Below are 57,671 nucleotides of genomic sequence, written 5' to 3' on the forward strand. Positions count from 1 at the left end.
CCCCCCATTTTTTATTCACGCTGAACACTCCATACGCTATTCCTTCCTGTCTAGTGGTCTCTGAGATGCCTATAAGTGACAGGCAACACCCCCATGTCAGCCTGAAACTTGATCGGTGAAAACGCCCAGGTCGACACCGCCACCGCCAATGTCATGCCTGTCAGCAACACCACCTTGCCGGTAAACAGCAGCGCCTGGTAATACGCCTGGGCCAAGGTGTCGCCAGCACGCATCCGCGCCAGGATCACGCTCAACACATAGAGCGCATAATCGACGCCAATGCCCACGCCCAAGGCAATGCCCGGCAATGTCGCGACTTTCACCCCCATGCCCAGCCCCACCATCAGCGCCTCGCACAGGATCGAGGTGAGCATCAGCGGCAGCATCGCGCACAGGGTCGCCCGCCAGCTGCGGAAGGTCAGCAAACACAGCAGGCTGACAGCACCGTAGACCCAGAACAGCATCTCGCGCATGGACTTCTTCACCACGATATTGGTCGCCGCTTCGATCCCCGCGCTGCCGGCCGCCAGCATGAACTTGACCTCCGGCATCTGATGCCCGGCAATGAATTGCTCACTGGCCTCCACCACCCGGTTCAAGGTGTCAGCCTTGTGATCGGCCAGGTAGACGTACAACGACAGCATCGAACACCCCTGGTTGAACAACTCCCGCGGTGCACGGGTTTGCACGGCCCCCAGCGCGCCGTCGTTGGGGATCAGTTCATACCATTTGAAGTTGCCTTCGTTATAACCGGCCGTGGCGATCTTGCTCAGTGCCGCCATCGAGGTGGTCGACTCCACGCCGGGCAATTGCTCCAGTTGCCAGGCCAGCGCGTCTACCGCGGACAGGCTGGCGTAACGGGTGCACTGATCTTCCGGGGGCTTGATCATGACCACGAAGATGTCCGAGCTGGCCGCGTAGTTTTGCGTCATGAACAGCGCATCGCGGTTGTAGCGCGAGTCGGCCCGCAGCTCCGGAGCGCCGGGGTCCAGGTCGCCGATTTTCAGGTGCAGGCTCACGGCAAAACCAAACGCGGCCAACAGCAAGCCAACCAGCATGGCGCCAATGGCCCAGCGCCGTTGGGTGAACAGATCGAGCACGCGCCACAGCGGATGCTTGATCTGCGCCTGTTGCTCATGGGTTTCCGCACTCAGGCTGCGTTGCGCCGCTGCCGGGCTGACGCCGATGTAGCTGAGCAGGATCGGCAGCAGAATCAGGTTGGTGAAAATCAGCACCGCCACGCCGAGGCTGGCGGTGATCGCCAGGTCCTGGATCACTCGGATGTTGATCAGCAGCAACACCGCAAAACCGACCGCATCACAGAGCAACGCGGTGATGCCGGCAGCGAACACCCGGCGGAAGGTATAACGCGCGGCGACCACCCGGTGAGTGCCACGGCCGATGTCCTGCATGATGCCGTTCATCTTCTGCGCGCCATGGCTCATGCCGATGGCGAAGACCAGGAACGGCACCAGTGCCGAGTACGGGTCCAACTCATAACCGAGCAAGGCAAGCAGCCCCAGTTGCCAAAGCACCGCGGCCAGTGAACACGTCACCACCACCAGGGTGCTGCGCGCGCCACGGGCGAAGCCGAACAGTACCAGCACCGTCACCAGGACCGCCACCACGAAGAACAGCAGGACTTGGGTCATCCCTTCGATCAAGTCGCCGACGATTTTGGTAAAGCCGGTGATGTGGATCCTCAGATCGTCGGTCTGATACTTGTCCCGCAGCGCCTCCAGTTGCCGGGAGAATTCGCCGTAATCCAGCGCCTTCCCCGTCTGTGGATTGATTTCCAGCAATGGCACGAAAATCACGCTGGACTTGAAGTTGCCCGCGACCAATTGACCGACTTCCCCGGAGCGGCCCACGTTGGTCCGCACCTGCTCGATGCTGGCGGTCGACCCGTCGTAGTCGTCGGGGATCACCGTGCCGCCGTCCAGACCTTCTTCGGTCACGGCAGTCCAGCGCGTGGTCGGGGTCCATAGCGACTTCATGTAGGGACGGTCGACGCCCGGCAACAGATAAAGCTCGTCGTTGAGCTTGGCCAGGGTGTCGAGGTAATCCTTGGTGAAAATACTCCCCTGCTTGACCTCCACGGCAATGCGCAGCGAGTTGCCCAGGCCGCTCAACTCACTGCGGTTCTCGAGGAAATTGGCGACATAGGGATGCCCGGTGGGAATGGTCTTCTCGTAGCTGGAATTGATGCCGATGCGGGTGGCTTGCCAACCAAGCACCAAGGTCACCAGCAGGCACAGCAGGATCACCAGCGGACGATGGTTGAAGATCGCCCGCTCGGCGAAGTTGCCCGACGCCCGGTCGAAGTCTTCCTGGCGGCCGATCACGGTTTGGGTTCTGTCGTCTTTCAAGTTTGACTCCTGTTGCACGAGCCGTGGCCCGATAGCGCTACACCGTGAAGTTTCAAGGTTTACCCGCGGCGCGCGGATCCTGGTCAGCGGCCACGCCGCTCAAGCCGATGCTGGCCAGGCTGCCATCGACCGCCTGTTGCACGGCAGCGACGGTCCCGCCACTGCGACTCTGACGTTTGTCGAAGCTGCGTCCCTGGTCATGACTGAAGAGAAGCTCGCCACTCTGGCTGGCCAACAGCAGGCCGCCGTCGCGCAGTTCGAGGGCGCTTGCCAAGGTTGACTCGATGCCGGTTTCCAGACGTCGCCAACTGCCGCCACGGTCATCGGACCACCAGGCGTTGCCGCGCAAGCCATAGACAATCAGGGCCCCATCGCGGGTGCCGAGCAGGCCGAAAAAGCTGCCTTCATAAGGCGACTTCAAGGCCTGGAATGACTGCCCGGCATCGGTCGAACGCAACAACAGGCCGCGCTCCCCCACCAGCAGCAAATCCTTGCCCAAGGCGCGGATGCCATACAGGTTCAAGCCCTGGGGATTGTCCACATGCTGCATCCACGGTTGCCAGCTTCGGCCGCCATCGTCGGTGCGGTAGATCTGGTTGTAGGCACCCACGACGTAGCCGTGCAGACGGTCGCTGAAGTACAGGTCAAGAAACGGCTTGTCCGGCCCGTCATCGAGCATGTGCCGTGCCTGCGCCAAGTGGCTGGCACCACCAGGTTGGTTGGCATCGCGCTCAGCGACTTGCACCGCCAGGGCGATGGCACGCTCGCCGTCGAGTTGCTTTTGCCAGGTTTCGCCGCCGTCCTGGGTGTGCAGCACCACGCCCAGATGACCGACCGCCCAGCCCTGCTCGGCATCGACGAACTGCACTGCCGTCAGGCTGACGCTGACCGGCACCTTGGCCTGGCGCCACGTCACGCCTGCGTCATCGGAAAGCAGCACGATCCCGCGCTCGCCCACCGCCACCAGGCGTTCGCCGGCCCGGCCCAGCCCGAGCAAGACCGCGCGCGGGGCCTTGGCCGTTGGCAATGCCGGTTGCTGCAGCACCGCCAGGGTCGTGGCCTGTGCGACCCAGGGCACGCTCGCCAGCAGGCATCCGAGCAAGGCGCAAGCCCCCCATAACGGACCGCGGCGCGCAAAGATTTTTTCAACGTTCATATCGTCATTCCGCCTGGTAAATCGTAAGCGACCGCGACGAACCCCCTCCTCGCCACGGCCGCCACCGGTTCAACGCATGTTTTCGTTGGCCATGGCATCCGGGGTGAAATAGGACGCCGAAGGCTTCGCGACTTTCTGGTACTGAACCGTCAGGTCGTTGCTTGATGAGTTGAGGAAGTAGGCCCCCGTGTCGAGGTTGTAGCTGCCCCACATGACCTGGGCGGTCAGGGCCGGCAGGTCCGGTGCCAGCAGCGTCAGCGAATACATCTGCCGGCCGAGCTTGCCCTGGGCGTCATATCCGTCGGCCATCAGGATCTGCCAGGAATCCTCATCGACGTAGTAAGTGCGACGTGGCACGACATGGCGCTTGCCGGATTTGAGCGTGGCCTCGACCACCCAGACCCGATGCTTCTCCCAACGCACCAGATCGGGGTTGAGGAAGTTCGCCTTGACCAGGTCGTCGCTCTTGGCCAGCGCGGCGCGGTTATTGTTGTAGGCGACGATCAGCTCTTTCTTGCCCACCAGCTTGAGGTCATAACGATCGGTCGGCCCGAACAGCATGAATGCTTCGTCGAACAAGCCGACGCCGGAGGTCACGAAGTCCGGCGTGTCATAGGCAATGTTCGGCGCCCGACGAACCCGGCGCTGACCGACCAGGTACTGCCAGGCCGCCCGATTGGCCGGGTCCAGGTCCCAATGGGTCATCAGGCCTTCGCCGGCCTTGGACGACGGCAACTCGGTGAACAGCTTGCCCAGCAGGTACTTGCCCGAATAGTTTTCCAGGCTGCCGCCTTCGACGTAATAGGGAAACTGGTAGGTGTATTGGGCCCGGGTCGCCTGGACTTTCTTGCCTCCGGCGGTCATCAGCCAGGTATCGAATGGCGAGCTGATGGTGTCACCGCCCTGCCAGGACAACCGATAGTTCCACAGCACCTGCGCACCGTTTTCCGGGATCGGGAACGGGATGCCGCCGTACGCACTGGAGACCTTCTCACTGTCCACGTCCAGCGTGGCGCGGGTGGCGTTCTTGCTGGTGTTGTCATAGACCCATTGCGGCGCGGCAGCCGAGCGATGGGTCGGGTACACGTCCAGGCGGTAGTCCGGGTATTTTTTTAACAGCAACTTGGTGCCTTCGGCCAATTCGCCGGCGTACTGCTCCATGTTCGCGGCCTTGATCGAATACAGCGGTTTCTCGCTGGCGAACGGATCGGCGCGCTTGTCGCCCGATTTGTAGCCAGGCGTGACCTGGGTGTAACCGCCCTGCCATGCCGGGATGCTGCCATCGGCGTTGCCGGCACGCTCGCCGCCCAGGGGGGTCAGATCGGTTTTCAAACGGGCGGCCTGTTCGGGCGACACCGCTGCCTGCGCCAGCCCCATGCCAGCGAGGGCCAGGGTCAGGACGCAGGTGTTCAGGAAAGCTGTGTTCTGCATGGCGAATCCACCTTATTAGAATGAGGTTTTCACGTAGAGCGAGACGAAGTCGCGGTCGGCCAACGACTGTCCGTAACTGAAATTGCCGTCCTCGCGCAGCCCGGCTTTCGGGGCACCGAAGAAGTTCACGTAATTGAGGCCGACGTCCCAGCGTTGCAGGTAGGTGGCTTTGAGCCCGACACTCCAGTCACCGGAATGGGTGTTGCCGAAGCCGGATTTGTTGACGGCCGATGAGCGCCCATCGAGCACGATCCCCATGCCGATCGGCACCGTCAGGTCGATCCCGTCGATAATCTGGAAGTACGCAGGCTCCAGCAGCACGCGCAGCGCCGTGGCATCGCGGGTGGTGTTGGAATCCAGGGCGGCCGGGTTCTTGGTCACGCTCAGGGTGCGGTTCCAGGCCAGTTCGGCCAGGGCCGAGCCGCCGTCCCAGAACGCGGTTGGCGACAGCAGGTAAATCGCCGACAGGTTGGCGTGGGCGGTCTTGCCCCTGGCGAACAGCTCATTGTCGCCACCATCGGCCTCCACGCCGGGGGCCACCACTTGCAGGTTGCTCACCAGCGGCGCGTTCCAGCGCAACGACGTTTCACCGGCAAAGTTGAACGGGCCATAGGCGGTGGAGAAACTGACGCCGGCCGTCTTGATGTCTTCGGCGTAGACCTGACGATAGGAACCCAGGATCGGCAACCCGCTGGCCGCTGCCGCCGGACCGTCCAGGTAGGCATACAACCCGATCGGCGCTTTATCGTGATACTGGGCCGCGTAGAAACCCAGCTCCAGCTCGGTGCCGCTCGGCTTGAAGCGGATCTGCATGCCGCCCTGCCCTGAATTACGCGGTTTCAGGTCGCCGCCATTCACCGTGTCATTGCCAAAGACTTCGCGCAGCGGACCGCTGCCGTAACCGATGGCATCGACGTCGCTCAGGTAGCTGCCGGCGCCGGGCAGGTTGGAACGCTCCCACTCGAACTGATAGTAAGCGCCCACGGACAATTGCGGGTTGATCTGCAACTGCCCGGAGATCTGATTGACCGGGCGCAGGATTTCCTTGAACTGCGTACCCGGCACGCTGAGCAACTTGACGACGTCGGTCGGCCCCTGGGCATTGGCGATGCCGTTGCCACCGTAGAACAGGCTTTCGCCGTAGATCAGGCTGTGGCGGCCCAGGCGCGCCACGCCCTGGGAGTCCTCACCCAAATCACCGCGCACGAACACAAAGGCATCGAGAATTTCCGCGTCGCGACCGTGGAGCTCGCGGGTTTCGCTGAGAAAATGCGGTTGCTCGCTGCTGTCGGTGTCCTGGTTGTAGATATCGTCGTACCAGGCCGCGCCGCTCACCCGCAGGCCATAGTTTTGCCGGCTGAGGTCCATTTCGGAGAACAGGTCCAGGCGGTTGGAGACCAGGCCGCGACTGAAGTTCTTGTCACCCTGGCTCTGGATCGAGGGATACAGGCCGTTGGCGGTCGGCGCGTTGGTCAAGCGGCTGTCCTGCCCTTGCAGGCGCCAGGCCTGGCTGTACTTGATGGTGTTGTCCCAGCGCAGTTTCCAGTCGGAGTCACCCAGGTCCATTTGCATGGCTTCGACCCGATCGACCATCACACCGGTGCTGCATAACGCCAGGAACAGCGCGCAATGCTTGAAACGAAAGCTCTCTTTGACGTTATCCATGGACGCTTCTCATTATTGTTATTTTTGGGCATGGCTTTGGCAGCCAACACGCTCAGGTCGCGGCTTGCGCCGCTTTCCACAGGTGCGCATTTCAGATGTAGGTGGAGGCCAATCCCCCATCGACCGGCAGGTTCACGCCGTTGATCCAGCGCGACTCGTCGGCACACAGGAAAGCGATCACCGCCGCCACCTCATCGGCGTAGGCGGGACGTTTCATTCGGTGGGCATCGGCCTGGGTCCGCGCCTCGCCGAGCATGCTCACGAAGTCGTCGAGGATGGGCGTGAACACCGGGCCTGGGGCGACACTGTTCATGCGCACCGAATGCTCAAGGAACCAGGGCTGGGCCTGCAGGTAGTTCCAGACGATCAAGGCTTCCTTGAAGTACTGGTAGCAGGTCTGGTCCGGCACCGGGTGGTCGGCCAGCCAGGCTTGCGCGGCGGCAAAATCCTCGATGCGCGCCAGCGCCTTGTGCTGTTCCAGACGCAGCGGCCATTCGGCGCCAAGGATCGAGGCGATATTGACGATGCTGCCGCCAGCGCTGATACGCGGCAGCAGCGCACGGCTCAGGTGGCGCAGCCCAAGGTAGTTGACCCGCGCCAGCAGTCGCGGATTGGCGGTGCCCGGCACACCGGCAATGTTGCACAGGCTGTCGAGCCGTGCGGGCAGCTGTGGCAGCAAACGGTCGATGTTCTCGGCGCTGCTCAAATCACCCTGTACAAAGCCGTCCAGGGTCATGTGCGGCGCCTTGAGGTCCACGCCAATCACCTGGGCGCCGTGGGCACGCAGCAAGCTCGCCGTGGCAGCACCGATACCCGACGAGACCCCCGTCACCAGCACAATCTTGTTGTCGAGTTTCATGTTGACTCCTCTTCTTATTGTTGTGTACCCGCCGGGCCCAGCTCATCGAGCCCGGTAAAACCGGCCGGTCAGAACGGGTAGACCGGCGCCGTGTCCTTGATCGTGACCCACTGCCATTGGGTGTATTCGTCCCAGTCCGCCGGGCCGCCGACACTGCCGCCATTGCCCGAGGCGCCACGTCCGCCGAACGGGTTGACGCACTCATCGGCAACGGTCTGGTCATTGATGTGCAACATGCCGCACTGCAACCGCTCACCGATGGCCATGGCCCGGCCCACTGACGGTGAAATGATCGCTGCGGCCAAGCCGTACTCGGTGCGATTGGCCAACTCGATGGCTTCGTCGTCGGTGGCGAAGCTGACCACCGTGGCCACGGGCCCGAAGATCTCTTCGTCGAAAGCACGCATGCCCGGCTTCACGCCGCTGAGCACAGTGGCCTCGTAGAACAGCCGATCGTGGTCGCCGCCCGCTTCCAGCCGAGCCCCGGCAAGCACGGTGTCGCTGACGATGTCGTGGACCCGTTGCAACTGCCGCTGATTGATCAGCGGCCCCATCGCGGCTTCTTCCCGGGCAGCGTTGCCAGTCGTCATCGCCTGGGCCTTTTCCACCAGTTTGCGGGTCAGCTCGGCGGCGATGGATTCATGGGCGAGGATCAAGCCGGTGGCCATGCAAATCTGCCCTTGGTGCAGCCAGGCGCCCCAGGCCGCGTTCCGGGCCGCGAGGTCGAGGTCGGCGTCTTCGAGAACGATCAGGGGGTTCTTGCCACCCAACTCCAGGGCGACTTTCTTCAGGTTGCGCCCGGCCACTTCAGCCACCTTGCGCCCGGCGCCGGTGGAACCGGTGAAGGCGATCATGCGCACGTTAGGGTCGCGGCACAGCGCCTCACCGGCATCCGCCGCGCCAGGCAACACTTGCAGCAAGCCCTTGGGCAGGCCTGCTGCCTCGAACAAGCAGGCGATGAGGAAACCGCCGCTCACCGGCGTCTGCGGATCCGGCTTGAGCACCACCGCGTTGCCCGCCGCCAGGGCCGGCGCGACAGAGCGCATGGACAGCACCAAGGGAAAGTTGAAGGGTGAAATTACCCCGACCACGCCGTGGGGCTGGCGCCGCGCATAGGACAGGCGCCCCGCCTCGCTGGGCAAGACCACCCCATGGGCCTGGGACAGCAGGCCGGCGGCCTGGTGCAACAGCACGATGGCTTCGCGTACCTCGTGCTGCCCCTTGAACAGAGCAGCGCCGGTCTCCCGGGCCACGTACAACGCCAGTTCGTCGAAGGACTGCTCGGCCACGTCGGCGGCCTTGCGGAAGATCGCCGCCCGTTGCCGCGGGCCCAGGGCCGCCCATGCCGGCTGAGCGAGGGCTGCGTCGCGACTGGCCTTGGCGATGTCGGCGGTGTCGGCCGTGGCACAGCGCATCAACCGCTCACCGGTGGCCGGTTCGATTATCGTTTGCAGCGGGCCCGAGGCAGGCACCCAGTCACCGTTGAAGACACATTCCGACTCGATCACCTGAGACAACAGGTGGCTCTTGGATGCAGACATTTAACACTCCCGGCTCTTTGTTGTTGTCATCGTTTGCCGCACCTGGACGGTGTCGACGCAAACGCCGTGCAAGTGCTTGAGCAAGCGCTGTGCCGGTTTTGCCCGCAGGCCTTGATAAACCTGGTGCAGGGCTCTGGCCCAGGGTTCTTCGCCGGACACGACGGGTCGGGAGCCGCCGCCGACCTGGCCGTTGGCCAGCTGTCGCTTGTTCATTTGATAAAGTTATGCTTAATAACTATCTCGCCAGGTGATCATTTCGATCACTGCGCCATCAGGGGCATAACAATGAATAATCCCCACTGCCAGTTGCCGGACCGGATCGCCACCGAACATTTCCATCCACGGGGCGACAGCAAAGAGCTGAGCGACAGCAGTTCGCCCACCACGGCAGAGCTCACCGCGTGCCTGTTTTTCTCCCCCGATGATGGCCGTATCTGGCTCAACGACCAGCGCATGTTGCTGCTGCACAGCTCCTCCTTCGGTGCGTTGCGCCGGGAAATCATCGAGCGCCAGGGGCTGGAGCAGGCCCGCGGCATGCTCACCCGCACCGGCTATTCCTCCGGCGCCCGCGACGCCCGGCTGATTCGTGAACGCTGGCCCCACGCCGATGCCGCGGCGGTGTTTCGCGCCGGCACGCACCTGCATACCCTCGAAGGCATGACCAAGGTCGAGCCGCTGCATTTCAAGTTCGACGCCGACTCGGGATTCTATGAAGGGGAATTTCTCTGGCATCACTCCTGCGAGGCCGATGAGCATGTCGCCGCCTATGGCACCGGGCAGGACCCGGTGTGCTGGACCGAACTGGGCTACGCCATCGGCTTCGTCAGCGGGCTGTTTGGCCAACTGGTGGTCTTTCGCGAAGTGGAATGCCGGGGCATGGGCCATGAACGCTGCCGAGTCGTCGGCAAGACCGCCGAGCAATGGGGTGACATCGAGCAGGACCTGAATTACCTCAATGCGTCACCGACGACGGTCGTTCCACGCGCCGATACTCAGTCCGACAACGTCGCCGGAACCGCCCCGCTGCCGGACAGCGAACAGCCGCTGATCGGTGCCAGCGCCGCCTTCAACGCCGCGACCCAGGCCTTGCAACGGGTGGCCTTGACCCCCGCCACCGTGCTGGTCAGCGGCGAATCCGGCGTCGGCAAGGAGATGTTCGCCCGCCAGTTGCACCAACTGAGTCGCCGCCGTGACGGTCCGTTCATCGCCCTCAACTGCGCGGCCATCCCCGATAACCTGATCGAGGCCGAACTATTCGGCGTCGAACGCGGTGCCTACACCGGCGCCACCCATTCACGCCCCGGGCGTTTCGAACGCGCCCATGGCGGTACGTTGTTCCTGGACGAGATCACCTGCCTGAGCCTGGCCGGGCAAAGCAAGCTGCTGCGCGCCTTGCAGGAGCGGGAGATCGAACGGGTTGGCGGCGGCCATGGCATCAAAGTCGATGTGCGAGTCGTGGCGGCCACCAACATCGACCTGCGCAAGGCCGTGGCGGACGGCGCGTTCCGTGAAGACCTGTTCTACCGGCTCACCGTCTACCCCATCGCCCTGCCGCCCCTGCGCGAGCGTCGCGACGACATACCGTTGCTGATCAATGCCTGTCTCAAGCGTGTCTGCCAGGAATACGGCCGCACGCCGATGGGGCTGACCATGCGCGCCTTGAAAGTGCTGTTGCGCTATGACTTTCCGGGCAACGTGCGGGAATTGCAGAACCTCATCGAACGCGGCCTGATCGCCAGCGAAGAGGGCCAGGCGATCGATCTGGTCCACCTGTTTCGCAATGAGCAATTGCCGGTGGATGCGTACTCCGTGGACCACCTCGGCGGCCTCTCGACCATGGGCCTGGTCGGCAACGACGTGGCAGAAAAACCGGCGCTGCTCCAGTCACTCAGCCAACTGGACGCGGACTTCTCCATTGACGGGCTGGAAGCGCGGCTGATCAACGAAGCCCTGCAACTGAGCAGCGGTAACCTGGCGGCGGCCGCGCGCTCGCTGGGGCTGAGCCGGGCGCAATTCGCCTATCGGTTGAAGAAGCATCAGAAAGGTGTCCCAGACTAAACACCGAACTAATGTGGGGGGCTTGCTCGCGAAAGCGGTGGGCCAGCTTGCATGTATGTCGAATGTGCTGACGCCTTCGCGAGCAGGCTCGCTCCCACACTGGTTTCTGGGTGGTTTTAAGGTCTGTGTACTAGCGACTCAATCGGTGGTGCTCGCCGCCAGCACGGCAAGCGTGCGGCGCTTGGGGTTCCAGATGCTCAGGCACCAGACGCCCCACCACTCCAGGCCATCGTCGAAATAATCGCTCCAGGGGTCCCGTGCCGGATCGGGTTCGTCGCTGGCGGTCCAGTTGACGTTGAAGTTGTCGACCCAACTCAACACCACGACATCGATCCCTTCTTCGAGCCCGAGCAAATCGAGCCATGCCTTGAACAGCGCTTGCGGCGTGTCGTCGCTGAAACGGGTGCCATAGGGCGGTTCGCAGAAGTCCGCGTACAAGGCGTAGGGCTGCTGATTGTGTTCGCCCACGTCGGTGCGCATGAGTCGGGTCACCTCGTCGTGGTTCAGCGGCTTGGCGACAGCCTTGTCCAGATCCCAACTCATGATGGGCGACGCAACCTTGGCATAGCGCGGATCGAGGGCCAGTTGGCGGTGACGTTCCAGCCATTGGGCCTTGATCTGTTGGAACAATATATCCACGGCCTGGCGATGGAGCGCCTCGTCAACCGTCTCATTCGCCTCATGCGCGAGTATCAGGAATTCGAAGGCGCAACCGGCCCTCTCCATTCGTTGGCGCAACGATGCGCTGGTTGACTGTTCAACGACGTTCAACATGACAGGCTCCGTCAGACAGGGGAAAAGCGCCCCGCCGATACTCGCTGGGGGTCTGGTTCATTTCGATGCGGAAATGTCGGTTGAAGTTGGACAGATTGTTATAGCCCACTTCAAAACAGATGTCGGTCACCGGCATTTCGCTTTGCAACAGCAAGCGGCAGGCGCGCTGAACTCGCAACTTGCGCATCAGGTCGATGAAACCGTGCCCGGTGATGCGCTTGAAGAATCGCGAGAAGCCTGGCTCGCTCATGTCCAATTGACGGGCGATCACCGACAGTCTCAGGTCGCCGGTGAGTTCGGCTTGCAGGTACTCGAAGGCTTTGTGGATACGCTCGGAACTGCGGGCATCGAGGGTCGGTGCGTAGCATGGGCTCGCCAGGCTCAGGGCCTCGTCACCGGGAGCCTGGTTGAGGGTATGGAGCAACTCCAGGAACAGCGCCAATCGCTGCAGCCCCTGGGCCGGGCCGATGGTTTCCAGCAGGTGCGCAGCCCTCAGTGCGGTGTCACCTGCGAAGGCAAGGCCACGGCGGGCTCGTTCGAACAGCCCCTGCAGATCCCCCAGTTCAGGCAGGGTGCGGCGCAAGGTCAGCAGCGTGGCGCCGTCGAATTGCAACACCACGTCACGACCGGCCAAGGACTCCCCCGGCGCCAGGTCGCCCATCCAGTCGTGGGGCAAAGCCGGGCCGATCATCGCCACATGACCGGGGCCAAACGGGCCAATGTAGTCGCCCGCCAACAGTTTGCCGCTGCCCTGGCGGATCAGGTGGATCTCGAATTCAGGGTGATGGTTCCAGCGCGCCAGCGGGTACGGGTAATCGTGCTCGTACCAGCGAAAACTGTGTTCGGGCTCAGGCAGGATGACTTCCAGTTCGGCCGGTCGCTGCTCGAACAGGGGCGTTCGGAGATCAGGCAGGTCGCGGCTCTTTTAGCGTTATAGCGGGCACCTTACGCCGAGTGCGCAGCGCTTAGCCCGCCTCGGGCTGACCGTCCGCTGGTACTTTTTTAACCCGCGCTTGCCACGTTCAGCGACGTTAAAAAAATATCAGCACACGATTCTCCCCGCGTTTGTCCTCCTCCACGGGCGCTGCTGTAATCGGCTTACCCATGACCGCAATGCTGTTCATTTAAGGCAATCGGCAAACCCGTGGCGAGGGAGCTTGCTCCCGCTGGGCCGCGAAGCGGCCCCAAAAACCTGGCAGGTGCGGCGTATCAGACACACCGCACCCGCCGGTTTACGACTGCTTTGCAGCCGAGCGGGAGCAAGCTCCCTCGCCACAGCGTGTGTGTGTGACGCCCTACTACCTCGACTGACAGGAAAACCCCATGAAACGACTCGAAGGAAAAAGTGCCTTGGTGACCGGCGCCGCCCGTGGTATCGGCAAGGCATTCGCCCAGGCCTATATCAACGAAGGCGCCACGGTGGCGATCGCCGATATCGACCTTGACCGAGCCCAGGCCACCGCCGCCGAGCTGGGCGACTGCGCCTACGCCGTCAAAATGGACGTGACCGACCAGGCCTCGATCGACCAGGCCATCGAGGCCGTGGTGGCCCGGGCGGGCAAGCTGGATATCCTGATCAACAACGCCGCGCTGTTCGACCTGGCGCCCATCGTCGACATCACCCGACAGAGCTACGAGCGGCTGTTTTCCATCAACGTCGCCGGCACGCTGTTCACGCTGCAGGCGGCGGCGCGGCAGATGATCCGCCAGGGCCATGGCGGCCGGATCATCAACATGGCCAGCCAGGCCGGCCGGCGTGGCGAGCCCCTGGTGGCGATCTATTGCGCCACCAAGGCGGCGGTGATCAGCCTGACCCAGTCCGCCGGGCTGGACCTGATCAGGCACCGGATCAACGTCAACGCCATCGCCCCCGGCGTGGTGGATGGCGAGCACTGGGATGGCGTGGACGCGCTGTTCGCCCGTCACGAAAACCTGCCGCTGGGGGAAAAGAAGCGCCAGGTTGCGGAGCAAGTACCCTATGGCCGGATGGGCACCGCGGAGGACCTCACCGGAATGGCGATTTTCCTGGCCTCGACGGAGAGCGAATACGTGGTGGCACAGACGTATAACGTCGATGGTGGTAACTGGATGAGCTGATAATCGAGGTTTTTATGGCCTTGAAACGACGGAAATGGACTTATTCGCTTGAAAACTGATCCCACTACTTGAGGATTGTCCCGAACGGTGCCCAACGGTACCGTTCCAAGGATTTCAAGAGAGCGTGAATACCGTTGCCCCGGCGGGGCAAAAATTGCGCATCATAGGCGCCGTCCGCTCAAGGGAGATTTACATGCGTGCCATTTCATCCGTCATGGGTCTTGTCGTGCTGTCGCTGGGCCTGGCGTTCACCACCAGCGCCACGGCCACCGAAGAGACGCAACTGGTCGAGTCCATCAACCTTTACCGCAGCCAATCCCAAAGCTGCGCCGGCCAGGCCTCGTTGGAGCTGCCGCCGCTGGCGATGGACTCCCGGCTGATCCTGTCGGCCAATGGCATCGGCGACCTGCAACAGGCGCTGGCGCGGGCGGCCTATCCCATGGTCAACGTGCAAGCCATCAGCCTGTCCGGGCCGCGCGATGCGCAATCGGCCATGAAAGCCGTGCAGGAAAGCTTCTGCCAGGTGGTGCTCGACCCACAGTTCGTCGACATCGGCGTCAGCCGCCTGGATCGCGAATGGCGCATCGTGCTGGCGCGCCCGCTGTTGTCGGCGCGCCTGGGTGATTGGCAAGCGGAGGGCCAGAAACTGCTGAAGCTGATCAACAGCGCCCGCGCCCAGCCGCGTCGCTGCGGCACCGAAGCCTTCGCCGCCACCACGCCGCTGGCCTGGAACGCCACCCTGGCCCTGGCCGCCGTCACGCACACCCGGGCCATGGCCAACAACAACTTCTTCGACCACAAGGACCGGGACACTCGCACGCCCGGCGACCGCGCCGAACTGGCCGGCTACCTGGGCCAATTGATCGGCGAGAACATTGCCGCCGGCCAAGATACCGCGCTCAAGGTGGTGGATGGCTGGCTGGCGAGCCCAGGGCACTGCGCCAACCTGATGAACCCGCAGTTCCGCGAATTGGGCGCCGGGTATGCGACCGATCCGAAAAGCGATGCGGGGATCTATTGGACGGCGATGTTTGGCACGCCGCAGTAGCGGTGCCATCGCGAGCAAGCTCGCTCCCACAGGGGATTTTTGGCGGCCATGCAATCAAGTCCCAGCGCCAGCCAGTGTGGGAGCGAGCCTGCTCGCGAAGGCGGCGGCATATTCAACATCGATGCTGTCTGAACCACCGTTTTCGCGAGCAGGCTCGCTCCCACAGTGGGCGTTGTGGCGGTCATGCGCTCAAGTTCCACCATCCGCCAATGTGGGAGCGAGCTTGCTCGCGATAGCCAGTGCCTGATCAACCTCAGCGCCCGTGGCTGGCCTCATCCTGCCGCAGCACCTGCCGCACATGCTCCATGAACTGGCTCAACGAGGGTGATGGAGCCACCGGCTTGCGCTGCAACAGGCCGATCGAGCGTTTCGCCGGCTGGTCGATGGCAGTGACCATGCACTGCTCGCCAATGTTGAACACGGCCGTGCAACTGGCCGGCAGCAGGGAGAATCCCAATCCTTCGCGCACCAACGCCGTGGCGGTGCTCATGTGCGCGACCTCCCAGGCCGGAACCGCATCGACGTTCAGATAGCGCAATGCAGCGTCAGCCAGGGGGCGGATGCTGGTGTCGGGCGTAAGCGCGATGTAGGGCTGCCGCTTCCAGTCGTCCAGGCCTTCGCGCAGGTGATCCTTGTGGCTCAATAGCACAAGGTTGTCATCCAGCAGTCGCTCGAAACTCAATCCGGAAAGATCGTCAGGCAGCGAACTGATGCCGGCGTCCACCTCGCCTCGCTGCACCCAGCCCATGATTTCCCCCGCGCGGCCATCCAGCAAGCTCACCGTCACGCCCGGGTTCTCACGCTGGAAAGCAGCAATGGCCATCGGCAGGAACGATGCGGCGGCGGTAGGCAGGGCCGCCAGCCGGAGCGTACCCCGGCTCAGGTTGAGGGTGTCACGAGCATCGCGTACGGCATCGTCCATGTCCCGGAGCATGCGCCGGGCCTGGGGCAAGAAGTGCTCTCCGGCGGGCGTCAGTTCGACGCTGCGGGTGTTACGCGCGAGCAGTTGCAAGCCCATGCTCTCTTCCAATTTGCGAATGCTGTAGCTCAACGCCGGTTGGGACAGGTGCAATTGTTCTGCCGTGCGGGTAAAGCTCGACGTCTCGGCGATCAGGATGAAGGCACGAAGCTGACGAAAAGAAACGTTCATGGCCCACTCATAAAATTACTGGATCAATTGATTCTATCTTTAAAATTCACAGAATAATCCAGCCCCTCCACTATGGAGCCACCTTTCAGTGGAACTCGGACATGACAAAAACAATTCTCGTCGGGTGTGGCGCCGGTTTCGCCAATGATCGACCCGACGCCGCCCTGCGCCTGGCCCAGGACCTGGCGCAACGCAGCGGCCAGCGCTACATCATGCTGGAGCTACTGGCTGAGCGGACCCTGGCCGAGGCGCAGCTACGCAAACGACTTGATCCAGAGACAGGCTACTCCGCCCGCCTGTTCGACTTCCTCGAACCCATGCTCGACCTGTGCATCGAGGCCGGCATCCCGATCATCACCAACGGCGGCGCCGCCAATCCCCGAGCGGCCGCGCGACGGCTGCGACACGGGTTGGCGGGTCGCTTCCCTGAGCTGAAAATCGCCTGTGTATTGGGCGATGACCTGTTGGAAGAAACGCCTCCCCGGTACGAACGATGGTTGTCATCGGCCCCCTTGGAGCACCCCGTTTCGGTGAACGTCTACACCGGGGCCGACGGTATTGCCCAGGCGTTGGCCGAGGGCGCCGGGATCGTGCTGTGTGGTAGGGTCGCGGATCCGTCGCTGGCGGTGGGGGCGATCCGCCATGGGCTGGGTTGGGCGGCTGACGATTGGCAGAAAATGGCCGTCGCCACCACAGCCGGGCATCTGCTGGAATGTTGCACCCAGGTCACTGGCGGCTACTTTGCCCATCCTGGGGTGAAAGACATTCCGGACCCGGCCAACCTCGGCTGCCCCATTGCAGAGGTTCACCAGGACGGCCGCCTGATCATCGGCAAGACTCGCAACAGCGGTGGCCGGGTCAGCGAACAGACCGTCAAGGAACAACTCCTCTACGAAGTACATGACCCTCGACGCTACCTGACGCCGGACGTGGTGCTGGACCTGGGCCAGGCTCGCGTAGAGGATCTGGGCGATGACCGTGTCGAGATCAGTGGCCTGCTTGGCCATCCACGTCCCTACACGCTCAAGGGCCTGGCGGGGGTGCGCGGCCTGTGGTTCGGCGAGGCGGAAATCTCCTACGCAGGCCCCGGTGCCGTGGCGCGTGCTGCACTGGCGCGGGAGATCCTGCTGCAACGTTTTGACCAAATGGCACCGGGGATACAGCCCTGGATCGACCTGTCCGGGGTTGCCAGCCTTTTCAACGACCAGGGCGGTCGTTATCTGCAAAAGCAACTGGCCCAGGCGCCCTCCCTGGAAGATGTGCGCGTGCGCATCGGCTTGACCCACACCGACCGATTGCTGGTGGAAGCGCTGCTGGCAGAGGTTGAGTCGCTCTATCCCAACGGGCCCGCGCGCGGCGGTGGCGTGCGTCGGCACCTCGCCGAGACCGTCACCACTCGCAGCTTCCTGCTGCCGCGAAATGAGATCCACACAACCCTGGAGTGGTATTGATGAACCTGGTCACCCTCGCTGACTATGCCCATGCCCGTGCTGGCGACAAAGGCAACATTCTCAGCATCGCCCTGTTTCCCAACGATCCTGCCCACTACCCCTGGCTGCTACGGGAACTGACCTGCGCCCGGGTGGCCGAGCAATTCGCGACGCGCCAGCCCTCCAAGGTGCATCGCTATGAGCTGCCGAACCTGAACGCATTGAATTTCGTACTTGAGGACGCCCTGGAGGGTGGAGTGAACCGCAGTTGCGGTCTTGACCGCCACGGCAAAAGCCTGAGTTACCTGCTGCTGGCCCTGCGTTTGCCAGGCCCGCAAGGCTGACCGAGCCACCGCCCGCGCACCATCCGACAACAATAAAAAGAGAGGCTGCAACATGATTACAACCCTGGGTTTCCTGATGATGTTCGCCATCATCGGCTTGATATTGCTGCGCAGGATCAGTCCGGTTGTGGCGTTCACCACCCTTCCCGTGGTCGTTTGCCTGCTGGCCGGTTTCAATCTCGGACAGATCGGCGAGTTCATCAAGGCCGGCCTGATTACAGTGGCCCCGACCGCCGCACTGTTTCTGTTCGCCATCCTGTTTTTCGGCATCATGCGTGACCGCGGCCTGTTCGATCCGTTGGTCAATCTGCTGATCCGCAGCACGGGCGGCAAGCCGTTGGCCGTGGCGTTGGTAACGGTATTGGTGACGTCGGTGGTTCATCTCGACGGCGTCGGCGCCGCCACGTTCTTGCTGACCATCCCGGCCCTGTTGCCCTTGTACAAACGCCTGAACATGAGCCCGGCGATGCTGTTGTGCCTGGTCGGCACCACGGCCGGTGTCATCAATATGGTCCCTTGGGGCGGCACGACCGCACGGGCCGCCGCGGTGTCGGGGCTGGATGCCACGCAGTTGTGGCTAGGCTTGCTGCCGGTGCAGATGGTGGGCCTGGCGTGCATGCTGCTGGTCGCGACCGTATTGGGCCTGCGCGCCCAGCGTCGCCAACCGATGTCCCTCGGGGCAGCGGCGACGTGCGACCTCGACGGGCTGCAACCCCAGGACCGGGAATTCAGCCTCTCGCCCCGGGAGCTGCGCTACTGGCTGAACGTGGCGCTGACCGCTGGGATCCTGGTGTGCCTGTTCACCGGTATTTTCCCCCTGTACGCCTGTTTCATGGTGGGCCTGGGCATCGCCCTGCCCTTGAACTTCCCGTCCCTGGACGCCCAGGCCGAACGCCTCAAGGCCCATGCCGCCGACGCGCTGCAAATGGTCCTGGTGATGATGGCTGCTGCCGTCCTGTTGGGCGTGCTCTCCGGCGCGAAGATGTCCGACGGCATGGCCTTGGCACTGATCGATATCCTGCCGGCGGGATCCGCCCAATACCTGCACGTGATCGTCGGTTTCTTCGGCGTGCCCCTGGGCATGATCTTTTCACCGGACGCCTATTATTTCGCCCTGCTTCCGGTGATCAAGGACGTGGCCGCCGCCGCGGGTGTTCCTCTCGAAGCCGTGGCCCGGGCCATGCTGATCGGGGAGAACGCCGGCTTTTCCATCAGCCCGGTGGTGCCCAGCGTCTATCTAGCGCTGGCGTTGTCCGGGGTGGAGCTGCGCAAGCACATCACCTATACGGTCTTCTGGGCCTGGGGCGTCAGCCGGGTGATGCTTGCCTTTGCCGTGGCAACCGGCGCGGTACAGGTATAACGCTCAAGGGCGGGCTTCAATGCGCATCGAAGATCAGCGAACGATGCACCCCGGAGCCCGCCCTCACCCCATCGCCGACCGCCAACGCGACTGAGCCGAACGGCATCGCCGCATCGCCCCAGACAAAAACACCCGGGACGCTGGTTGCACGCGTCATCGGGTCGGCCTGGATGAACGCCCCGAGCGGGCCGTCTTCAAAAGCACAGCCCAAGGACGCCGCGAGTGAACCGGCCACCTGGATGCGCGGCAGGACAAACAAGCCGTCAATGGCGATCACCCGTCCGTCCGCCAGCACCACGTCGGCCCGGTCGCCTTCAATACGTTCGACACGCTCCGGCACCAGGGTTACGCCCCGTCGGGCCAGGCTGTCCTGTTGCTCAAGGTCGGGCTCGAACACGCCATTGGTGAAGAACGTCGTCGGGCCCCAGTCGGGCAGCATCAAGGCATGGTGGAGCGACATCGGCGAGGTCGCCAACACCCCGATGGGACCTTGTTCCAGTTCATAGCCGTGGCAATACGGACAATGGAAGACGCTTTTGCCCCAGCGCTGCGCCAGCCCTTCCACGTCGGGCAACTCATCGATGACCCCGGTGGCCAACAGCAGGCGCTGGGTGCTGTAGCGTTGCCCGTCATGGGTCTCCACGAGGAAGCCGCCCCCCTCCTGGCTGGCCTTGCTCGCGGTAGCCGATACCCACTCTACCGTCGGGTAGGCCAACAGCTGGCGGCGGGCATCATCGGCAATGTCTCCGGGCGCGCGGCCATCCTGTCCGAGAAAACCTTGGGCGCTGGCCGCGAACCGGTTGCGCCGCTGGCCGGCATCGATGACCAGCACTTTGCGGCGGGCACGGGCCAGTTGCAGGGCTGCGGACATACCGGCGTAGCTGCCGCCTGCGATGACGACGTCGTAGTGCATGATCAATCTCCTGGGGTGGTCTGGCGGAATTGATAAAGTCTCGATACATCGTAAGTTCCTTGAAAAGCGCCTGTCAACGATCTCGTAACTTTTGCAATTACAGGCGATACTCAGGCCGATCTTCGCCACGGAACGCTGCACCGCTCATGAGACCCGACACCCGCCTGTCCCGCATGCTCCACGTATTGATCCACATGGATCGCCACCAACAATCGGCCACGTCCGACACCCTCGCGCAGATGCTGGGCACCAACCCGGTGGTGGTGCGCCGGACCATGGCGTTGCTCAAGGAACAGGGGTATGTCACGTCGGAAAAAGGCCATCGTGGCGGCTGGACCTTGAGCAAGCCGCTGTCGGAGATGACCTTGCTGGACATCCACCAAGCCTTGGGCAGCACGTCGATCTATGCCATTGGCCTGTCCACCGATCATCCGCAATGCCTGGTGGAACAGGCGGTGAATGGCGCGCTGACGGATGCGTTCGATGAGGCCCAGGCGTTGCTGCTCAAGCGTTTGGGAGCAATTACCCTGGCGCAGTTAGCGGAGGATTTTGACGCGCGGTTTCGACAGGTATGCGCAGAGGATGGGGCAGACCTTTCGCAGATCGGGCATTGATGTTGGCGGGCCCACCGCTATCGCGAGCAGGCTCGCTCCCACAAGGGATTCGCGGCGGATGGAAGACTTGCGGTCAAGTCTGCCCCCTGTGGGAGCGAGCCTGCTCGCGATAACGGAGGCACAGTCACTACAGATGTCGCCTGTGATGGCCTCTTCGCGAGCAAGCCCACATTAGGGGTTAACCGAGCGCCCAATATAAAAACGCCGCTCATTTGAGCGGCGTTTCTTGTACTACTTCAGACAGCGTCCGGCTTACAGCGCCATGTCAGCCGCTGGATTGGCTTGCGGGGCAACGCCCGGCTTGGCCGGTGCCGCGGTAGTGCCAGGCTTGCCGATTACCGGCGGTGTGTCCAGTTGCAGGACCTCGCTGGTGTACGCCCATTCCTGGGCTACGCGCTCAGGACTATCGTTGAGCTTGGTGCCGTAGCTTGGCACGATCTGGCGCAGTTTTTCCTGCCAGGCCGGGCTGGCGACCTTGTCCTTGAAGACCTTCTCAAGCACGTTCAGCATGATCGGTGCGGCAGTCGAGGCGCCTGGCGAGGCACCCAGCAGGCCGGCGATGCTGCCATCCTGGGAGGCAACCACTTCGGTACCGAGTTTCAGCACGCCGCCCTTCTCTTCGTCACGCTTGATGATCTGCACGCGCTGGCCGGCCTGCCACAGGCGCCAGTCTTCCTGCTTGGCGTCCGGGAAGTACTCTTTCAGCGCGTTGAAGCGGTCTTCGTCCGACAGCATCAGCTGGCCGGCCAGGTATTCGACCAGTGGATACTGTTCGATACCGACCTTGGTCATCGGCCACACGTTGTGGGTGGTGGTGCTGGTCAGCAGGTCGAAGTACGAACCGTTCTTCAGGAACTTGGTGGAGAACGTTGCGAACGGGCCAAACAGGATCACGCGCTTGCCATCGAGCACGCGGGTGTCCAAGTGCGGAACCGACATCGGCGGTGCGCCCACCGAAGCCTTGCCATACGCCTTCGCCAGGTGCAGTTGGGCGACGGTCGGGTTTTCGGTGACCAGGAACGAACCACCTACCGGGAAACCGGCGTATTCACGCGCTTCCGGGATGTCGGACTTCTGCAGCAGGTGCAACGCACCGCCGCCGGCGCCGATGAACACAAACTTGGCGTCGGTCGCGGTTTCGGTACCGTCTTTCAGGTTCGTGTACGAAACGCGCCAGGTGCCGTCTTCGTTGCGGGTGATTTCTTCCACTTCGCTGGACAGCTTGAGGGAGAAGTTCGGCTTGGTTTGCAGGTAAGTCGCGAATTGGCGGGTGATTTCGCCGAAGTTCACGTCAGTACCCAACGGGCTCCAGGTGGCCGCGACTTTCTGGCTCGGGTCACGCCCTTGCATCATCAGCGGAACCCACTTGCTGATCTGCGCAGGGTCTTCGGAATACTGCATGCCGGCGAACAACGGGCTGGCCTGGAGCGCTTCGTAGCGCTTCTTCAGGAACGCGATGTTGTCATCACCCCAGACGAAGCTCATGTGCGGCGTGGAGTTAATGAACGAGCGCGGGTTCTTCAGCACACCGTTCTTGACCTGCCAGGACCAGAACTGACGGGAGATCTGGAACGCTTCGTTGATCTCGATGGCCTTGACGATCTCGACCTTGCCATTCTTGTCTTCCGGCGTGTAGTTCAGCTCGGCCAGTGCAGAGTGACCCGTACCGGCATTGTTCCAACCGTTGGAACTCTCTTCGGCAACACCGTCCAGGCGCTCGACCATTTCCATGGTCCAGCCCGGCTCCAGCTCATTGAGCCAGACGCCGAGAGTCGAGCTCATGATGCCCCCACCAATGAGCAAGACATCCACTTTTTTTGGCTCGGCGGCGTGCGTGGTCGCAAGACCCATCGCCATCGCCAGGCCCAGTAGCGCCGTGTGTGTTTTCTTCAACATGTGTGTATCCCTAGGATGAACGCCATTCCGTCCACCGGTCCTGATCAAGGATAGATCACATCCACGGCCAGCAATGCTGGGGGATGGATCGAGACGGACTGGAGGATGGACCTACAGGGCCGAGCATATTCGTCGGCCTCTCGTTTATGTCTCTCCGGCGCTGACTTCTTGTAGGTCTTGGCTTCAGCTGGGTGAGGGACGCTGCAAACGGTGTTCATCGGGCCTGGCGTGGCCGTGCCCGATTGTCGCAGCGGGGGGAGTTTACATAAGGAAATAAACAGACCGAAGCGCATTTTTACATTCTTGGCAAAAACGCCGACCAAATGACGGCATTTTAATGGCCTGATCGGCAGTGAGCCTGGATTCAAGCCCCTTTGGCCCGATGCAGACCTCCTGTGGGAGCGAGCTTGCTCGCGATGAGGCCGGGACATGCAACATTGATGTTGATTGATCGGCCGCTAATCGCGAGCAAGCTCGCTCCCACAGGGATGGGTGGGGTCTGTAGGTTTGAGGCGCTAACCGAGGATCTGGCTCAACACCGCCCGCAACTTGCCAGGCTTGACCGGTTTGTTGAGCAGCGGCGCATCCAGCTTGCGCAGGGCGCGGCGGCACTGGTCGCTGCGGTCGGCGGTGATGATGACCGCCGGGATCGCCTGGAGGAAATGCTCGCGCAGGTGCTTGACCACTTCACAGCCGACGACCCCATGATCCAGGTGAAAATCCGCCAGGCTCAACTCCGGCGCGCGGTTTTGCAGCACGTCAAGGGCGCCCGCCTCGTCGGTGGCGGTCAACACCTCGCAACCCCATTGCCCCAACAGCGCGGCCATGCTTTGCAAGATGCTCAGTTCGTTGTCGATCACCAACAAACGCCGCCCCGGCAGTGGGTTGCCGACGACCGCCTGGGCCGGGGCCTGGGATACGGGTTGCGGTTTTTCACTGGACAGCGGCACCTCGATGCTGAACACCGAACCCCGTCCCGGGCGCGAACGCACCTGTACCCGGTAACCGAGGATATGGGCGATGCGTTCGACGATCGCCAACCCCAGGCCCACGCCTTTGCGATCCGCCGCCCGGCCGACGTCCAGTTGATTGAACTCGAGGAAACTCGCCTCCAGGCAATCGGCGGCGATGCCCCGTCCCGTGTCCCAGACTTCCAGGCTCAGGCGCCCTCCCCGACGTCTGGCCGCCAGGAGAATGCCGCCTTGATTGGTGTAGCGGCAGGCATTGCTCAGCAGATTGCGCAGGATACGGCTGATCAATCGCAGGTCAGTCAGCACCGCTTCGTCGCCAAACCGTACCCGCAGCTCCAACCCGGCGGCACCGGCTACCGATTGAAACTCCGACACCAGCGGCCCCAGCAACTCATCCAGCCGATACGGCGCCAGGTCGGGCTTGACGGCGGCCTGGTCGAGCCGGGAAATGTCCAGCAGGTCAGTGAGCAGGTCTTCGGCGCCTTCGAGCGCTTGATGAGTGCGTTCCACCAGCACGTGCTCGGCGGCTGGCAACTGGCGTTCACGCAAGGTGGCGATCAGCAGGCGGGCCGCGTTGAGGGGCTGCAACAGATCATGGCTGGCGGCGGCCAGGTACTTGTCCTTGCTGCGGTTGGCGGCCTGGGCGACATCCCGGGCATCGCGCAATTGCTGCTCTATCTGCTCGCGTTGGGCAATCTGCTGCTGCAGGTTGTGGTTGGCTTCCAGCAACGCATCGGTGCGCTCGGCCACCCGTTGCTCGAGTTGGTCATTGAGTTGTTGCAGGTGTCGGCGGGCCTGTTCCAGCTCATCGAGACGGGCCGTCAGTTCCGGGTAGTGACTCTTGCGCGTCGAGTGATTGCCCAGCCCCAGCAGCCCGGCCAGGGCTTTTTGCTGCTCGTCAGAGGGCTTCGCCATAGACGACCTCGACATCCCGCTGGCTCGACTCCCGAGGATTGGTGAGGATGCACGGGTCGTGCATCGCATGTTGCGACAGGAACGGAATGTCCGACGTGCTGACACCGTGCAGGCCCAGGGTCTCGTGGAAACCGATGGTGCGCTTGAGGGCAATCAGGTGCTCCACCAGCCGGCCGCGGATCTGCCGGTGATTGAGCCCCCGGCAATCGATGCCCAGGGTCTCGGCAATCACCTTGAAACGCTCCGGTGCCGAGTTGTAGTTGAACGCCACCACATGCTCCACCAGTACCGCGTTGCACAAGCCATGGGGCAAGTCGAGGAAACCGCCCAGGCTGTGGGACATCGCATGCACCGCCCCGAGGATCGCGTTGGAGAACGCCAGCCCGGCCTGCATGCTGCCCAACATGATTTTTTCCCGCAGGGCGACGTCCGCCGGGTTGGCGATCATCTGCACCAGGTTGTTGTTGATCAGGCGCATGGCTTCCAGCGCATGGGGGTCGGTCAACGGGCCGTGGCCGGTGGACACGAAGGCCTCGATGGCATGCACCAGGGCGTCGATGCCGGTACAGGCGGACAGGAACGGGTCCATGCTCAGGGTGGTTTCCGGGTCGATCAACGACACGTCCGGCACCGCCGCCTTGCTGACGATGGAAAACTTCATGCGTTCTTGCTGGTTGGAGATGATCACGAACTGCGACACGTCCGCCGACGTCCCCGCCGTGGTGGGAATCAAGATCAGAGGCGGGCTGGGCACGTGCAGGGTATCGACGCCTTCGAACTCGAGGATGTTGCGGCCGTGGGCGACGACAATGCCGATGCCTTTGCCGCAATCCATGGGGCTGCCACCGCCCACCGCGACGATGACATCGCAATGGTTTTCCCGGTACAGGTCAGCGCCGAGCATCACTTCCTCGACCCGGGGATTGGGCGAGACCGCGCTGTAGATGCAGTAATCGATACCTTGGGCCTGGAGGCTGGCTTCGACGTCCGCCACCCAACCGGCGGCGATGACCCCGGGATCGGTGACGATCAGCACTTTGCGCGCGCCGAAGGTCTTGGCGTAGTTGCCGACATTGTGCCGACAACCGGCACCGAACATGATTTCAGGGGAAACGAACTTGCGCAGCGGGCTGAGGCTCATCTTTTCAGTGACGTGGCTCATCGGTAAGCCTGTTGTTATTGTCTGGGATACCTTGAGCCTAAAGCATCCCACGGTGATTGCAATCAGACCAATGGGGTAGCCCGGCCTGAACGCCTCAGGCCGGGCCGGCACTCATCGGTTGGCGAAGTACATCGTCACTTCAAAGCCGATACGCAGGTCGGTGTACGCGGGTTTAGTCCACATGGGTCTTTCCTCTTCTTGTACCGGGCGATTCCGGCAAGGTCATTAATGCACGCCACGCCTGGGGCTCGAATGCTACTTTCGAAGCGGTGGGTGGGGTGCGTTGGTATTGGATGGGGGACATGCCATTGCATAACCCTTGTGGGAGCGAGCTTGCTCGCGATGAGGCCGGGACATTCAACATTGGTGTTGACTGATCGACCGCTATCGCGAGCAAGCTCGCTCCCACAGGGGGAGTGCTGTGTTACCGGGTTAGAAGAAGCCCAGCGGATTGATGTCGTAGCTCACCAGCAGGTTCTTGGTCTGCTGGTAGTGGTCGAGCATCATCTTGTGGGTTTCACGACCCACGCCGGACTTCTTGTAGCCACCGAACGCGGCATGGGCCGGGTACAGGTGGTAGCAGTTGGTCCACACGCGACCGGCCTTGATCGCCCGGCCCATGCGGTAGGCGCGGTTGATGTCGCGGGTCCACAGGCCGGCACCGAGGCCGAACTCGGTGTCGTTGGCGATGGCCAGGGCTTCGGCTTCGTCCTTGAAGGTGGTCACGCCCACCACTGGACCGAAGATTTCCTCCTGGAACACACGCATTTTGTTGTGGCCCTTGAGCAGGGTCGGCTGGATGTAATAGCCGCTCGACAAATCACCCTCGAGTCGCTCGGCAGCGCCGCCGGTGAGCAGCTCGGCGCCTTCTTGCTGGGCAATCTCAAGGTACGACAGGATCTTATCGAATTGCTGCTCGGACGCCTGGGCGCCGACCATGGTCTCGGTGTCCAGCGGGTTGCCGCGCTTGATCTTGGCGATCTTTTTCATCACCTCGGCCATGAACGGCACATAGATCGATTCTTGTACCAAGGCACGAGATGGGCAGGTGCAGACTTCGCCCTGGTTGAAAAACGCCAGCACCAGGCCTTCAGCCGCCTTTTCGATAAAGGCCGGCTCGGCTTGCATGATGTCTTCGAAGAAGATGTTTGGCGACTTGCCGCCCAGCTCCACGGTAGACGGGATGATGTTCTCGGCGGCGCACTTCATGATGTGCGAGCCCACCGGGGTGGAGCCGGTGAAGGCGATCTTGGCGATACGCTTGCTGGTGGCCAGGGCTTCACCGGCTTCGCGGCCGAAACCGTGGACGATGTTCAACACCCCGGGTGGCAGCAGGTCGGCGATCAGTTCCGCGAAGACCATGATCGACAGCGGCGTCTGTTCGGCTGGCTTGAGCACGATGCAGTTACCGGCGGCCAGGGCCGGGGCGAGTTTCCAGGCAGCCATCAGCAGCGGGAAGTTCCACGGGATGATCTGCCCGACCACGCCCAGCGGCTCGTGGAAATGATAGGCGGTGGTCAGTTCGTTGATCTCGGCCGCCCCACCCTCTTGGGCGCGAATGCAGCCAGCGAAGTAACGGAAATGGTCGGCCGCCAACGGCACGTCGGCATTGAGGGTCTCGCGCACGGCCTTGCCGTTGTCCCAGGTCTCGCTGACGGCGAGGACTTCCAGGTTCTGCTCGATGCGGTCAGCGATTTTCAGCAGCACCCGCGAGCGGTCCTGCACCGAGGTCTTGCCCCAGGCGTCGGCGGCGGCATGGGCCGCATCCAGTGCCTTGTCGATGTCGGCGGCGTTGGAGCGCGGGAATTGGGCAATGACTTCGCCGTTGACCGGGGACGTGTTGGTGAAATACTCACCGTTGACCGGCGCGACGAATTCGCCGCCGATGAAATTGCCGTAGCGCGGTTTGAAGGAAACGACGGCGCCTGGGGTTCCGGGTTGTGCGTAGATCATGATGGGGCCTCTGCCTGGTCGATGCCTGTCACGGGACAGGCGATAGGCCGATGGTAGAGAGCCCCGTGCCGTGGACGAATGCGTCATTGGCAGGGGGCTCTCTCGTTATTTGGTCGTAGGTTTTGCCGCGATCCGAGGATGACCCGGGCTTTTTTGTGGGAGCGAGCTTGCTCGCGATGGCGGCGGATCAGTCAACATCGATGCAAGATGTTCTGGCCTCATCGCGAGCAAGCTCGCTCCCACAGGTTCTACCTTTGCCAAGGTTGGCTCAGCGCTTGGCGACAAGCTCTTTCGGCAACTTGAAGGTCCAGAGCATGCCGCCCTGGTTGAAGTCCTTCACGCGTTTGGCCACCTCGCCGCCCCACAGCGGCACAGCACCGCCCCAGCCGGAAACAACGGAGACGTATTGCTCACCGTCCATTTCCCATGTGATGGGCGAGCCAAGCACGCCGGAGCCGGTCTGGAATTCCCAGACCTTTTCGCCAGTCTTGGCGTTGAACGCCTGGAGGAACCCTTCAGGCGTGCCGGTGAACACCAGGTTGCCCTTGGTGGTCAGGACCCCGCCCCACAGCGGCGCGAAGTTCTTGTGGCGCCAGACTTCCTTGCCGGTCTTGGGGTCGATGGCCCGCAGCACGCCGATGTAATCCTCGTTCAGCGGCTTGATGGTGAACCCGGCCCCGAGGAACGCCGCGCCTTTCTTGTAGGCGATGCCTTCGTTCCAGATGTCCATGCCCCATTCGTTGGACGGCACGTAGAACAGGCCGGTGTCCTGGTTGTAGGCCATGGGCATCCAGTTTTTCGCACCGAGAAAGGCCGGGGCGACGAACACCGAACTGCCCTTGGCTTCGCTGCCCGGTGCGCCCGGACGGCTGGCCTCGTTGTAGATCGGCCGCCCGTCCTTGTCCAAGCCAGTGGCCCAGGTGATCTTGTCGACAAACGGGAAGCCGCGGATGAACTTCCCGTTGGTGCGGTCGAGCACGTAGAAGAAGCCGTTCCGGTCGGCCGTTGCCGCAGCCTTGATGTCTTTGCCGCCTTCCTTGTAGTTGAACGAGATCAGCTCATTGACGCCGTCATAGTCCCAGCCGTCATGGGGCGTACTCTGGAAATGCCACTTGATGGTGCCGTCGTCCGGGTTCAGGGCCAGGCGCGACGACGAATAGAGGTTGTCGCCAGGACGCAGGTGGGAATTCCAAGGGGCCGGGTTGCCGGTGCCGAACAGCAGCAGGTTGGTTTCCGGGTCGTAGTAGCCCCCCAGCCAAGGCGCCGCGCCGCCGGTTTTCCAAAGATCGCCCGGCCAGGTCTTGCCCGCCTCGCCACCGGAGATACCGTTCTCGACCGCCTTGCCGTCCTTGTAGACGTAACCCATGTGACCTTCCACCGTCGGGCGGGTCCACAGCAGTTCGCCATTCTTCGGATCGTAGGCGCTGATCTGGCCGACCACGCCGAATTCGCCACCGGCCACACCGGTGATCAGCTTGCCATTCACCACCATGGGCGCGGCGCTGATGGAATAACCTTCCTTGTGGTCGGCCACCTTCTTGCTCCACACCACTTTGCCGGTGTCCTTGTTCAAGGCCACCAGCTTGGCGTCGAGGGTGCCGAAGAACACCAGGTCGCCATACAGCGCTACGCCGCGATTGATCACATCGCAGCAAGGGCGGATGTCATCGGGCAGGCGCGCATCGTACTGCCATAGTTTCTTGCCGGTTCGCGCATCTACCGCGAACACCCGCGAATAGGAACCGGTGAGGTACATCACCCCGTCCTTGATCATCGGCTGGGCTTGCTGGCCGCGCTGCTTTTCGCCACCGAAGGAGAACGCCCAGACCGGGCGCAAATCCTTGATGTTATTGACATTTAGACTGTCGAGCGGGCTGTAGCGCTGGCCCTGGACCCCCAGGCCGTTGGTCACGACCTGCTGCGGGTTTTTCGGGTCCTGGAGAATTTCCTGATCGGTCACGGCGGCCAAGGCCGAACCTGACAGCAGCATGGCACTGAGCAGCAGGCTCACGGCGAAGGGTTGGCGACGTGCGGGATGAGTCATGACGGCTACCTCTGCGGTTATTGTTATACCCGGGAAATTTTCCCGGTCTGCCACAGATTCTTGGGCTCGGAGCCCTCGCCAACAATTGCCCGCTGTGTTGAGTTTTCTAGTTCCTTGGTACACATGAGGCGTCGTCGCATCCAGCTTCTTTGCCGGTGCCCCCCCTGTGGCGAGGGAGCTTGCTCCCGCTGGGGCGCGTGTAGGAGCTGACGAGTGCAACGAGGCTGCGATCTTTTCCCGGACACTCGAGTCTCAAGCGAAAGATCAAAAGATCGCAGCCTTCGGCAGCGCCTACAGGGCCCGGCGCCCCGCCACGGGGATGTGTGCTCAGTCAGGGTCGTGGGTATCCACCCGCTTCATCCCTGCCCGCTCATAACGCGGATAAAGATGACTGACACTGCGAATCAACTCGTACCGAGTCAAGCTGATCCCCGCAAAGCGCTCGGGAATGGGGCCGCGGATCATCTCGGCCATGTCGTCGCCTCGGGTAGCACCGTCGCGCATCAGTTGGTCGAGCCAGCCCAGGTAATCACGCATCTGCGCGAAAGGCTGGGCGTCACTCGCGACCGGGCCGTGGCCAGGCACGATCTGCTTCCAGGGCAAGGCCTGCAAGGTGTCCAGGTCCTTGAGCCAGACTTCCAGACCGGGGCTGTTGGGCGTGGTCAGGGCCCGCTCGTAGAACACCAGGTCGCCGGCGAACAACACGCCAGTGGTTTCATCCAGGATCGCCAGGTCCGCGCCGGTGTGCCCGGCCAATGCCAGCAGACGCAACGAATGATCGCCCACCTTCAACGTCTCGGCCACCAGCACTTGGGTTGGCAGTACCACCTCGGTGCCGCGCATCCAGTCGCCCACCAGCCGGTACATGTTCTCCGCCAGCGCATCACCCTGTTGTCGCAGCAGGTCGGTGGTGCCCGCCAAGGCACCGATAGGCACGTCGCTGAACGCCTGGTTGCCCAATACGTGGTCAGGGTGATGATGGGTCAGCAAGACCTGGATGACCGGCTTGTCGGTGGTCGCCGCAATGGCCTGGCGCAGCGCCTCGCCGTAGCGTTTCGACGGCCCGGTGTCGATCACCACCACGCCGGCCTCGGTGACGATGAACGCCGTATTGACGATATTGCCGCCGTTGGCCTTGGCAAAGTTCTCGGTGCTGCCTTCCAGCAGCCAGGTGCCTGCGGCGATCTGCCGGGGCTTGAGTGAATAGTCGGTGGCGGACCATGCCGGCAGGCACAGGCCAAGACAGAGCAGTAACAGCCAGCGCATGGCGCGCTCCTTCTGGTCAGGGAATGGCCGCCTCGAACGCGTTGCCGCTGTTGTCGCGCAGCACCAGGCGGGTCTGTCCCGGGCCTTGGATATCGAAGCCCAGGTTGGGGTTTTCGCTGACCGCCGGGAACAGCTCCAGGCGCGCCAACACCTGGCCGTCGGCGTCCAGCAGTTGCGCGTGGTTGAGGAAAAACTCCGGGATGCCGCTCACCAGGCCGTTGTCCATTGGATGGTTGACTTGCAGGCGCAGGCGACTCGAATCCCCTCGCGGATAACGGCCGCCCAGCACCTCGCCCAAGTGTTCCTCCCAGCCCGGCTGGGTGCGCACCACGCTGGGAGCAGTGCAGCCGCCACCGGCTGCATCGATCAGGGTCGAACCGACGTGCCACAGACCATCGCGGGTCTGCACGGCGGCGCGCAACGGCGTGGCTTGCTCGATGCGAATACGGACCGACAGCCAAGGCAGCACCCGCTCCCCGGGTTGGAAATCGACGATTTTCGGCAGCGGGTTCAGCTCGGCCCAGGCCAGTACCCGTATGACGTCGCCGGCAAAGGCCCGGGCATCGATTTCCAGTGGCACCTGTCGCGCATCTTCGGCAAACGGTGGTGCCAGCAGCCGCACCCGGTCGTCGAACACGAACGGCGCGTCCCCCAGCAACTGCTTGTGATAAAAGGCCCACATCACCGACGGCACCGGATCCTTCCCCGGCTCGACCGCCATCGCCAGCCACGGCAGGCATCCTAACAGCAGGCCATACGCTCGCCAGTTCATCCCTGCGCTCCTATTGGTACATTTCGGGTACGTCGTAGCGCAGGCCATAGCGGGCATACATCGCCTTGAGGCTGCCGTCGCGGATCAAGCCTTCCAGCGCCTCTTCCACCGCGTAGGCCAACTGACGGTTGCTTTCGTGCACCGCCATGCCGATTTCCCAGCGTTGCTTGCCCATGTTTGGATAGGCATTCTCCGCCAGCGCCAGCTGCTGATCGGCCGCCTCATGCACCTGCCAGTCAACTTCCCCGCGCATGGCCATGACGGCGTCGACCTCTCCGGCCTGCATGGCCCCGAAAGCCTTGGCGACGCTGGGGTAATGGCGAGTCTTGGCGCTGAGCATGCCGTTGAACACCGAGGTCAGGTAGAACGACGGCACACTGTCGACCTCCACCCCGATGGGGTGTTGCTGGAACACGGCGACGCTGCCCACCGACTCCAGCCGGCGACGGTCATACGCCACCTGCCAGCATTCCTGCTGATAGGGACCGAACATCACCACCTGGACGTTTTCCAGTTCCCCGATGTCGTTGCGTCTTTGCACGTAGTCGTGATCGTACGGCACCCGCATCATCAGGTCGGCCAGTTGCCGGTCGTGCAACGGGCTGCTGCGCCAGATGTAGTCGCGCAGATCGTCGTCGAGCTTCTCGCCGGGTGGTGCCCACATCAGTTTCAGACGCACGCCCATGGCCTTGGCCAGGGCTTGCGCCAATTCAACATCAACCCCCCGGGGCTGGCCCTGGTCTTCAAAACTGTAGGGTGCGAAATCCTTGTAGACCGCCACCTTCAACTCCCCGGCGGCGATCATCTGGTCGTAGCTGCGCACCTGCGCCTGCACCGCCTGGCCAAACAGCAAGAGGCTGCACATTACCCACGCGAACAGGCGCATGGCACTCACTCCTCGACGTGTACGCTGTCGAGGTAGGTGCGCACCGCCCACAAGGCCTCCTGGCTCAGGTAGTCGGCCATTTTCGGCATATAGACCCGGCCGTCGCGCACCGCACCGTGGCGTACGCGTTCGACGAACCACTCATCGCCGGCTTCGGCGGCGTCGAGCATGCGCAGGTCCGGGGCGATCCCGCCGGACTTGGCCTCCAGGCCATGGCAGGCCGCGCAGTTCTGGTTGTAGGCCGAGGCGCCGATCTCCACGGCTTTTTCACGCTCGGGAGCATTGCGATACGGGTTCTGGGCAGCCCATCCATCGGCGTCCAACGGCAAGTTGGTGTCCTTGATCGGGGTCAGTCCCTTGGTTTCCACTGCTTGGGGCACTACGTTGCCATGGGCCCATGCGGAGCCTGCGCCGGTCAGCCCCATCCATAATGCGGTAGCGATGATGGCGTTGCGTTTTGTTGTCATTGTTATGCCCTCTGGATTGCACGCAAGACCTCTTGGCAGAGGCCGTGCCGTCATCTTAGGAACCCTGTGCCGCCAGCCGAATGCTGCTTTGGTGGCCGGGGTCTAGTTCCTTGGTAGCAGGCCATCCGACGCAAGTCGCAAAGACAGGCGGTTTGGGAAATCTTCCCGGCAAAGGCGGGACTTTTTCCGTATCGGCGGCCCCCGGCGCAACCCAACCTAGTCAGGCCAAAACCTTTCACTGGGAACTGCCACCATGAGAATAAAAACGCTACCCGCCCTCTCCTCCCTGACGGTTGCCTTCCTGCTGGCCGGCAGTCTGTCGCTAAGCCCCTTGGCCAGCGCCGCAGCGCCAGGGGTCAGTTGGGAAGACATCGCCAACGACCACCTGACCACCCAGGACGTGTTGCAATACGGCATGGGCACCAACGCCCAGCGCTGGAGCCCGCTGGCCCAGGTCAACGACAAGAACGTGTTCAAGCTGACCCCGGCCTGGTCCTACTCATTCGGCGACGAGAAGCAGCGCGGCCAGGAATCCCAGGCCATCGTCAGCGACGGCGTGGTGTACGTCACCGGTTCGTACTCGCGGGTGTTCGCCCTCGACGCCAAGACCGGCAAGCGCCTGTGGACCTACAACCACCGGCTGCCGGACAACATTCGTCCGTGCTGCGACGTGGTCAATCGGGGTGCGGCCATCTATGGCGACAAGATCTACTTCGGCACCCTGGATGCGCGCGTGGTCGCCCTGGATAAGAACACCGGCAAAGTGGTGTGGAACAAGAAGTTCGGTGATCACGCCGGCGGCTACACCATGACCGGCGCCCCGGTGCTGATCAAGGACAAGACCAGCGGCAAGGTCCTGCTGATCCACGGCAGTTCCGGTGATGAGTTCGGTGTGGTCGGGCAATTGTTCGCCCGCGACCCGGACACGGGTGAGGAAGTCTGGATGCGCCCGTTCGTCGAAGGTCACATGGGCCGCCTCAACGGCAAGGACAGCACGCCGACCGGCGACGTCAAGGCGCCCTCCTGGCCCGACGACAAGACCACCGAGACCGGCAAGGTCGAGGCCTGGAGCCATGGCGGCGGCGCACCTTGGCAGAGCGCCAGTTTCGATCCCGAGACCAACACCATCATCGTCGGCGCGGGCAACCCCGGCCCCTGGAACACCTGGGCGCGCACGTCCAAGGACGGCAACCCCCATGATTACGACAGCCTCTACACCTCCGGCCAGGTCGGGGTCGACCCAAGCACCGGCGAGGTGAAGTGGTTCTACCAACACACGCCCAACGACGCCTGGGATTTCTCCGGCAACAACGAGCTGGTGCTGTTCGACTACAAGGACAAGGACGGCAAGGTGGTCAAGGCCACCGCCCACGCCGACCGCAACGGTTTCTTCTACGTGGTGGACCGCAACAACGGCAAGCTGCAGAACGCTTTCCCCTTCGTCGACAACATCACCTGGGCCAGCCACATCGACCTGAAGACCGGCCGCCCGGTGGAAAACCCCGGCCAGCGCCCGGCCAAGCCATTGCCCGGTGAAACCAAGGGCAAACCGGTTGAAGTCTCGCCGCCCTTCCTCGGCGGCAAGAACTGGAACCCCATGGCCTACAGCCAGGACACCGGCCTGTTCTACGTCCCCGGCAACCAGTGGAAAGAGGAGTACTGGACCGAGGAAGTGAACTACAAGAAAGGTTCGGCCTACCTGGGCATGGGCTTCCGCATCAAGCGCATGTACGACGATCACGTCGGCAGCCTGCGAGCGATGAACCCCACCACCGGCAAAGTGGTCTGGGAACACAAGGAACCGCTACCGCTGTGGGCCGGCGTGCTGGCGACCAAGGGCAACCTGGTGTTCACCGGCACCGGCGACGGCTTCTTCAAGGCCTTCGACGCGAAGACCGGCAAGGAACTGTGGAAATTCCAGACCGGCAGCGGCATCGTCTCCCCGCCCATCACCTGGGAGCAGGACGGCGAGCAGTTTATCGGCGTGACCGTCGGCTACGGCGGCGCCGTGCCGCTGTGGGGCGGCGACATGGCCGAACTGACCAAGCCCGTGGCCCAGGGCGGGTCGTTCTGGGTGTTCAAGATCCCGAGTTGGGATAAGGCGACGGCGCAGAAATAACCGCTGACCTACTCCACAATCCCTGTGGGAGCGAGCCTGCTCGCGAATGCGGTGGTCCAGCCAATTTAGATATTGACTGACACTACGTTTTCGCGAGCAGGCTCGCTCCCACAGTTCACTGAGTTCATGCCATGAAATCATTGCCACTGCTGCTTCTGTTCATCGGCACCTTTGCCCATGCCGACGACCCCGACACCCCACTGACCATCAACGGCTGCACCATCGCCGAATCCAGCCAATGCCCCGGCGCAAACCTGCGCGGCGCACAACTGGCGAACCAGGACCTGCGCAAGATGAACCTCAGCGGCGCCGACCTGCGCGATGCCGACCTGCGGCACGCGCGGCTGGACTTGGCCAACCTTGAGAAAGCCCAGCTACAAGGCGCCAACCTGACCCGTGCCAGCCTGCAACAAAGCAACCTGCGCCTGGCGGACTTCAGCGGTGCCACGCTCATGGCGATCCAGGGCTGGGGCCTGTTCGCCCAAGGCGCGCAATTCCAGCGTGCCGACCTGACGGCGGCCTACCTGCAATTCGCTCGCCTGTCCGGTGCCCGCCTGCGCGAGGCCAATCTGCAAGCCGCAGACCTGGAAATGGCCTGGCTGAGCAAGGCCGACCTCAAGGGCGCCAACCTGCGCGACGCCAACCTGCAAGAAGCCAAGCTCGGCGAAAGCAACCTGGAACAGGCCAACTTGAGCGGTTCTCGCCAGCATTATGGGAATTTCCAGGATGCGAATATGCAGGGCTGTACCGGGTGCCCAACGTCCTGGGATCAGTGAAGGCTCTGGATCACACAAATCCTTGTGGCGAGGGAGCTTGCTCCCGCTGGGGTGCGAAGCAGCCCCCAATAGGGTCAACTCAATGAGCCTGACACACCGAGGTGCCGGGTTTTGGGGGCGCTCCGCACCCCAGCGGGAGCAAGCTCCCTCGCCACAGGTGATCGCATTTCAAATCAAACATTAACCGGCCACCCGCACCCCCCCCATATCGATCCCCAAATGCACCAGCTCGGCATGGGAACTGACCTGCAACTAGCTCTTGAGCAGCGTCAGGTGGTTGGACACGGTCTTGGCGCTGATGCACAGCTGTTCGGCGATGGTCCGGGCCGGGGTACCCTTGGCGAGCATGACGAAAATCTCCAGCTCCCGCTGGGTCATGCATTGCAGGCGTGGATCGACAGCCTGTCGCGAGCTGGCGCAGGCCAGTTGCGTGGCCAAGGACTGTTCGATGTAGGCATGGCCCCCAAGCACCCGCCGCACCGCTTCCACCAGCACCTGGGGCGCCGAGTTCTTGGTCAGGTAGCCCGCCGCACCCGCATCCAGCGCCTGGCGCACCAGCGGCAGTTCGTCGTGCATGCTGAAGAACAACACCCGCAGTTGCGGCAGTCGCTGGCGCAGCCGCCGGGTGGTTTCCAAGCCACTGATCCCGGGCAAGCCGAAGTCCATGATCACCAGATGAGGCACCTGCTCCAGCACCTGGCTCAGCGCCTCTTCACCCGTGGCCGCTTCGCGGACCTGCAGGTCCGGCATCAGTACCCGCAACAAACTGGCATAGCCCTGCCGCACCACCGCATGGTCATCCACCAACAAAATGTTCATCACGCCTCCCAGGCAATATTCAAGGCCAGCGCCCAACCGGCACCGGGCTGGCTGATGACACGCAACTCACCGCCAAGGCTCCGTGCCCGTTCGGCCATCGAATGCAGGCCCACGCCCGCACGCGGTGGTTGCGGCGCGCCCTGACCGTTGTCGCGCACCAGCAAGCGCAAGCGTCCGGCGCGATGTTGCAGGCGACTCCGTACCTGCGTGGCACCGGCATGTCGGGCAACGTTGGTCAACGCTTCCTGCAACAAACGATACAGATGGGTCTTGTCGGGCCCCGACATGGGTGGCAGGGCGGTATCGATCCGCAACTGGCAGGCGATGCCCTGGGTTGCCTGCCATCGCCCGGCCAACACCTCGATGGCCTCACATAACGGCAGGTGCTGCAACACCACCGGGTACAAGTCATGCACCAGCGCCCGGAACCCCTGCTGCAAATGCTCGCAATGGTCTTCAAGCTGGCTGACGGTCTGTTCCAGCGTCGGCGGTTGATCCATCACCAGCCGCAGCAGGCAGGCACGGGCACGAATACCGGCCACATATTGGCCCAGGTCGTCGTGCAGGGTCTGGGCCAGCCGGGTGCGCTCCTGCTCCTGCACCGCCAGCAAGGCCTGGGTGAGCCGGGCGTTATCGGCCTGGGCCTCGGCCAAGGCAGCGGTCATGCGGTTGAAATGCCCCGCCAATTGCTGCGCCTCCGGCACACCTTCAGTGCCCAGGCGCACCTGCAGGTTTCCCGCAGACACCTGGCGCAGCGCTTGCAGTAGCTCGTCGAGCAAACGCATGCCACGCCGTACCGCCCAGCGGATCACCAACAGGCTGAGTAACAACGCCAAGGCGCAGACGTACAACAGTTGCACCAATGAATCGAGGATCTCGTCGATCTCGTCCCGCGGATCGACGGCAATCCATGCCCGTCGACCGTCAGGCAAATCCACCACCTGGGCCGCCGGGCCATCGTCCAGCAGGCGGCGGCCGAGCAAGGCCTTCACCCCTTCCTCATCCGCCGGGAACAGCTCGCCGGGAACCAACCAACGGACCCGCACATGACGCAGGCTGCCGGTCAACCGTGGCTGGAGACTGGCCGGGTCGCGCTCGGCGGTTTCGCGCAGGTAATGCACCACCGACTCGGCCGATTGCAATTCACGCTTCACATCGGCCATGGCCTGGTGCAACAGCAGGACGGCACAGGCCAGGGTGACCAGGGCGAAGAAGGCGCAAACCCAGAGGTTGATTCGCCAGAGGGCTGACATGGCTAACGTTCCTGCCCTGAATTGACACCCATCCCCTGTGGGAGCGAGCTTGCTCGCGATGACGGCGGCACATTCAATACCGTGGTCGACTGAACCACCGCTATCGCGAGCAAGCTCGCTCCCACAGGGGGGCTTGGGGGTTTCCAGGTTTTGGGACGATCCACACCGACCAAGCTCAGGATCAACAGGAACGGCAGCAGCAGGGTCTTGAGAATCCGCATGGTCTGTCCACTCCTGGTCAATAACGATTGCCTTGCATCCTAAAACCCCGGCCGCCAAGGCGAGTTACTACCTTGGTACTGCCCCGGCGGTACTTTCTGCATATTTCCCCTTGGCCGCGGCCTTCCTATGCTGGCGCTACCCGCAATGGAGGACGTCATGCGCCGGCTCGTCAGTTACGCCCTGGTTTTTCTGCTGGCAGCGACAACCGCTCACGCCGGCGATGCCGCACCGTTGCAAGTGCGCATCGGCTACCTGGCTTATCGCCCCAACCCGGGCCCGCTGCTCTCCAATGTCATCGCCGAACCGGCCGATGCCGGCTTGCGCGGCGCTGAGCTGGCGATCGTCGACAGCAACAGCACCGGGCGTTTCCTCAAGCACGACTACCGCCTGGAAAGCGCCAGCGCCGACACGCCCGATGCCCTGCTCCAGGCCGCCCGAACCCAACACGACCACGGCCTGCGGTTGTTCGTGGTCAACGCACCGGCCGCCAGCCTGCGCCAGCTCAGCGCCGCCCTGCCCGACAGCCTGCTGTTCAACGCCGGCAGTCCCGACGACAGCCTGCGCACCACCGACTGCCTGGTCAACGTGCTGCACAGCCTGCCCGACCGTGCCATGCTCGCCGATGCCCTGGTGCAGTTCAGCGTCGTGCGCAAATGGCAGCGGGCCTTGCTGGTCGTCGGCCAGACGCCCGAGGACCAGGCCTACGCCGCTGCCTTGCGCCGGGCCATGAAGCGCTTCGGCATGAAGACCGTCGCCGAGAAGGCCTGGCAGTTCGACAACGACCAGCGCCGCAGCGCCCAGGCCGACATGCCGCTGTTCACCCAGACCGCCGAGTACGACGTGGTGCTGGTGGCCGACGAACGCGGCGACTTCGGTGAATACCTGCCCTACCAGACCTGGTTCCCGCGCCCGGTGGCGGGCACCCAAGGGCTGACGCCCACCGGCTGGCACAAGACCGTGGAAACCTACGGCGCGGCGCAGTTGCAAAAACGCTTCGAAGCCCTGGCCGGGCGCTGGATGAACGACCGCGACTTCGCCGCCTGGATCGCCGTGCGCAGCATCACCGCCGCCGTGAGCAAACTGCGCCAGGACGACCCGTTCGCCATCCGTCAACTGGCCCTCAGCGACCAATTGCCGCTGGACGGTTTCAAGGGGCGCAAGCTCAGCTATCGCCCCTGGAATGGCCAACTGCGCCAACCGATTCCCCTGGTCCAGCCCCGGGCCCTGGTCAGCACATCGCCCCAGGACGGCTTCCTCCCCCCTTCCAATGAAATGGACAGCCTGGGCTACGACCAGCCCGAAGTGAGCTGCCGTTACCCCTGATCGATAACAACAATAAGGAAACCGCCATGCGCCGCGCCTTGATTTACCCGGCCCAGCTCCGCCCGACCCTGCTATGCAAAGCCCTCACCCTGGGCGCTGCATTGCTCGCCGCCGGCCCCGCCGCCGCCAGCATCGCCTGGGTCTCCAACGAAAAAGACAACAGCCTGAGCCTGATCGACCTACAGCGCCTGGAAGTCATCGAAACCCTGCCGGTAGGCCAGCGTCCCCGGGGCCTGCTGCTGTCCCATGACAATCGCCTGCTGTACATCTGCGCCAGCGACTCGGACCGGGTCCAGGTGATGGACGTCGCCACCCGAAAAATCATCAAGGAACTGCCGGCCGGCAAGGACCCGGAGCAGTTCGCCCTGCACCCCAACGACCGCTGGCTCTACGTGTCCAACGAGGACGATGCCCTGGTCACGGTGATCGACACCCAGACCTCCGAAGTCCTGGGCCAGATCGGCGTGGGGGTCGAGCCCGAAGGCATGGCCGTCAGCCCCGCCGGCCAGTGGGCGGTCAACACCAGTGAAACCACGAACATGCTGCACTGGATCGACACCAGCACCCAGACCTTGGCCGACAATACCTTGGTGGACCAGCGCCCGCGTTTCGTCGAATTCAATCGCGACGGTACGCAGCTCTGGGCCTCGGCGGAGATCGGCGGCACCTTGACCATTCTCGACGTCGCCACGCGCCAGGTGCTCAAGACCTTGACCTTCCAGATCAAGGGCGTGCACCCGGACAAGGTCCAGCCGGTGGGCATCAAGCTCAGTGCCGATGGCACGCTGGCGTTCGTCGCCCTGGGCCCGGCCAACCATGTGGCGGTGATCGACGCCAAGACCTTCGAAGTGCTGGACTACCTGCTGGTGGGCCGACGAGTGTGGCAACTGGCGTTCACCCCAGACCAGAAGCAACTGCTGGCGACCAATGGCGTCAGCGGCGATGTCTCGGTGATCGATGTAGAGAGCCGCAAAGTCCTGAAGTCAGTGAAAGTCGGACGCTATCCATGGGGTGTGGTGGTGACGCCATGAACGCCCTGGAGGTCAGCGACCTGAGCTTTGCCTATGGCGCACGCGAAGCCCTCAAGCAGATGAGTTTCCGCCTGCCCGCTGGACGTTTCGCCGCGCTGCTGGGACCCAACGGTGCTGGTAAGTCGACGCTGATCGCCCTGCTCACCCGCCTGTACGACCTGCAGCGTGGCGAGATCCGCATCGACGGTCATTCTCTGCAAAGTTCTCCGCGTCCGGCCTTGCGCCAGTTGGGTGTGGTGTTCCAACAAAGTACCCTGGACCTGGACCTGAGCATCGAACAGAACCTGCGCTACCACCTGGCGCTGCATGGTTTTTCCCGACGCCAGGGCAGCGCCCGCCTCGACGCCGAACTGACTCGCCAGCACCTGATCGAGCGGCGCCAAGAACGGGAGCGCGCCCTCAACGGCCGCCACCGGCGCCGGGTGGAGCTCGCCCGGGCCCTGCTCCACGAACCGCGCTTGGTGCTGCTCGACGAACCCAGCGTCGGCCTTGATCCGGCCAGCCGCCTCGCCCTCGGCCTGCACATCCGGCAACTGTGCCGCGAGCAAGGCATCAGCGTGCTCTGGACCACTCACCTGCTGGACGAAGTGCAGCCCAGCGATGACCTGTTGATCGTGCATCAGGGCCGCCTGGTCGCCAGCGGCAAGGCCGATGCGGTGAGCCAGGAACACGGCGGCACCCTCGGTTCGGCCTTCACCCATTTGACCGCTTCGGGAGCCCGACCATGAGCGTGTACTGGCACTGTTTCAGCGGCATCGTCATGCGCGAATGGCTGCGCTTCGCGCTGCAACGCACCCGGCTGCTCAGCGCCCTGGTCCGGCCACTGCTGTGGCTACTGGTGTTCGCCGCCGGCTTTCGCGCGGCACTGGGCATCGCCATCATCGCCCCCTACGACACCTACATCCCCTACGAGGTGTACATCGTGCCGGGGCTGGCCTGCATGATCCTGTTGTTCAACGGCATGCAGGGCTCGCTGTCGATGGTCTACGACCGGGAAATGGGCAGCATGCGCGTGCTGCTCACCAGTCCCCTGCCCCGGGCGTTCCTGCTGGCGAGCAAGTTGCTGGCGACGTCGCTGATCTCGCTGTTGCAGGTCTATGCCTTTCTCGCCATCGCCTGGCTGTACGGCATCCAACCGCCGGCCATGGGCCTGCTGCTGGCCTTGCCGGCGCTGCTGTTGGTAGCGCTGATGCTCAGTGCCCTGGGCCTGTTGTTGTCCAATGCCATCCGGCAATTGGAGAACTTCGCCGGGGTGATGAATTTCGTGATCTTCCCGATGTTCTTCCTGTCCTCGGCGCTGTACCCGCTATGGAAAATGCAGGAAGCCAGCCCGTGGCTGTACTGGCTCTGCGCGGTCAGCCCGTTCACCCATGGCGTGGAGTTGGTGCGTTATGCGCTGTATGAGCAGTTCAACCTGCTGGCGATGGCGGTGTGCATGGGCTTGACCCTGGTGTTCGCGTTGTTGGCGGTGTGGACGTTCAATCCGCAGCATGCGGCGTTGCGCAAGGCCAGCTGAACCGGCCCCAAGCCAATCCCCCTGTGGGTTCCCTGTGGGAGCGAGCCTGCTCGCGATTGCGGTGGTTCAGCGAGTAAAAATGTGACTGGTAGACCGCTATCGCGAGCAGGCGCGCTCCCACAGAGACCGTGCATGACTTCAGGATCACACTTGTCTTTAAGACCGAAATTACTACTTTAGTACCGGTTTTCCTGTCCATGGTCGCATTCACAAGGCCTCGACCCTGGCATGTAATGGGCGCATAACAAAAAGGATAAATCCTATGCCCCGTTTGCTGGCGATCCTCCTGCTGGGCCTGGCGCTGAATGTCGCGCAGGCCGAGACCGCGCTGTTTTCAGCCCAGGGCTATCGCATCGCCCAATACCGCAGCCCGACACCCGCCACCGTCGACGGCGCCCAGACCCTCGACACCCAAGCCCTGCAACGCCTGCTCGACCAAGCCCAGCCTCCGCTGCTGATCGACGTCTACCGTCGTCCATGGGTCCAGGGACGTTTCATCGACAACGAACCCCATGCCAACCTCCCCGGCAGCCTCTGGCTGGCCAATACCGGGGACGGCGATCTCGACCCGACCTGGCAGGACTACTTCAGCCATCACCTGCGCACGGCCACCGGCGGGCGGCTGGAGCGACCGCTGGTCTTTTATTGCCGCTCGGATTGCTGGCTGAGCTGGAACGCGGTAAAACGCGCCGCTGCCATGGGCTATAAGCATTTGTATTGGTACCGCGATGGCCTGGACGCCTGGGAGGCGGCGAACCTGCCCCTGCAAGCGGCCCGGCCCGAACCCTTTCCCTGAATGTGCAAGAAATGCGTGCAACTGCCCTGTCCCACACGACAATAACGAGGTGAATGGCCATGTATAAAATCCTGATAGCCGACGATCACCCACTGTTTCGCGAAGCCATCCACAACGTCATCAGCGACGGTTTTCCTGGCAGCGAGGTCATGGAGACCGCCGACCTCGACAGTGCCCTGGCCTTGACCGCCGAACACGACGACCTGGACCTGATCCTGCTGGACCTGAACATGCCCGGCATGCACGGGCTCAATGGCCTGATCAACCTGCGCAACGAGGCGCCAACCATCCCCGTGGTGATCGTTTCTGCCGAGCAGGACAAGCAAGTGGTGTTGCAGGCCATCACCTATGGCGCGGTGGGTTTCATCACCAAATCCTCCCCACGCTCGCAAATGACCGACGCCATCGAACAGATCCTCAACGGCAACGTGTACCTGCCGCCCGACATCATCCGCACACAAAAAAGCCCGACGGGCCGCCGCCTGAACGAAACCCCGGCGTTCCCACCGGAACTGCTCCAGGCCCTGACTCGCAAGCAACTGCTGGTGCTCGAACGCATGACCAAGGGCGAGTCGAACAAGCAGATCGCCTACACCCTGGACATCGCCGAAACCACGGTCAAGGCCCACGTCTCGGCGATCCTGCGCAAGCTTAATGTGCACAACCGGGTGCAGGCGATTCTCAGCGCCGGGGATATTGATTTCGGGGCCTATTTGCGGCGTTGAACGGTTGAACACTACAGGGACATGTGGCGAGGGAGCTTGCTCCCGCTGGGGCGCGAAGCAGCCCCATTCTGAACAAGCCTGACACACCGAGGTGCCTGGATTTTGGGGCCGCTTCGCGCCCCAGCGGGAGCAAGCTCCCTCGCCACAAAAGCCGTTCGGTTCAATGACCCTGGGATTGGCTTAGCAGATGGCTCATCGCAATCTTGAGCTTCATCGGCCGCACCGGCTTGTGCATCAGGGTGTGGCCGCGCTCGCGGATCTGCTGCTTGAGTTCGTTGCTGTAGTTGGCGGTGATCATCATGGCCGGGATCGGTGAGGCCCGGCGGGCGTTGATCCGGGCCACGGCGTCCACACCGTTCTGATCGTGGTCCAGGTGGTAATCGGCGATCAACAGGTCGGCCTCGGCGTGGTAGTTGTCCACTTGGCGGGCCAGGTCCTGCTCCGACAACGCCGTCACCACCTGGCAACCCCAACCCTCCAGCAAGGTGCGCATGCCGGCGCAGATCGCCGCATCGTTATCCAGCACCCAGACCCGTGCCCCCCGCAGTCGTTCCAGCATCGGCTCGCTCATGTCCAGGCACGGCAACGGCTTGGGTGCGGTGGCGCTCAGCGGCACGTCGATGGCGAACATCGAGCCCTTGCCCGGCCAGGAGCGCACCTGGATCCGGTGCCCGAGGATCCCGGCGATTTTCTCGACAATCGCCAGGCCCAGGCCCAACCCACGGTCCTGGTTCGGGCGCTGGACGTCGCCGCGCTTGAATTCCTGGAATATTTCCTCCAGGCGATTCTCGGCAATGCCGATGCCGCTGTCCCAGACCTGGATCGACACGCGCTGGCGATGCCTCCGGCAGCCCAGCACCACCCGACCGCTGGGGGTGTAGCGAATGGCGTTGCTCAGCAGGTTGCGCAGGATCCGCGCGAGCAATTGCATGTCGCTGCGCACCAGCACCGAACAGCCGACATAGTGCAGCTCCAGCCCTTCGCTGCGGGCGATCTGGGCGTATTCGGCGGCCAGGTTGTCCAGCAATTCGCTAAGGCCGAACGGCGCGACATCGGCCTTGATCACCCCGGCGTCCAGCTTGGAAATGTCCACCAGGGTGCCCAGCAGGTTCTCGACGTCCTGCAGCGAATTGCTGACGTTGCGCACCAATTGCGCGTTGGCCACCGGCTCGCGACGTTCGAGCAGGGCACTGGTGAACAAGCGTGCGGCGTTGAGCGGTTGCAGCAGGTCATGGCTGACCGCTGCGAGAAACTTGGTCTTCGACAGGTTGGCTTGCTCTGCCTCGCGCTTAGCCTCCCGCAGGCGCAATTCCACCCGGCTGCGCTCGTCGATCTCCCGCAGCAACTGGTCGTTGAGGGTGGTCAGTTCGACCGTGCGCTCCTGGACTCGCTGTTCCAGGTTCTGGTAAGCCTGGTGCAATGCCTCGGCGGTGCGGCGGCGTTCGGTGATGTCGCGGATCAGCACGAAGATGCCGACCACTTCGCCGTTGGCCAGGCGGTTCGGCACGTAGGAGCGCAGCATGTAGCGCTCCTGGTTGTTGATGTTGGTCTCGGCGAATTCAAAGGTGACGCTCTCACCCGCCAATGCCCGGTCCACGTAGGCTTCCAGGCGCTGGTAATGCTGCTCGCTATGGGCTTCGCGCAGGCTCTGGCCGAGCATCACGCCGCGGGGCCAGCAATACCACTGCTCATAGACCTTGTTGGTGAATTCGTAGACCAGGTCGGCGTTGAGGTAGGCGATCAGCGCCGGCACATGGTCGGTGATCAGGCGGATCCAGCGCTCGCTTTCGCTCAGTGCCTCGGCGTGCTGGTAGCGCTCGGTGATGTCAGTAAACGTGTTGACGTAACCGCCGGTGGGCAATGGATGCGTGCGGATCTCCAAGACGCGGCCATCGGACAGGCGCTGCTCGCATTCATGGATCAACCGGCCGTTGCTGTCGCGACTGGCCGGGGTCAGCAGTTGCAGCTCACTGTCGCCGATCACTTCGTTGAAGGGCCGGTGGGCCGCCACCGGGGCCAGGCCACTGAGTTCAAGGAAGCGCCGGTTCCACAGTTCCAGCACGCCTTGGGCATTGACCATCGCCACACCCTGGGACAGGTTGTCCACCGCCCGCTGCAACAGGTGGGACTTCTGCGCGATGGCCTGCTCGCGGCGCACGGTTTCGCTGAGCTTGACGTCGGTGATGTCAGTAAAGAGGATCACTCGCCCGCCTTCCTGGGTCGGCCGCTCGCTGACCTGCAGCCAGCGTCCGTCCTGCAAGCGATACAACACGTGCTCGTCGGCCTGGCCGCGGGGCTCTTCGCTGAACAAGCCGTTGGCGGTCATCAAGCGCTTGACCTCGGAAAGACGCATCCCGGCGATGATGCGCACCCGACTGTTGGCCCAGAAGGCCTTGAAGCGGCTGTTGAACAGGACGATGCGTTGCTGCTCGTCGAACAGCACAAACGCATCGGAGATGCTCTCGATGGCGTCGATCAGGTGCCGGTGGGCAGTTTCCGCCCGCAGTCGCGCCTCGCCCAGCAAGTGATTGCCGGCCTTGAGCTCGGCCATGGCCTGGTTCAGCGCGTCGGAGCGCTCACGCACCTGCTCGGCCAGCACCACCGAGTGCTGGAACGCCGCATAGGGGTCGTTGCCGCGGGTCACACCGGACTCCACCCGCTCGATCAGCGCCGCGTTGATGCGCCGCAACTTGCGGTTTTCGTGTTGCAGGCTGGCGAGCTGGACCTGCAGGTCAGCGATGGCCGGGGACGCGATGTCGGGCAATGGCAACTCCGGTGAACGTCTGGTTGATGTGCAGGCCATTGAACTGTTCTCCATAGGTGTTGAACCCCATCACCCGTTGTTCGCGCAGGAACTCGCCGATCTGTTCCAGGCCACCGCGGTCTTCCAGCTCCAGGCGCCGCAGGAAGCAATCGCAGCCGATGGTCAGCAGCAAGTCGCCGAGGCGCGCCTGCAAACCGTCGAACAGTGTTTGCAGGTTGTGCAGCAAGGGACCGGGGGTCATCGCGGTGAGGACGATGCCGTTCTCCACCGCACAGTAGAAACTCAGGCTCAGGTCCGGGTGCACCTGCTGGATCGCCCGCACGTAGTACTGGTCGTTGATCCGCACCGCCAGGGGATGGGCGGCGAAGACTCGGTAGTCGAGGGCGCTCACTGGAACGCCGATGTGCCGGGCATATTCCTCGGCGGCGGGTTCGGCGTTGAGCTCATAGACCCGGCGCGAAGCACTGTCGGCGCCGGTCACCACCAGTTTCTCGTCCCGGGGCAGGATGTGGTGGGTGGTGAAGACCTCGAACTCCAGCCAGGTGTTGATCAGCACCACCACGGCCGCGCCGCTGTGGAACTGGCCTTCGAAGTAGACGTGGGTGTGGGTCAGGTAGTTGTCATCGCCGGCCGAGCCGCCGAAATGCGGGATATCCCCCAACGCGGCGCTCAAGGCCGCCAGCACCATTTCCTCGCGGCTGGACAGGCCGTCGAGCAGGGTCAAGGCGAAACTGTGGCCCTTGATCGGCGCCAAGGCGGTGCTGCGACAGCCGCTGGCCAGGCGCTCGACCATTTGCTGGGCGTCGATCAGGCTGAAGTGCTCCATTTCACCGATCAGCTCGGCGGCAATGGAAAAGTGTCGATGATCGAACCCCACCGCCGTCACACAGTTGCGACCGTAGCCCTGGGCGGTGATTTCCCCGGCGCTGGTGCAGCCCACCAGGCGAATCCCGCCGAAACTCTGGGACAGCGCCTGGCCCAGGGCCGGCAAGTCGTACTCGGCGGAACAGAAAAACAGCACGAACCCCAGGTGCGGGTGCAACAACTGCCGCGCCAGCGCCTGGGCCACCTGCTGGACGTCGGTCGCCTGGGACATGGCGCTCACCACACCTTCGCTCTGCTGCATCATCGCCTCCGGCGGGTGCGTGATAGGAGCCCTGAGTGTACGAAGCCGCGCCGGGGCGACGAATGCTACTTGGGTAGTGGGTGGACACTTCCATGGGATGAGAAGCTGGTACGCACCGCGCCCCCTCCTCCTGGCTTGGAATACCTTTGTGGCGAGGGAGCTTGCTCCCGCTGGGGTGCGAAGCGCCCCCATGAGGCTGACGACACCAGCCTGACACACCGCGGCGCCTGGCCTTGGGGCTGCTGCGCAGCCCAGCGGGAGCAAGCTCCCTCGCCACAACAGCCGTTCAGCTGTGTGTCAGGGGCTGTCGATCGTTCCCTCGCTCCTGCGTGGAAATGTCGCCAGGGACGCTCCGAGTTCCACTTCTTCAAAAACTAAACTCCCCATCCGTGAGCACACGCGGACGTCCAGCAAATGAAGGCCGCTTTTGTGGCGAGGGAGCTTACCCCCGCTGGGGTGCGAAGCGCCCCCATGAGGCTGACGACACCAGCCTGACACACCGCGGCGCCTGGCCTTGGGGCTGCTGCGCAGCCCAGCGGGAGCAAGCTCCCTCGCCACAAAAAGCGGTTCGGTGCTGGCAATAGAGCGGTTCAGTGCCCAGGTAATATCAGTGGTTCATCGGCGCCATGGCGCGCACCTGCCCCAGCAGTTTCTGATCGATGTCTTCCAGGCGCAGCACCCGGCCGCCGGTATCGCTCGCCAGTTTTTCTGCCGCCTGGGGATCGGCGAACGAAGCCAATACCACGCCCATGGCGCCTTTGAGCCCGCTGCCAATGACGAAGTACGCGCTGCGGGCGTCGATCAGATGGGCATCATCCGGCGCATCCCAATGGCTGCGCCCCATGTCGTGGACATACAGCTTGACGTCGGCCCGATGGTTTTCCGGCTGCAACCACCAACCCAGCATTTCCGCCGGCGAGCAGAACTTCTTCACGCCTCCTGTCCCGCCCGCCGCGCCCTTGGGCCCGGGAAAGTCAGTGATGACCATGCCGCACACATGGCACTCATCACTGGAATGGAACGCCAGCGCCGCCTCGCTGGCCGCAGGTGGCTCGGCCTTGTCGCACGCCGCCAACGCCAGGCACATCAATAACCCGGCCAAGAGGCGGCCCGTCTTCAAAGACACTCTATTCATCGTTGCATGCTCCCTTGATCAAGTCAGACATTCACGGGCACCGGCGATTGAACAACCGGTAGGCCAGCCACAACGGGATTGCCATCCACAGGCCCAGGCACAACCAGAGCAAAGGCGCCGACACCGGCAAATCGCTGCCCAGGGTCAACACTGCGGCACCGCTGGACGCCGCATCGAACCCGGTCAGGTTGATCAGCCGATACACGTCCGTAGGGTTGAACAGCAACAGCCATGGCAGCAGCTCAGGGCTGAACCTCCCCTCGCTCAGCACCAGCAGCGCCAGCAAGGCCAGGTCGAACACCAGCACGAAGAAAAACCACACCCCGAGCGCCAATCCGGCGGCGGTGGATTTCTCTGCCGACACGCTGCTCAGCACATAGGCCAGCCCGAGGAACACCCAGCCCAGCAGCGTGCTGGACAACATGAACCGGCCAAAGGCCCAGAGCAGCAAGCCCAACTGAACATCGTCCACTAGCAGAGCGATGGCCAGCATCGCACAGCCAAAGCCGATGAAGGTGGCCAGGGCCAGGATCAAGCCGTGCCCGACAAACTTGCCCAAGAGCAATTGGCCGCGCCCCAACGGGTAGGGCAACAACAGCAGCAACGTGCCGTTCTCGTCCTCGCCGACAATCGCGTCGTAGGCCAGCAGCAAGGCAATCAGCGGCATCAGGAACGTCGCCAGGCTGGACAGGCTCGCCACCGTGGCGGGCACCGAGGTAAACCCCAACTGACCGGATGCCGCCGCGCCGAGCCAGGCGATGCCGATCGCCAACACCGCGAACAACAGGCTGATCGCCAACAACCAGCGATTGCGCAGGCCATCGCTGAACTCCTTGCGGGCCATGTTCCAGACCGGGTTCATAGGCTGCCCTCCTCGGCGGCGGCACGGACCATGTAATGACGGTACAGGTCCTCCAGGGACGGCGGCTTGATCTCGACATCCGTCGGGTCGTCCTGGGCCAGCAACTGGCGCAGCAAGTTCAGTTTGCTGCCGTCCGGCGCGGACACCTGCACCCCTTCCGCGCCCCAGCCCTGGGTGGCGTGCCCTTCACTGCGCCAATGCTGGCGAAGCCAGTCGGCCCGTGACAGGCCCGAGGCGCGGATCAGCGTCGGCAGTCCCGCGTCCTCCCGCAGCCGGGCCAGGCTGCCCAGAGCCAAAAGCCGACCCCGGGTCAGAATCGCGGCGCGGTTGATGTGCGCTTCCACCCCCGGCAACACGTGCGAGCATAGAATGATGCTGGTGCCCTGCCAACGCAGGCGATCGAGCAATTGATAAAGGTCCTGGGTGGCGATGGGGTCCAGGCCCACGGTCGGTTCGTCCAGCAATAACAGGCGCGGCTGGCCGAGCAGCGCCTGGGCCAGGCCGAGGCGCTGGCGCATGCCCTTGGAATAGGTCCTCACGCGCCGCCTGGCGGCGCCCGCCAGCCCCACTTCCTCCAGCAGACGCTCCACCTGCGCCGGTGCCGCGCCTTTGAGCCGGGCGAAATGGCGCAAGGTTTCCAGCCCGCTCAACTGCGGGTAGAACATCACGTTCTCGGGCAGATAACCGAGCATCTGCCGGACACTCGGGTCGCTGGGTGCGCGACCGAACACACGCACCTCCCCCTCGCTGGCTCGCAGCAAACCGAGGATCAACTTCATGGTGGTGGTCTTGCCCGCACCGTTGTGCCCGAACAACCCGAGCACCTCGCCTTGGGCCAGGGTCAAGTCCAGCCCGCGCAGCACGGCGACATCGCCATAACGCTGGCTGACCTCTTCGATCTCGACGACGTTCAAGACGCGTTCTCCTGGGCACTGTTGCGTGGTGGGGGCTGGACAGGGGTTTCCATCAGCGGATGACTATCCATTACCCCGGGAGATTTCATCACCGGGAACGCCCGCTGCACCCAGCGCAGCAGCTCGATCCCCGGACTGTTCATCAACACCCGCACCTGGGGATACAGCCACAGCAGGCGATCGACGTTGTCGTTGGGTTCATAGGCCACATCCCCCAGGCCGTCGCCGTTGCGATCCCAACCCAGGTAATCGCTCCAATAATTGCCGCGCCCGTCCGCCGACCATTCCTGCAACCGCGTGGCCACGTATTTGACCTGGCGCTGGTTGTGGACGAAGGCATTGCCGGCGATGCGGTTGTCCTCCGAGCCGGCCGTCAGGTGGATGCCCACGGCGCTGCGCTCGAAATGGTTGCCTTCGATGCGGTTGAACAACGAGTTGTAGATGAACAGGGCCTTGCCCTCGGCGCCGCTGATCATGGGGTCGCCGGTGGACCCGTCGCGCACGTCGCTGACGAAGTTGTCGCGCAGGGTGGAATAAGTGATGTAGTTCATCAGGATCCCGTAGTTCTGGTCCTGTTCGGAGCGATTGCCGATCACCGTCAATTGGCGGCTTTGCATCAAGGCATAACCGGTGCGGGTACGCCGGGTGACGGTGTCCAGCAGGCGGTTATCGTTGGCGATCATGTAATGCACGCCGTAGCGCAGATCCTCCAGCGTATTGCCCTGGAGCAGGTTGCCATTGGAGGTGTCGATGTAGATGCCGTCACGGGTTTCGCGCACCTGATTACCGATGACCCGGGCGCCGTGCACCGCATACAAAAGGATGCCGTTGCCCCGGTCCTGGGAGCGCAGGCTGGGGTCGCCCTGGATGCGGTTGTCGATCAGGCTGACGTCCCGCGTGCCATCGACCCAGATACCGAAGCCCTGGCCTTGCATCCGATTACCGCGCACCACGGCGCCTGTTGCCCCGGGCTGGATGAACACGGCGGCGTTCATGGCCGTAAGGTCGTGGCCCCAGTCCAGGAAGGTGCAGCCCTGGACCTGCACGTTTGGCGCGTGAATGATCAAGCCATTGCCCTCGCCTTGCGCCTCGAATACCGCCTCTGGTGCGCAAGTGAGCGTCATCGGCTGATCGATACTGAACGAGCCTTGGTAGTGCCCCGCAGGCAGGCGCCAGTGGTGCTCGCCCTCAGCCTGCAAAGGCAGATTCGTAATCGGTTGCGGCGCGCCGAACGCACCGCCCGACAGCAGGCAGGACACCAGGGCAATGACCGGTCGACGAACGTTTGCATGCTGCGTTTTCCCGGTCATTGCGCCTGTCTCCTTGATGAATGACTCAGGCTTTCTCAACCAGCATGCGTCCGACCATTTCCATGTGCCGCGCGTGGCAGAACCAACTGCAGTAGTACCAATGCAAGCCGGCCTTGTCGGCGGTGAAGGTGATGGATGAGGTCTGTTGCGGGCTGATCTCCATGCTGGCGCCGTGGTTGGTCATGACAAAACCGTGGGACACGTCTTCGATCTGGTCGATGTTGGTGATGGTCACGGTCACCTCGTTGCCTTGCTTGACGGTGAACTCCGTCAGGCCATAGGCCGGCGCCATCGAGGTCATGTACACCCGCACCGTATTGCCGTCGCGGATGACCTTGTTGTCGGTTTCGAGGTTGATGCCGTCCTTCTTCGCCAGGGCCACGGTGTCGGCGAAGAACGGATCGTTGCGGTTCCAGATTTTCTGGGTCTTGATCTGGTCGCGCCGCGCGAGAATGCAGTCATGGGGTTCGGCGAAGGCCGGGCCGTCGTGCACCAGCTTCATCTCTTCACCGGAAATGTCGATCAGCTGATCGTTCTCCGGGTGCAACGGGCCGGTGGGCAGGAAGCGGTCCTTGGAGAATTTGCACAACACCACCAGCCACTTGCCGTCCGCCTCGCTGGTTTCGGTGAGGGACGCATGGTTGTGGCCCGGCTGGTACTGGACGTCGAGTTTCTGCTTGATGTAGTTGACCTTCTCGCCCTTGTAGGCGCGGATGGCTTCGTCCATGTTCCACTTCACCACCTGGCTGTCGATGAACAAGGTCGTGTAGGCGTTGCCGCGCCCGTCGAACGTGGTGTGCAGCGGCCCAAGCCCCAGTTCCGGCTCGGCGACGATCACTTCCCGCGGATCCTTGTAACGATCGTTGAACAAATCGTCCAGACGGTCGATGGCGAGCATCGAGACCGTGGGCGACAGCTTGCCGTTGGCGATGAAGTACTTGCCGTCCGACGAGGTATTGAGCCCGTGGGGATTCTTCGGCACCGGAATGTTGCGAGTGAACTCGGAATCCTTGCCGTCGGTCTTGCGGCCATCGACCACCGGCACCTTGGAACCGTCCAGGGTGATGAGCTTGCCGGCCTTGATCGCTGCCTCGATCCGCGGGATGTTGAACACCACCACCCAGTCGCGCGCGTTGCGCATCATGCCGCCCAGGTCGTAGGCCTTCTCGGAGTTGTAGCAGGTGCTGGCGGCGTATTTGCCGGTGTAGTCGGCGTCGGAGTTGTCCAGGTTGCCGTCGACGATCACCTGGAAGGCCATTTCCATTTTTTCGGCATCAATGGCGTTGAACATCGTGAAGCTGTTTTTGTCCTGCAGGTCGAAGGTATGGCCGTCGTTGGGGTGCGGGATCACGAACTCGGCGTTGGCGAACACGTACTTGGTGTACGGCACCTTCTGCAGGCGCAGGCCGTGGATGGCCTGGACGTTGGGCACGGTGAGGATCTTGTCGCACTTCATGATGTCCAGGCGAATGCGCGCGACCCGGGAGTTGGCCTTGTCATTGATGAACAGGTATTTGCCGTCGTACTTGCCGTCGGTCATGGAGATGTGCGGGTGGTGGCAGTCGCCGTTCTGGTATTTGGCGCTGTCACCGAGGATGCGCTTGCTCTCGTTGGTCAGGCCCCAGCCGGTGGCCGAATCGACGTAGAACACCGGGATGCGCATCAGCTCGCGCATCGACGGCACACCCAGCACCCGCACCTCGCCTTGGTGGCCGCCGCTCCAGAACCCGTAGTATTCGTCCAACTCACCGGGCCCGACGTGGATCTTGGACTTGGCTTCCTTGGCCGCCGCTGCCCAGGACTCGCGGGTGAACGTCCCGGCGCCCAGCGCCGTGGCGCCGGCCAGCACCGCGCCCGTTACCGCACCGGTGCCGAGAAAACTGCGCCGGCTGACCCCCCGGGGCGCTTCCACCGCGCCAGGGACTTGGTCTTTTTTGTCGCTCATGCTGTGTGCTCCATGAAGAATGAAACGGTCAAGGGACAGGCCATTGGGGTGCCTCAAGGCGCCGGGTTCACCTGCACCACGGGAATCAGTTGCGCATCGGTCTCGGTCGCCTTGCCGCGCTTCTTGCGCTTGTTGATCAGCGGCGGGCATTTGTTTTCGTTGTGCCAGGTCATCTGGCAGTCGAGGCAGTAATGGCATTCGTTGGCGTTGATCCGCCCATCGGGATGGATCGCCTGGATCTCGCATTCCTTGGCGCACAGTTGGCAGGGGTTGCCACATTCCTTGCGGCGCTTGAGCCAGTCGAACAAGCGCAGGCGGGTCGGCATCGCCAAGGCGGCGCCCAGCGGGCAGACGTAGCGGCAATAGACTTTGCGGGTAAAGACATTGATCACCAGCAGGCCCGCTGCGTATGCCACGAACCACCACTGGCGGTCGAACTTGAGGGTGATGGCGGTCTTGAACGGCTCCACTTCGGCCAGCCGTTCGGCGCTGGACATCGAATCCAGCGAGACGCCGAACAGCACCAGCAAAATGATGTACTTGATTGCCCACAGGCGCTCATGCACGGCGAACGGCAACTCGTATAGCGGCACCTTGAGCTTGCGCGCCAGCTCGTTGATCAGTTCCTGCACCGCGCCGAACGGACACAGCCAGCCGCAGAACACCCCGCGTCCCCACAACAGAATGCTGCCGGCGGTGAACACCCAGAGAATGAAGATCAGCGGATCGGTGAGGAACAGTTCCCAGCGAAAGCCTTCGAACAGGGCGTGGACGAAGGTCAGCACATTGACCACTGACAACTGTGCCAGCGCAAAACCGCCCAGGAACACCACGGTGAACACCAGGTAACCGCGACGTACCCAGTGCAACAAGGTGGGCCGTCGGGCCAGTGAATCCTGGAAAAACAGGATCGCGGTGAGGACCAGCAGCGCCGCACCCAACACCGAAATCTCCACGCTTTTCTGGTACCAGAGTGTCAACCACATTGGCCGGCTGGCTTCTTCGGCGGCCGCCAGTTGCTCGGCGGTGGGCAATGGCCGTTCCAGGTAGGGTTCGGGCAGTTGATAGGCCAGCTCGAAACTGCTGAAGGTGCCGCTGACCGGACCGGTCTGACGGCGAACCAGCAGCTCCAGGTTCCAGGGCGAGCCGGGGTCGAAACGGTGGGCGGCACGGATGATGAAAATCGCCATTTCATCGAAGTCCGGCATGTCGTCGAGGGCCACATCATTCAGGCGCTGGAAATCCAGGTCGCGAAAACTGATGGTGTCGCCGGACTGACGCAACTGCACCCGGTCGAAAATGCCGCCGCGCACGTAACCCGAGCCCTTGAAGGAATAACGACCACTGCCCATCACTGCAATGGCTTGTTCGCCCGGCTTGAGCTCGGCCATCAGCGGGCGGTATTGCGCCTCGCCCAGCAGGTTACGGCCAATGGTGGGTGGGTTGAGGAGGGTGGCGTAGAGGTCGATGAAGGTGTCATTCACCTGCTCGCCGCTGGCGGTCTCGACCTGTTCGGCTTCGGTGCCCTTGAAGGACGCATCGACCTGGCCACGGGTCAGGTGCAGGCGACGGACCGCGCCGTTGCCGGTCAAGGTCTTCCAGTTGGCAGCCTCGTAGATATCCGCACGCACCCGCGCCGGTGCCACGGCCAATCCCGCATCGCCCTTGACCAGGCCGAGGGATACCGCGACATCGTGGGCGGCGCGCATGATCACTTCGTTGACCACCATGGCCGTCACCGTGGCGCCGGCGATCGCATCGACCGTCACCGCATTCGGGTCGCTGGAATGCCCTACCACCACTCGCTGGTTGACCTTGATGCCGCTGTAGCGCGCGCTGAAGCCGTGGAGTTTTTCTTCGGCGATGCCGATCAGCAGGATCGGTTCGTGGTGTTCAAGCACATAGGCGTCGAGAATCACCCCGGCAGGATCGAGAATGACCTGGACGTTGATCGGCTTGCCGGAGTATGCCGGAATGTCCACCACATCCAGGCTCTGGAACACGTAGCCCGCGACCTTGCCAGCGGCGGACAGCTTGCGAACCTTGAAGGGACCGTCGGGTTCGGAGATCGAGTCGACCGAGCCCAGGACGTGGTGGATGCGTTGTTGCGGGAGGTCACCGTAGTCCTTGGACTGGACGATTCCAGCGAACATCAGCAGTAGAACGAACAGCCCGGGGAGCCAGGAGCGGGATAGGTGCAACATCACAGAGGGACGGGTCATGAGCGCCAGGGCTTGAAGACAGGATCTTGACGATCATTGTGGGGGCCGCCCCTGGCATGGGCCCTTGATTGAAATCAACTCGGGAAAACTAAACGCCGAATCCGTGAGCAGACACGAATGTCCAGCAGATGAAGGCCGCTTTTGTGGCGAGGGAGCTTGCTCCCGCTGGGGCGCGAAGCGCCCCCCATGAAGCTGCCCACATCAACCTGACACACCGTGGCCCTGGCCTTGGGGCTGCTGCGCAGCCCAGCGGGAGCAAGCTCCCTCGCCACAACAGCCGTTCAGCTGTGTATCAGGGGCTGTCTGGGTTCAGCGCAACCCATAGGAATAGACGCGGCCGTCATTGCTGTCGTACCAGTTGCCGTTGGCCCAGATCACCCGGTCCTGGGCCGGTTGAAAACCGAGGATACCCAGGTAACCGCCGATGGCGAGGCGTTGCCAGGAGCGGCCCCAATCCTTGGAATAGAACACCCCATTGGCAGAGACGTTCGCGTCCGACCACCAATAGAGCCAACGCGGTGGATGGTGCTCGCTGGTGGTGTTGATCAGCAGGGTGTCTTGACCCATCCAGAGATTGTCACCACGCACCTGGGTCTGCGACGCCAGGGGTGAAAACACGCTGGGCAGCTCACCCATAGGCATCCAGGTCAGCGCGGCGGTGTCCAATTCGGCGACAACCGCTTGCCCGTGGTCGCCCTGGTCAATCAGCCCCATCACCCGCCCGGCGTCGTTCTGCAGCACCTTGTTCACGAACAGGTTGTCGGCACGCTGCACCTCCATGACCTGCCACTGCCCAGCCTCGGCTTGCAGCCGCGCCCGTGTCGTGACGTTAACCGCGATGTTGTCACCGACGCCATCCGGGTGGCTGCCCCAGAAGCGTTGGGAGACCCAGATAAAGGCCGTCTGCGCGTCCAACTGCAGGACACTGGTCTGGACGGTCCCATTTGCGCCTTCGCTGGTGTGCCACTCCGTGATGTCCGGGCGTTTGCCATGGGCGTATCCGGCAGATACGAGCAGCGACTCGGGAGCCATGATCGGCGAGCTGTGCGCACCGCGATCAGCCGAGTAAAAGACGCCGGTGGAAACGGCAGTCGGCTTTGCTTCATCGCCGTCCTCCTTCACGCCGTCCGGCGTGCCTACGGCCCAGACTTCATTCACGCCGTGGAAATAGGGAACCAGGCTCCAGGCCAACGAATCGGCCTCGGGAAACCAACCCTGGGTCAACGAAGTCCAGCGCTGGCCTTGATCGTCGCTGCGAAAGACCACGGTCTGATCGGGCTCAGGGGCATTCGCCGTCTCAGGTCGACGCAGGCCTGTGAGCAGGAACACACTGGTCCCATCGGGACTGGCCACAAGACAAGCGGCGCCGCTGACATGGGCCACAAGCTGAAACTGCCCTTTGTCATCCAGGCGGGAAATGAAGGAGGTTTCCGGTTCCCCACGAGAGAACAAACGGGAAAAGGTGCTGGGCTCCTCCGGTTCTTCAGTCTCGGCGGGCTTGCCATAGACCATCGCATCCAGGTTGACGACGTCCGCGGACGGTTCGAACGTTTGGGCCTCTTCCTCCAGCCGCGCCACCAGCCAAGTCCCCTGCGGTGTCACCGTCACGCCCGTGCAATACTGGGTCATCGCCCGCAAGCGGGTATCCTTCACGGTGCCCACCGGCTGCCGG

Annotated in this window: 45 protein-coding genes and 2 pseudogenes (1 of these 47 running past the window's edge); 15 read left to right on the forward strand and 32 right to left on the reverse strand. The window is 63.1% G+C overall.

Features of this window, described 5'->3' with window-relative positions:
• Positions 1 to 83: 83 nt before the first annotated feature.
• The 7 genes and pseudogenes from HGO40_RS04250 to HGO40_RS04280 form a co-directional block, all read right to left on the reverse strand.
• Positions 84 to 2,369, reverse strand: a pseudogene (locus HGO40_RS04250) (efflux RND transporter permease subunit); the annotation flags it as partial.
• 52 nt (positions 2,370 to 2,421) lie between these two features.
• On the reverse strand, positions 2,422 to 3,525 hold the full coding sequence (locus HGO40_RS04255; RefSeq protein WP_250962012.1) for a WD40/YVTN/BNR-like repeat-containing protein: 1,104 nt from the start codon (positions 3,523 to 3,525) through the stop codon (positions 2,422 to 2,424).
• Between the two features lie 69 nt (positions 3,526 to 3,594).
• Positions 3,595 to 4,956, reverse strand: a complete 1,362-nt coding sequence (locus HGO40_RS04260) for a DUF1329 domain-containing protein (RefSeq protein WP_250962013.1) — start codon at positions 4,954 to 4,956, stop codon at positions 3,595 to 3,597.
• 15 nt (positions 4,957 to 4,971) lie between these two features.
• Positions 4,972 to 6,621: a DUF1302 domain-containing protein gene (locus tag HGO40_RS04265; RefSeq protein ID WP_250962014.1), complete on the reverse strand. Its 1,650-nt coding sequence runs from the start codon at positions 6,619 to 6,621 to the stop codon at positions 4,972 to 4,974.
• 91 nt (positions 6,622 to 6,712) lie between these two features.
• On the reverse strand, positions 6,713 to 7,480 hold the full coding sequence (locus HGO40_RS04270) for a coniferyl-alcohol dehydrogenase (RefSeq protein WP_186729843.1): 768 nt from the start codon (positions 7,478 to 7,480) through the stop codon (positions 6,713 to 6,715).
• A 68-nt stretch (positions 7,481 to 7,548) separates the two neighbouring features.
• Entirely contained in the window at positions 7,549 to 9,021 is a 1,473-nt protein-coding gene (locus HGO40_RS04275; protein WP_250962015.1) for a benzaldehyde dehydrogenase, read from the reverse strand.
• A complete protein-coding gene (locus HGO40_RS04280) occupies positions 9,022 to 9,234 on the reverse strand; it encodes a hypothetical protein (RefSeq protein ID WP_250962016.1) in 213 nt (70 codons plus the stop codon).
• A gap of 72 nt (positions 9,235 to 9,306) precedes the next feature.
• On the opposite strand from HGO40_RS04280, the gene HGO40_RS04285 reads away from it, so the two are divergent.
• Positions 9,307 to 11,079 (forward strand): sigma-54-dependent Fis family transcriptional regulator, encoded by a 1,773-nt coding sequence (locus HGO40_RS04285; protein ID WP_250962017.1) that lies wholly within the window; start codon positions 9,307 to 9,309, stop codon positions 11,077 to 11,079.
• Between the two features lie 138 nt (positions 11,080 to 11,217).
• Here HGO40_RS04285 and HGO40_RS04290 read toward each other — a convergent pair whose 3' ends face one another.
• Positions 11,218 to 11,853: a hypothetical protein gene (locus HGO40_RS04290; RefSeq protein WP_250962018.1), complete on the reverse strand. Its 636-nt coding sequence runs from the start codon at positions 11,851 to 11,853 to the stop codon at positions 11,218 to 11,220.
• Complete coding sequence (locus tag HGO40_RS04295; RefSeq protein WP_250962089.1) at positions 11,837 to 12,766, reverse strand: AraC family transcriptional regulator; 930 nt, start codon at positions 12,764 to 12,766, stop codon at positions 11,837 to 11,839. Before HGO40_RS04295 ends, HGO40_RS04290 begins: the two co-directional genes overlap by 17 nt.
• Positions 12,767 to 13,176: 410 nt before the next feature.
• On the opposite strand from HGO40_RS04295, the gene HGO40_RS04300 reads away from it, so the two are divergent.
• Positions 13,177 to 13,950, forward strand: a complete 774-nt coding sequence (locus HGO40_RS04300) for an L-iditol 2-dehydrogenase (RefSeq protein WP_250962019.1) — start codon at positions 13,177 to 13,179, stop codon at positions 13,948 to 13,950.
• Positions 13,951 to 14,143: 193 nt separating this feature from the next.
• Positions 14,144 to 14,998: a CAP domain-containing protein gene (locus tag HGO40_RS04305; protein ID WP_250962020.1), complete on the forward strand. Its 855-nt coding sequence runs from the start codon at positions 14,144 to 14,146 to the stop codon at positions 14,996 to 14,998.
• Positions 14,999 to 15,251: 253 nt separating this feature from the next.
• Here HGO40_RS04305 and HGO40_RS04310 read toward each other — a convergent pair whose 3' ends face one another.
• Positions 15,252 to 16,148 (reverse strand): LysR family transcriptional regulator, encoded by an 897-nt coding sequence (locus HGO40_RS04310; protein ID WP_250962021.1) that lies wholly within the window; start codon positions 16,146 to 16,148, stop codon positions 15,252 to 15,254.
• Positions 16,149 to 16,249: 101 nt separating this feature from the next.
• Here HGO40_RS04310 and HGO40_RS04315 point away from each other — a divergent pair, with 101 nt between their 5' ends.
• Genes HGO40_RS04315 through HGO40_RS04325 form a run of 3 tightly spaced genes read left to right on the forward strand, consistent with a single transcriptional unit; the run spans position 16,250 to position 19,282 of the window.
• Positions 16,250 to 17,599 (forward strand): acyclic terpene utilization AtuA family protein, encoded by a 1,350-nt coding sequence (locus HGO40_RS04315; protein WP_250962022.1) that lies wholly within the window; start codon positions 16,250 to 16,252, stop codon positions 17,597 to 17,599.
• The gene (locus HGO40_RS04320) at positions 17,599 to 17,922 is read left to right on the forward strand and encodes an AtuA-related protein (protein ID WP_250962023.1); all 324 of its coding nucleotides are present in this window, start codon (positions 17,599 to 17,601) and stop codon (positions 17,920 to 17,922) included. Before HGO40_RS04315 ends, HGO40_RS04320 begins: the two co-directional genes overlap by 1 nt.
• Positions 17,923 to 17,974: 52 nt before the next feature.
• A complete protein-coding gene (locus HGO40_RS04325) occupies positions 17,975 to 19,282 on the forward strand; it encodes a CitMHS family transporter (protein WP_250962024.1) in 1,308 nt (435 codons plus the stop codon).
• A 16-nt stretch (positions 19,283 to 19,298) separates the two neighbouring features.
• Here HGO40_RS04325 and HGO40_RS04330 read toward each other — a convergent pair whose 3' ends face one another.
• Positions 19,299 to 20,195, reverse strand: coding sequence for an NAD(P)/FAD-dependent oxidoreductase (locus HGO40_RS04330; protein WP_250962025.1), 897 nt, complete (start codon positions 20,193 to 20,195; stop codon positions 19,299 to 19,301).
• A 146-nt stretch (positions 20,196 to 20,341) separates the two neighbouring features.
• Here HGO40_RS04330 and HGO40_RS04335 point away from each other — a divergent pair, with 146 nt between their 5' ends.
• Positions 20,342 to 20,809 (forward strand): Rrf2 family transcriptional regulator, encoded by a 468-nt coding sequence (locus tag HGO40_RS04335; RefSeq protein WP_250962026.1) that lies wholly within the window; start codon positions 20,342 to 20,344, stop codon positions 20,807 to 20,809.
• Positions 20,810 to 21,061: 252 nt separating this feature from the next.
• Here the strand turns inward: HGO40_RS04335 and mqo are convergent, their stop codons facing one another.
• From mqo to pedF, 10 genes are all read right to left on the reverse strand, one after another.
• The gene (mqo, locus tag HGO40_RS04340; protein WP_250962027.1) at positions 21,062 to 22,705 is read right to left on the reverse strand and encodes a malate dehydrogenase (quinone); all 1,644 of its coding nucleotides are present in this window, start codon (positions 22,703 to 22,705) and stop codon (positions 21,062 to 21,064) included.
• Positions 22,706 to 23,220: 515 nt separating this feature from the next.
• Complete coding sequence (locus HGO40_RS04345; RefSeq protein ID WP_250962028.1) at positions 23,221 to 24,591, reverse strand: hybrid sensor histidine kinase/response regulator; 1,371 nt, start codon at positions 24,589 to 24,591, stop codon at positions 23,221 to 23,223.
• The gene (gene ercA, locus HGO40_RS04350) at positions 24,575 to 25,732 is read right to left on the reverse strand and encodes an alcohol dehydrogenase-like regulatory protein ErcA (protein WP_250962090.1); all 1,158 of its coding nucleotides are present in this window, start codon (positions 25,730 to 25,732) and stop codon (positions 24,575 to 24,577) included. The genes HGO40_RS04345 and ercA overlap by 17 nt, the downstream gene beginning before the upstream one ends.
• Positions 25,733 to 25,864: 132 nt before the next feature.
• Positions 25,865 to 25,936: a pyrroloquinoline quinone precursor peptide PqqA gene (pqqA, locus tag HGO40_RS04355; protein WP_003243383.1), complete on the reverse strand. Its 72-nt coding sequence runs from the start codon at positions 25,934 to 25,936 to the stop codon at positions 25,865 to 25,867.
• Positions 25,937 to 26,185: 249 nt separating this feature from the next.
• Positions 26,186 to 27,706 carry an acetaldehyde dehydrogenase ExaC gene (exaC, locus tag HGO40_RS04360; protein ID WP_186707619.1) on the reverse strand — a complete coding sequence of 507 codons (1,521 nt, stop codon included), beginning with the start codon at positions 27,704 to 27,706 and terminating at the stop codon, positions 26,186 to 26,188.
• Positions 27,707 to 27,974: 268 nt separating this feature from the next.
• Complete coding sequence (locus tag HGO40_RS04365) at positions 27,975 to 29,750, reverse strand: PQQ-dependent methanol/ethanol family dehydrogenase (protein ID WP_250962029.1); 1,776 nt, start codon at positions 29,748 to 29,750, stop codon at positions 27,975 to 27,977.
• A 327-nt stretch (positions 29,751 to 30,077) separates the two neighbouring features.
• The gene (locus HGO40_RS04370; protein WP_250962030.1) at positions 30,078 to 31,016 is read right to left on the reverse strand and encodes a quinoprotein relay system zinc metallohydrolase 1; all 939 of its coding nucleotides are present in this window, start codon (positions 31,014 to 31,016) and stop codon (positions 30,078 to 30,080) included.
• A gap of 16 nt (positions 31,017 to 31,032) precedes the next feature.
• Complete coding sequence (locus tag HGO40_RS04375) at positions 31,033 to 31,788, reverse strand: quinoprotein dehydrogenase-associated SoxYZ-like carrier (RefSeq protein WP_250962031.1); 756 nt, start codon at positions 31,786 to 31,788, stop codon at positions 31,033 to 31,035.
• A 10-nt stretch (positions 31,789 to 31,798) separates the two neighbouring features.
• A complete protein-coding gene (locus tag HGO40_RS04380) occupies positions 31,799 to 32,674 on the reverse strand; it encodes a substrate-binding periplasmic protein (protein ID WP_250962032.1) in 876 nt (291 codons plus the stop codon).
• A gap of 5 nt (positions 32,675 to 32,679) precedes the next feature.
• Positions 32,680 to 33,141: a cytochrome c-550 PedF gene (pedF, locus tag HGO40_RS04385; RefSeq protein WP_186707614.1), complete on the reverse strand. Its 462-nt coding sequence runs from the start codon at positions 33,139 to 33,141 to the stop codon at positions 32,680 to 32,682.
• A 253-nt stretch (positions 33,142 to 33,394) separates the two neighbouring features.
• On the opposite strand from pedF, the gene exaA reads away from it, so the two are divergent.
• Complete coding sequence (gene exaA / locus HGO40_RS04390; RefSeq protein WP_250962033.1) at positions 33,395 to 35,260, forward strand: quinoprotein ethanol dehydrogenase; 1,866 nt, start codon at positions 33,395 to 33,397, stop codon at positions 35,258 to 35,260.
• A gap of 131 nt (positions 35,261 to 35,391) precedes the next feature.
• Positions 35,392 to 36,036 carry a pentapeptide repeat-containing protein gene (locus HGO40_RS04395; protein WP_250962034.1) on the forward strand — a complete coding sequence of 215 codons (645 nt, stop codon included), beginning with the start codon at positions 35,392 to 35,394 and terminating at the stop codon, positions 36,034 to 36,036.
• Positions 36,037 to 36,216: 180 nt separating this feature from the next.
• Here HGO40_RS04395 and HGO40_RS04400 read toward each other — a convergent pair.
• Positions 36,217 to 36,855: pseudogene (locus HGO40_RS04400) on the reverse strand (response regulator).
• Positions 36,855 to 38,108, reverse strand: a complete 1,254-nt coding sequence (locus HGO40_RS04405; RefSeq protein WP_250962035.1) for a HAMP domain-containing sensor histidine kinase — start codon at positions 38,106 to 38,108, stop codon at positions 36,855 to 36,857. Before HGO40_RS04405 ends, HGO40_RS04400 begins: the two are co-directional and overlap by 1 nt.
• Positions 38,109 to 38,486: 378 nt before the next feature.
• On the opposite strand from HGO40_RS04405, the gene HGO40_RS04410 reads away from it, so the two are divergent.
• The 6 genes from HGO40_RS04410 (at position 38,487) to HGO40_RS04435 (ending at position 43,721) form a co-directional block, all read left to right on the forward strand.
• A complete protein-coding gene (locus HGO40_RS04410; RefSeq protein ID WP_250962036.1) occupies positions 38,487 to 39,653 on the forward strand; it encodes a lanthanide ABC transporter ABC transporter substrate-binding protein PedA1 in 1,167 nt (388 codons plus the stop codon).
• Positions 39,654 to 39,679: 26 nt separating this feature from the next.
• Positions 39,680 to 40,684, forward strand: a complete 1,005-nt coding sequence (locus HGO40_RS04415; protein ID WP_250962037.1) for a YVTN family beta-propeller repeat protein — start codon at positions 39,680 to 39,682, stop codon at positions 40,682 to 40,684.
• On the forward strand, positions 40,681 to 41,412 hold the full coding sequence (locus HGO40_RS04420) for a lanthanide ABC transporter ATP-binding protein PedB/LutE (protein WP_250962038.1): 732 nt from the start codon (positions 40,681 to 40,683) through the stop codon (positions 41,410 to 41,412). Before HGO40_RS04415 ends, HGO40_RS04420 begins: the two co-directional genes overlap by 4 nt.
• Positions 41,409 to 42,200, forward strand: coding sequence for a lanthanide ABC transporter permease protein PedC (locus tag HGO40_RS04425; protein ID WP_250962039.1), 792 nt, complete (start codon positions 41,409 to 41,411; stop codon positions 42,198 to 42,200). Before HGO40_RS04420 ends, HGO40_RS04425 begins: the two co-directional genes overlap by 4 nt.
• A gap of 262 nt (positions 42,201 to 42,462) precedes the next feature.
• Complete coding sequence (locus tag HGO40_RS04430; RefSeq protein ID WP_250962040.1) at positions 42,463 to 42,996, forward strand: PQQ-dependent catabolism-associated CXXCW motif protein; 534 nt, start codon at positions 42,463 to 42,465, stop codon at positions 42,994 to 42,996.
• Positions 42,997 to 43,055: 59 nt separating this feature from the next.
• Entirely contained in the window at positions 43,056 to 43,721 is a 666-nt protein-coding gene (locus tag HGO40_RS04435; RefSeq protein ID WP_186731030.1) for a response regulator transcription factor, read from the forward strand.
• Between the two features lie 160 nt (positions 43,722 to 43,881).
• On the opposite strand, the gene nahK is transcribed toward HGO40_RS04435, so the two are convergent.
• The 9 genes from nahK to HGO40_RS04480 form a co-directional block, all read right to left on the reverse strand.
• Positions 43,882 to 46,524, reverse strand: a complete 2,643-nt coding sequence (nahK, locus tag HGO40_RS04440) for a hybrid sensor histidine kinase/response regulator NahK/ErcS' (RefSeq protein ID WP_250962041.1) — start codon at positions 46,522 to 46,524, stop codon at positions 43,882 to 43,884.
• The gene (gene nosP, locus HGO40_RS04445) at positions 46,454 to 47,611 is read right to left on the reverse strand and encodes a nitric oxide-sensing protein NosP (RefSeq protein WP_502943186.1); all 1,158 of its coding nucleotides are present in this window, start codon (positions 47,609 to 47,611) and stop codon (positions 46,454 to 46,456) included. The genes nahK and nosP overlap by 71 nt, the downstream gene beginning before the upstream one ends.
• A 607-nt stretch (positions 47,612 to 48,218) precedes the next feature.
• Complete coding sequence (locus HGO40_RS04450; RefSeq protein ID WP_250962043.1) at positions 48,219 to 48,746, reverse strand: nitrous oxide reductase accessory protein NosL; 528 nt, start codon at positions 48,744 to 48,746, stop codon at positions 48,219 to 48,221.
• Between the two features lie 31 nt (positions 48,747 to 48,777).
• On the reverse strand, positions 48,778 to 49,608 hold the full coding sequence (locus tag HGO40_RS04455) for an ABC transporter permease (RefSeq protein WP_250962044.1): 831 nt from the start codon (positions 49,606 to 49,608) through the stop codon (positions 48,778 to 48,780).
• Positions 49,605 to 50,522 (reverse strand): ABC transporter ATP-binding protein, encoded by a 918-nt coding sequence (locus HGO40_RS04460; RefSeq protein WP_250962045.1) that lies wholly within the window; start codon positions 50,520 to 50,522, stop codon positions 49,605 to 49,607. The genes HGO40_RS04455 and HGO40_RS04460 overlap by 4 nt, the downstream gene beginning before the upstream one ends.
• Entirely contained in the window at positions 50,519 to 51,832 is a 1,314-nt protein-coding gene (locus tag HGO40_RS04465; protein WP_250962046.1) for a nitrous oxide reductase family maturation protein NosD, read from the reverse strand. The genes HGO40_RS04460 and HGO40_RS04465 overlap by 4 nt, the downstream gene beginning before the upstream one ends.
• Positions 51,833 to 51,857: 25 nt before the next feature.
• On the reverse strand, positions 51,858 to 53,777 hold the full coding sequence (nosZ, locus tag HGO40_RS04470; protein WP_250962047.1) for a TAT-dependent nitrous-oxide reductase: 1,920 nt from the start codon (positions 53,775 to 53,777) through the stop codon (positions 51,858 to 51,860).
• Positions 53,778 to 53,830: 53 nt separating this feature from the next.
• Positions 53,831 to 55,981, reverse strand: coding sequence for a transcriptional regulator NosR (gene nosR / locus HGO40_RS04475; RefSeq protein ID WP_502943192.1), 2,151 nt, complete (start codon positions 55,979 to 55,981; stop codon positions 53,831 to 53,833).
• A 327-nt stretch (positions 55,982 to 56,308) separates the two neighbouring features.
• Positions 56,309 to 57,671: the 3' portion of a hypothetical protein gene (locus HGO40_RS04480; protein WP_250962049.1), read on the reverse strand. It continues 116 nt past the right edge of the window; the window shows 1,363 of its 1,479 coding nt (coding positions 117–1,479); its start codon lies beyond the right edge, outside the window; the stop codon is at positions 56,309 to 56,311.

This window comes from Pseudomonas sp. CG7 (assembly GCF_023701885.1).
GTDB lineage: Bacteria > Pseudomonadota > Gammaproteobacteria > Pseudomonadales > Pseudomonadaceae > Aquipseudomonas > Aquipseudomonas zanjanensis.

What these genes read in the sequence shown, in the direction of transcription:
- HGO40_RS04435 (WP_186731030.1), top strand. Translation starts at nt 43,056, where the DNA reads ATGTATAAAATCCTGATAGCCGACGATCACCCACTGTTTCGCGAAGCC.
- HGO40_RS04305 (WP_250962020.1), top strand. Translation starts at nt 14,144, where the DNA reads ATGCGTGCCATTTCATCCGTCATGGGTCTTGTCGTGCTGTCGCTGGGC.
- HGO40_RS04465 (WP_250962046.1), bottom strand. Translation starts at nt 51,832, where the DNA reads ATGACCGGGAAAACGCAGCATGCAAACGTTCGTCGACCGGTCATTGCC.
- HGO40_RS04420 (WP_250962038.1), top strand. Translation starts at nt 40,681, where the DNA reads ATGAACGCCCTGGAGGTCAGCGACCTGAGCTTTGCCTATGGCGCACGC.
- HGO40_RS04365 (WP_250962029.1), bottom strand. Translation starts at nt 29,750, where the DNA reads ATGACTCATCCCGCACGTCGCCAACCCTTCGCCGTGAGCCTGCTGCTC.
- HGO40_RS04300 (WP_250962019.1), top strand. Translation starts at nt 13,177, where the DNA reads ATGAAACGACTCGAAGGAAAAAGTGCCTTGGTGACCGGCGCCGCCCGT.
- HGO40_RS04455 (WP_250962044.1), bottom strand. Translation starts at nt 49,608, where the DNA reads ATGAACCCGGTCTGGAACATGGCCCGCAAGGAGTTCAGCGATGGCCTG.
- HGO40_RS04330 (WP_250962025.1), bottom strand. Translation starts at nt 20,195, where the DNA reads ATGCACTACGACGTCGTCATCGCAGGCGGCAGCTACGCCGGTATGTCC.
- HGO40_RS04275 (WP_250962015.1), bottom strand. Translation starts at nt 9,021, where the DNA reads ATGTCTGCATCCAAGAGCCACCTGTTGTCTCAGGTGATCGAGTCGGAA.
- HGO40_RS04280 (WP_250962016.1), bottom strand. Translation starts at nt 9,234, where the DNA reads ATGAACAAGCGACAGCTGGCCAACGGCCAGGTCGGCGGCGGCTCCCGA.
- exaC (WP_186707619.1), bottom strand. Translation starts at nt 27,706, where the DNA reads ATGATCTACGCACAACCCGGAACCCCAGGCGCCGTCGTTTCCTTCAAA.
- nahK (WP_250962041.1), bottom strand. Translation starts at nt 46,524, where the DNA reads ATGGCCTGCACATCAACCAGACGTTCACCGGAGTTGCCATTGCCCGAC.
- HGO40_RS04375 (WP_250962031.1), bottom strand. Translation starts at nt 31,788, where the DNA reads ATGAACTGGCGAGCGTATGGCCTGCTGTTAGGATGCCTGCCGTGGCTG.
- HGO40_RS04430 (WP_250962040.1), top strand. Translation starts at nt 42,463, where the DNA reads ATGCCCCGTTTGCTGGCGATCCTCCTGCTGGGCCTGGCGCTGAATGTC.
- HGO40_RS04320 (WP_250962023.1), top strand. Translation starts at nt 17,599, where the DNA reads ATGAACCTGGTCACCCTCGCTGACTATGCCCATGCCCGTGCTGGCGAC.
- pedF (WP_186707614.1), bottom strand. Translation starts at nt 33,141, where the DNA reads ATGACAACAAAACGCAACGCCATCATCGCTACCGCATTATGGATGGGG.
- ercA (WP_250962090.1), bottom strand. Translation starts at nt 25,732, where the DNA reads ATGAGCCTCAGCCCGCTGCGCAAGTTCGTTTCCCCTGAAATCATGTTC.
- HGO40_RS04415 (WP_250962037.1), top strand. Translation starts at nt 39,680, where the DNA reads ATGCGCCGCGCCTTGATTTACCCGGCCCAGCTCCGCCCGACCCTGCTA.
- nosP (WP_502943186.1), bottom strand. Translation starts at nt 47,611, where the DNA reads ATGCAGCAGAGCGAAGGTGTGGTGAGCGCCATGTCCCAGGCGACCGAC.
- HGO40_RS04260 (WP_250962013.1), bottom strand. Translation starts at nt 4,956, where the DNA reads ATGCAGAACACAGCTTTCCTGAACACCTGCGTCCTGACCCTGGCCCTC.
- HGO40_RS04290 (WP_250962018.1), bottom strand. Translation starts at nt 11,853, where the DNA reads ATGTTGAACGTCGTTGAACAGTCAACCAGCGCATCGTTGCGCCAACGA.
- exaA (WP_250962033.1), top strand. Translation starts at nt 33,395, where the DNA reads ATGAGAATAAAAACGCTACCCGCCCTCTCCTCCCTGACGGTTGCCTTC.
- HGO40_RS04405 (WP_250962035.1), bottom strand. Translation starts at nt 38,108, where the DNA reads ATGTCAGCCCTCTGGCGAATCAACCTCTGGGTTTGCGCCTTCTTCGCC.
- mqo (WP_250962027.1), bottom strand. Translation starts at nt 22,705, where the DNA reads ATGTTGAAGAAAACACACACGGCGCTACTGGGCCTGGCGATGGCGATG.
- HGO40_RS04335 (WP_250962026.1), top strand. Translation starts at nt 20,342, where the DNA reads ATGAGACCCGACACCCGCCTGTCCCGCATGCTCCACGTATTGATCCAC.
- nosZ (WP_250962047.1), bottom strand. Translation starts at nt 53,777, where the DNA reads ATGAGCGACAAAAAAGACCAAGTCCCTGGCGCGGTGGAAGCGCCCCGG.
- HGO40_RS04310 (WP_250962021.1), bottom strand. Translation starts at nt 16,148, where the DNA reads ATGAACGTTTCTTTTCGTCAGCTTCGTGCCTTCATCCTGATCGCCGAG.
- HGO40_RS04410 (WP_250962036.1), top strand. Translation starts at nt 38,487, where the DNA reads ATGCGCCGGCTCGTCAGTTACGCCCTGGTTTTTCTGCTGGCAGCGACA.
- HGO40_RS04450 (WP_250962043.1), bottom strand. Translation starts at nt 48,746, where the DNA reads ATGAATAGAGTGTCTTTGAAGACGGGCCGCCTCTTGGCCGGGTTATTG.
- HGO40_RS04370 (WP_250962030.1), bottom strand. Translation starts at nt 31,016, where the DNA reads ATGCGCTGGCTGTTACTGCTCTGTCTTGGCCTGTGCCTGCCGGCATGG.
- HGO40_RS04380 (WP_250962032.1), bottom strand. Translation starts at nt 32,674, where the DNA reads ATGCGCCTGTTCGCGTGGGTAATGTGCAGCCTCTTGCTGTTTGGCCAG.
- HGO40_RS04265 (WP_250962014.1), bottom strand. Translation starts at nt 6,621, where the DNA reads ATGGATAACGTCAAAGAGAGCTTTCGTTTCAAGCATTGCGCGCTGTTC.
- HGO40_RS04315 (WP_250962022.1), top strand. Translation starts at nt 16,250, where the DNA reads ATGACAAAAACAATTCTCGTCGGGTGTGGCGCCGGTTTCGCCAATGAT.
- nosR (WP_502943192.1), bottom strand. Translation starts at nt 55,981, where the DNA reads ATGTTGCACCTATCCCGCTCCTGGCTCCCCGGGCTGTTCGTTCTACTG.
- HGO40_RS04270 (WP_186729843.1), bottom strand. Translation starts at nt 7,480, where the DNA reads ATGAAACTCGACAACAAGATTGTGCTGGTGACGGGGGTCTCGTCGGGT.
- HGO40_RS04395 (WP_250962034.1), top strand. Translation starts at nt 35,392, where the DNA reads ATGAAATCATTGCCACTGCTGCTTCTGTTCATCGGCACCTTTGCCCAT.
- HGO40_RS04425 (WP_250962039.1), top strand. Translation starts at nt 41,409, where the DNA reads ATGAGCGTGTACTGGCACTGTTTCAGCGGCATCGTCATGCGCGAATGG.
- HGO40_RS04345 (WP_250962028.1), bottom strand. Translation starts at nt 24,591, where the DNA reads ATGGCGAAGCCCTCTGACGAGCAGCAAAAAGCCCTGGCCGGGCTGCTG.
- HGO40_RS04325 (WP_250962024.1), top strand. Translation starts at nt 17,975, where the DNA reads ATGATTACAACCCTGGGTTTCCTGATGATGTTCGCCATCATCGGCTTG.
- HGO40_RS04285 (WP_250962017.1), top strand. Translation starts at nt 9,307, where the DNA reads ATGAATAATCCCCACTGCCAGTTGCCGGACCGGATCGCCACCGAACAT.
- HGO40_RS04255 (WP_250962012.1), bottom strand. Translation starts at nt 3,525, where the DNA reads ATGAACGTTGAAAAAATCTTTGCGCGCCGCGGTCCGTTATGGGGGGCT.